A 57,671-nucleotide genomic window follows, 5' to 3' on the forward strand; every position below is an offset into this window, starting at 1 on the left:
CGGGTGATCCAGCACGTCCGGGAGAAGTTCAGCTGCCGTGATTGCGAGAAGATCAGCCAGGCCCCGGTGCCGTTTCATGTGATTGCTTGCGGCTGGGCAGGATCCAGCTTGTTGATTGCGCCATTTGCTGACCGTATGGGGCCCGACACCAAGCCGCGTCGCCACGACGGCGTTGCTCGGCTCACGTTCGCAGGCCAGCACGATCTTTGACCGCAGCGTCAGCGCCGCAGGGAGCGAGCGCGACCGTGTGATGGCCGTGAGCTGCGTGCGTTCGTCGCTGGAAATCGTCAGTGTTGCCTTCGGCCGTCCGGTGCGCATCGGGTATCTCCTTCGATCAGGATACCCGAAACCCCTGCAATAATTATGCTACGAACTTACGGGACGGAACACTAGAGCTAGAGGCCGGCATTCAAGGGTTACCCGAAGACATGAGAAGAAATGAAATGCAAGCAGACCCGTGTCGCGATGTGCCTACCTGGCGGCGTTCTTTGCTGGCCGTTTCAGAAACTCGGCAGGCTCAACGTCGAGCTTGTCGGCAAGGCGACCAATGATTTTGATGCTGACGTAGTACGTGCCCTTTTCCAGCTTACTCAAATAGCTCCGGCTGATCTCGGCCTCGAACGCAAGTTCGTCCTGGGACCATCTCCTCTTATTGCGCAGACGGCGCAAATTAGTGGCAAATGTCTCCCGCAAATCCATGCGGGACAGAAAGCCGTTTGCCCGACATACTGCACCTCGATATACTTCACAAAACGTCGTCTCATGCACATTTTGAACCGGAACTGCGTCCGTCTGCTGCACATGCGCCAAGTCATCCAGCGGAAATGACCTCCCGGACCAGCATTCCACGGCTACGGTAGCCAGAAGAATGGATTGAGAGCATGACCGAATATTGAGACGCGTCTAGCTAACGCCTTTTGGCAGGGCGTTTAAGGAACTCAGCAGGCTCAACGTCGAGCTTGTCGGCAAGGCGACCTATGATTTTGATGCTGACGAAGTGCTCGGCCGTTTCAAGCTCGCTCAAATAGCCCCGGCTTATCTTTGCCTCGAAGGCAAGCTCGTCCTGCGACCATCCCCTCGCATTGCGCAGACGGCGCAAATTGGTGGCGAATGTTTCCCGCAGGTCCATGCGGGAAAGGATGCCGCTTGCTCGATATACTGCACCTCGATATACTTGACAAAATGACGTCTCACGCTCGTTGTGAACCGGAACTGCGTCGCTCTGCTGCGCGCGCATAAGAATCGTCCGGCCCCCACCACTGAACCGTCGCTGATCCTCGTTCGGATAGTTCAGTGCTGTTGCCCCGTGGCGCGCGGCGTCTGGTGACCTGCTGGCGGCTTCTCGAGCCGGAAGCCGCCGACGCCGACTGGAAAGAGGTTGATCGAACCGTGCTGCATATCGATCCAGATCTCGGCCAGTGCGCGCTCACGAACCGTTCGTCATCCATTTGGCGGCCGCAAAATGGATGGCTAACCGGGATTACCGCGGCCTTGTTCGCGGAAGTGCGACCAGACGGCAAATTTTCTCACGTGGAGTTCGAAATCGAGAACAATGTTCTCGCCAGCCGACCAAACCGAGCAACCATCATCGGCCAGCGAGTGGAGGCAACAGGTGCGCCAGCAGCCAAACCACACGCGTCGATTTCTACTTGGGCAACGAGTGAGCAAGGGCTTGCAGGACGCAAATCTGCTCATCGCGCTCCAAGCGATATGGACACGTCAAATCAACACCGGCGAGGTCAGGGCGAGCGAAATCGAGACAAGCGACGGAACGAGGCCCCAGATATCCGATGGCCGCCTTCAATCGATGTTTCTGCGAGGAACATTTTGTAGAGTAGGGCAATCAATCCGGTACCAAGATGCCTCGAAGCGGGCTACCGTCGCTCAGATTTCTATAGAGTTTTTCAGTTTGCTAGGAGTTCCAGGCAGTGTCGGCCGATCATAAGATCGCAGATGTGGCGCCCAGCGCGCCTGAGCTTACGCCATACGATGAGCAGCACGTCGTTACCTACCTGCGCCTTCTCGATGCACAGGCGGATAATGCAGATTGGCGCGAAGTCGCGCGCATTGTGCTTGGTGTTGATCCGGTCCTTGAGCCGGATCGCGCGCGCGGTGCTTTCGACACTCATTTGGCTCGCGCCAAATGGATGGCGCGTCACGGCTATCGTCATCTCCTGCGACGCGGTTGGCCGAAGAGTGAATAGGCGACGCACTTGAAGCGGACGTGATTTCTATCGAGCTCTAATCGCAAAAATTGATCGTTCCATCGTCGGATCAGATCAATATTGAACAATTGCATTAGTACAACCAGAAATCGTCACAATCGTGGGGCTGCAATTTCCTTGCATGAACGTGCGGGGAAGAACAGTACGATGGCAGCCGCTGACTGGAGATCAAAGCAAGCGTATCCTGACGCCAAGACGGTAGAAGCGGAGGACATTGCCTGGGAATGTCTACGTCGCGACGTCGAGTATGAAAGAGATTATGAGGTCCTGACCAGCAGCCAACGATCCGACGCGACGACGGACCGCTTCCGAAGGAAGTGGGGGCTTTCGTTTCGCCCCAGATCCGCGAACGGCGTTCGACAAACAGGCCATTTTCTGGGCGCCCGAGGCGCTGTCGACCGTGCTGCCCGTCCACCCTGTTATCGGTTTGAGGTCGACCAGACGGTACAACTTGGATCTCGGCAAACTAACGGGCAGCGAGCTTCGTCGGGCGCCAGATGGATGGCATGCCATCGTGCCGCTCGGAGGCGCGAAGCACCGCCTTTGGCTGAGAGAACTGCCATCGAGACGCTCAGTGATTGTCATCGATCTCCCGCTCGACCGCGATTTCGACATTCGCTCGCAGGCGGCACAGCGCTTTTGGCGAGCGCTCGAACAGCGCCCGCTCGGGCCGTCCCCACGTGTACTGCCGATTCAGACCAAGCATCGGCTCATCCTTGCTCTGCGTGCCGCAGATGGATGGGTGGAAGGAAACAGCTATCGCGAAATCGCGGCAGGCCTGTTCGGCGCGCGTCGCATTCCCGATCGAGGATGGAAAACAAGCGATGTTCGCAGCCGGATCATTCGCCTGGTCAAGAAGGGGCTGCGTCTCATCCGTGGCGGTTATCGCGCATTGCTCCGTCACAAGCGCAAAGGCAAGTCCGATAAGTCCTAAGCTCTTGGCTGATCGGTTCGTTGCAGCCGCGGCCCCGACAATGCCGCCTCCCAGGTAAGCTCGTGAGGGCATCATTGCGCGCGGTTTCCTTTGGGCATTACTTCGGTTCGATTTTCGCGACCGCGGAAGGGCTATCGAACAATGTAAAGTAAAGAGGCCGGCAGGATTGGACCATTCGCCGCTCGAACGATCAGCTTCGGCCACGTTGAGCTGCGGTGTCCGTGTCTATTCATATGATTTGTGGTATCGCCTGATGCGATGTTAGGCGGCTTCCGCAATTGCTGCCTTTTTACAGAGCCGAGCGACCCAGCGGCAGAAGGCGCGTGCGATTTCGGGATTGTCACTGCGATCGACCGCATAGGCCCGATATTGCATACCGCTTGGCGCGCGGGATCCTGGTATCACGTGCAGTGCTCCCGCGCGCACGAGATCACCGACAATGATTTCAGGCGCAACCAGGAGGCATTTTCCGGTCATGACGGCCGGCAGGGCAAGGTAATTGTGATCGTATCGTGCCCCCGAGCATATATCTCTTGCGGTCAGGTTCATCGCCCTCAGCCACGTGGGCATTATGTCGGGCCGCGATGTGATGTTCAGAAGTGGAATTGAACGCGCAATCGAGAGCGTTTTGCCCGCTACGTGATTTGGAGACCCCACGCATACGAGTGTCTCATTGTGGATTTCCCAATCGTCGGCCGGTTCAATGACCGAAAGATCGCGCGTAATCAAGATGTCGAAATTGTCAGATGATGTCGGTGGAGACAATGAACAGATCACGTCTACGACCACGCCATCCATCTCAGCAGAGAAAGCCTCGAGATTCGGAATCAGAAAGGAGTAAGCAAAGGTAGAAAGCGACGTGCGGACCACAATCCGGTTGGGGTCTGATCGGTGCCGTCGCTGCATTCTCCTGGCGGTGAAGCAGATCGTATCAAGCGGTTCGGCGACAGTGTTGGCGAAAAGTCTTCCGAATTGCGTCAATTCGCTCCGCCGACCCCGCCGTTCCACGAGGTCTGCGCCGAAATAATCCTGGAGCACAGCCAGGTAACGACTGACCGAGCTCTGCGTTATTCCCAATGCGCTGGCTGCACGCGTTACGCTTCCTTCTCGCGCAATGGTTACAAATGCCCGGATTGCATTGAGCGGGACTTCATCGTGTTCGGCGGCCATCTTCTGCTCCGGTCGCATCTCGAAACCATGGATGTTTAATCACATTACTCGATGCGTACAGCCGGATTGCTGCTTATCAAGGTTGTTTCGCGCGCAAAATTGGCTTAATCGGTACATTTCGTACAGTATGACGCCCAACTTCGATTGCTATCAGCGGCTTTGTCCAGAGAAATCGTTATGCGCGTTTTGAGTTTGCTTGGCGCGATCACACTTGTCTCAGTCGGTGGCACGCGACCTAAATAACCAAGCCGCTAACCTGATGGCCTCAGGATAGCGGATCGCGTCCCGTGGCGTGGTGTAGCTGGGTGCGGGTCATCGCATTCGTCGAAATGGGCGGCATCAAATGCGAAAAGCTGTCCAGGTGCCCGTCCCAAATTGAGTGCAGAAGCTGGGACCTGCAAACTCGTGGGGAGCGGCACCGGTTGAAACTGTTCCCACAAGCGAACTACCTTCAATGAATCCATGAAACTGAAAATATATATTCGTTGGATCAGCCTGCATTCTCGAGGAAAGAAAGACATCTCCGCCCAATATACGTCCGAAGACTGGCGAGGATCTAAATCGGCCGTGATGAAGTCCTTCGATTGCGCCGTCGGGTAGCTGTGTTAGTTCGAAGGAATGTAGTGCTTGCACGGACAAAAACCTTAGGTTTGCTTGCCATCTCCCGGATAAATTGACATGAGCCTCCGGGACCCTTTGGCTGTTAGCAACCGGTGATGCCATCCGAAAGGCTTCTGCAATAGCAAGACCTACTGTCTTGGCTTCAGCCGTTGATTGAATGTTAAACGGGTCAATCAACAACGACGAGTCCGTTGCCCAGAAGTCTTGCAACTTCACGCGATGCCTATCAAACGCAAATTGGCAAATGCGTTCTCCCGTTACCTCTATTTCACTGCTCCACGACAGGAAAAGTCTGGGAGCGATCGCTCCATTGTATTTGTCGATCCGGGGGATTATAGGAACATCGTGCAACTGCTCGACGAGTACCTCAAGAATCGAATCATACTTGTCTGTGTCACGTGATCCGTTTGATAGCCAGTCTTCTAGGGCGGTAAGTGCGCCGATAATCGCCTCTTTTCCGACTTTCATTCCTCGGCCGATGGCATGATGAGGGGGCCCGTTTAGCCAAGCCGCGCGGCACAGATCTTCCCGTCCAATGAGAAAACCGGTGGATTGGGGGCCTCGAATGCATTTGCCGCCAGAGTAGATAACGAGGTCGGCGCCCCGTGCGAGCCATACGTCCGGACTTGTAGGAGCCAGGCTCGCCGCGTCGACAATTATGGGAATATTCGGAGCTTGTCCGCGAAGAGACTCCAGTCCGATAAATCCAGTGGCCTCTGCCCTTCCGAGAACGCTTATCATCGCGGGACTATTCGATAGTGCATTTGCTAGCTCGCGCTGGTCTGCAACTTCGACGATCGTTCCTCCCATGTGGCGGATAGCACTATCATATGGAAATCTGTGTGATTTGATGACGATGACGTCGGAGGATAGCCCGCCTGTCTCAGGCAAGCGTAGCATCGCCTCGGGGTCATTTCCTGCAATGCAGGCAGCCGTCGCCAGCGCAAGAGCGGCCGTACTACCTGCAGATACCATCCCCCACTGCGCGCCCGTTAGCTTGGCGATATGGGCACCTGCCCCTTCGGCAAGTTCATCGAGATCAACAAAATGTCGTGAAGCGGCCAACATTGCATCCATGACGTTTGAGCTGGGGTTGCTGCCACCATAGTTCGTCCGAGTGCCTGTACAATTGATGATCGGTTCGACACCGATACGTCTATAGACCCAATCGGTGGAGGTCGCGGTTAGCTTATCATTGCCGAAATTCGTGGGTTCAAGGACACTCAACGCATTCTCCTTCGCTTTCGCTTCGACAAGCCAATCGTCGCCTCCATGCGATCAGGGAAAACAAATTCTACCACGTTAGACAATCGCCAGCCTCGAACAGCGCGGGAAATCGTCTAAACGTCCGATGCTGTCCCTGACGGCTCGTCACCGTGGCGGGTTGCCGCCCTGAAGCATGTGCTGATCGAACAGTGCCATCGCTTGACCAGCCATTTCCCCTCGCGGAGCGCAAAGTGGGGCTGGCGGCGGGGGATATTGCCGTTGCTCACACAAACATGTCGTCGGATCGGAGCGCGTACTCGCTGCAGATTTGAGAGCCTCTTAGCGGTAAGCAGTAAACAGCCGGCTTCAGCGTGGACAGTCAAGAATGCGAACGTCTCAAAATCAGTGAATGGCTGCACCCATGATATGAAGGTGCTCCGAAGTGGCCGGCCGCAACGCGATCTGCTTTGGCATACTTCGCTCCTCCGCTCGCGCAAGCTCGTAGCCAACGAGCAGCCCATCGAGGCCGGCGACCTTCATGTCGGCAACGCTTTTTTCCGATTGAACGCTGCCGCATAGATCAATGCCGCACGCGAGGCAGGTCCCCGACCGAGACCTCACTAAAATTGGCAAGGGACGCCGATCGCCACCAGACGAGCTCATAGAAGGCACCTGGCCTCGATGCGTTTAACCTTGCTGACAAGTTGGCCCGGTGAAGAGTTGTGGGCGCGAGCGTAGCCGACAGGAAAGCCAATCGAAATCATCGAGACCCGGCAATCCTTTAAGACGTCATGCTCGGCGATCGTGCCGCACGCTTCATCGTGCGCGTCCATGAGGAAGGAGAGCTTGCCGATGGAGCAGATCTCGGCGTGCGGCATTTCTGCTGACGAGGAGTTAGCGAAACGATCTTGCCCCTCGGCGAGAACGGACCGCGGTTGATGTCGCCTGCCGAACTCCTTGCAGGTGCGCTTGAGCAGCTTGACATTCATGGACTGAGAGGTCGCATCTGCGATGACCTGGATCAATTACTAACGTTGGTAGTTGACCGAGATGACAACTGCACATCGCCATAAATTGGCACAGAGTTGCCGCAGTCCGCCATATTGGATGTTTGATGGGGGCCGCCAGGAAATGCAAAATTCGACGCGTTTGTTCACCGCAGCGAATTCACGCGTCGAGACCATAGGACGGCCGCTTGCTGCGGCGAGCTCATGGTGTGTTACGGCAGAGCGAGGAACACACTTGAAGCCGACGAGGGTCTTCGCGAGTTGGAAACTTTGATCCGAAGCAGGTGAACGGCAGATGATCTTAAGCGCGCCGTGACCGCGTTCACCCACAGTTTGGACGCGGTTCAAGTTCGTCCTTATTCGGGTCTTGGCCGCGACGCGTCTGCTCGCGATTAGTGGCACAGTATAATCTTCCAACCAAGCAATAGATTGGATGGTGCGCGGTTCTCGCAGAGATCCATCACCAAATCAGAATATCTCATCGCATTATTTGATGTTTGTCACCGGATGATTGTCTTCCGACGATACTGCGTCGGCCGCGCGAATTCGGGAAGAATAGGGTGACAAATGAGAGTCGCAAACATCAGCTGTGACGCACATGGAACGATCAAACGAGCTATACTAACTTCAGCGGCAAGCTTGATCGCGTTAGGAGGGGCACAGGCGGCTGACCTTCCCTTGAAGGCCAAGGCAGTTGAGTACGTGAAAGGTTGCTCGCTGTATGGTGCCGGATTCTACTACATTCCGGGGACCGATACCTGCATTAAACTGGGTGGGTATCTGCGCGCTGAGACAAACCTCTTGCCAGGTCGCGTGAACGGCGTGACCGGCGCCAACAACCGTCTCGGCAACTATTACGCCGCCCGTTCTCGTGAAGGCTTAACATCGATACCCGCACGGCGACTGAGTACGGGGTAGTCCGGACGTATTTCGACGTGCTTCTACAGTGGACTACGGGGGGCTACGCCGCTGCTGGCGTTGGCCTCAACGGCGGCGCCACGACGTACTCCGGTGATCCCGTCGCAGGCGGTTCATTCCTCCTGAACTACGCGTTCATCCAGTTCGCGGGTTTCACCTTCGGTCAGGCGCAGTCGCAATTTAATACGCCTTGGCTCGAGTATCCGGCGAACATCTTCTTCGAGCTGCCGGGCAGCGGCGGCGGGGACGCCGTGAATCAGTTCACGTATACAGCCGACTTCGGTCAGGGCATCACAGCTTCCTTTTCGGCCCAGGATCAGGTCGCCAGATACACCACAAATATCTGGAACGTGAGCGTCGCGACTCCCACAGGTCTAGCGACCGGTGCGTACGGTGCCAGCGACATCGGGGGTGCGCGAGCTCCAGATCTCGTTGCTATGCTTCGTGTTGACCAGGCCTGGGGTCTCTTTCAGAGCTCAGTCGCTGCACATGACAACCATGCCGCGTATTACGGCGCCACCGAGTTGACCGGTCATCCGGATGACAAGTGGGGCTGGGCTGGACAGTTGGCACTGTCGATCAAGAACATCCCGACTGGTCCGGGTGACACGATCAATGTGACTGGGGTGTATGCTCACGGTGCAAGTCGCTATGCCTTCAACAGCTATATGTCGACGACTTACGCGATGTACGGTAGTACGGGCGTGGCGGGGGCTTACCAAAGTCTCGGAATCGGCGGTGTGTCTGACTCCATCTTCGCCGGTGCCGTCCAGGAGCTGACCACGACCTATGGCGTCAACGCTGGGTACAACCACAACTGGGATCCATACTGGACGACTAGTCTGTTTGGAGGGTGGGGTGCTACCCGGTATAACAGCGCAGCCAAGGGCTACATCTGCGGTGCATTCGTCGCAGGCCTGGCGCTTTCGAGCGGGGGGGCCGGTTGCAATCCCGACTTCAACTACGCGGTTGTTGGTACACGCACAATCTGGTCACCGATGAAGAACCTCGCGTTTACGGCCGAGCTGGGTTACACAATGCTCGATCAAAAGTACGCGGGCGGAAGTACTGTGAGGCTACCGCCCCAGTCCGGTATCGCCAAGCCGGGTGCTACGTATGAGCTGAAGGACCAGAGCGCGGTGAGCATCCTCCTGCGCGCGCAGCGAAATTGGTGAGATCCTTTCAATCAAAAGTAAGAGAAAGGATCGCTCGGAAAAAATTGGTAAAGCCGGGGCGGCCCCCCTGAGCAGGTCGCTACCTGTTTTAGATGTCCGAGGAAGGTCTCCGATATGCTCGTCGGAAGCCTTTTGGCTCTAGAGGCTGCGAGCCCACGTGCAGGCACTATCAGCGTGCCGATGGCACGCTCATCTTAGCACTTCCCGCCATGGTCATCTACTGCCGGCTGGAGGACGAGGACCTTCGCGGCGGCGCGCCGAACACCTTCAGCGCAGGAAGCGAGCTTCAGCTGCCTTAATCTCGTCCATCCTCTGAAGCCTGAAAACCTCCTCAACTGGCAGAATGTCCTTGTGCACATTCTGGACGCCGCCGTCGGCGATTATCCGACGGAAGGTCTCCTGCATGGCAGTTGCAGCAGCGCGGACACCGTAGTTGCCGTAGATCATCATGCGAATATTACCGAGTGCCTTGACGCGTTCGGCGTCCAGATCCGGGTAAGCGTTCGGCACGATCACCAATGGCACCAATTTGTTCCAGGCGCGCGAAAAGCTTTCGATCTCCAGGGGATCCTTCTCTTTCGAATGGATCAGGATCATGTCGGCTCCGGCGTCCACGTAGGCGCTCGCCCGATGCAGGGCCTCGGCTTCTCCAAGGCCCGCGATCAGAGCTTCGGTACGAGCGATGACGAGGAAATCCGGATCCTGCCGTGTGGCGACGGCCGCCGCAATCTTGCCCTGGAACTCTTCAATGCGCAGCAATTGCTGGCGTCCGCCGGCAACAAGGCTTGTTACCTTCGGAAAGGTCTTGTCTTCGATGACGACGGCACTGGTACCGGCTCGCTCGTATTCCCTGATCGCATGGATGACATTGATGGCATTCCCATAGCCGGTATCGATATCGGCAACGATCGGCAGCGTCGTGCGTCCGGCGATCGCCCGCAACATGTCGAGATGCTGTGTCATTGAGATCATGCTCATGTCCGCAACGCCGTAAAGTGCCGACAATTCGAACCCGGAGGCCCACAAGCCATCGAAACCGGCTTCTTCCGCGAGGATCGCCGAAAGCGGGCTATGGGCGGCCATGATGTGGACGAGGCCGGTGTCGGCCATGCGGGCGCGGAGCTGTTTGGCAGGGGACATCGGGATATCTTTCAGGTGAGGACCGCGCAGGCGGCGATGATGCGGTCGCAGGCGCGACTGAGGTCCTCGAGCGAGGAGGCATAGGAAATGCGAATATAGGGCGACGCCATGAAGCCGCTGCCGGGCACGACTGCTACGGCAAAATGGTCGAGCAGATACATCGCAAAATCCGTGTCGGTTTCGATGATTGTACCATTCGGCGTGCGCTTGCCGATAACACCTGCACAGGAGGGGAAAGCGTAGAAAGCACCGTCCGGCATCCGGCATGAGAGTCCATCGGCCTGGTTCAGCCTGGCGACAACGAGATCGCGGCGCCGCAGAAAAGCGCTCGCGAATTGCTCGATATGCTTCCTGCCGCCGGCGAGCGCCTCGATAGCGGCATATTGCGATATCGAGCTGGTGTGCGAAGAAGTCTGGCTCTGGATCAAGTTCATGGCCTTGATCAGCGACAACGGCCCCGCGCCATAGCCGACGCGCCAACCGGTCATTGCGTCGGCTTTGGATACACCGTTGACCGTCAGCGTGCGGTGGTAAAGGTCAGGCTCGATTGCGGCAATCGTGGCGAAGTCGGCGTTGTAGGTGAGTTTTTCATAGATATCGTCGGACAGCACGTAGACATGCGCATGGCGGCGGAGCACCGCGGCGATCGCCAGAAGCTCGCTTCGGCTGTAAACCGCTCCAGTCGGATTGCAGGGCGAATTCAGCATCAGCCACTTGGTGCGAGACGTGACCGCTGCTTCCAACGCCTCCGGGCGCAACTTGAAGCCACGGGATTCATCGCAGGCGACGAGAACCGGCTTGCCGCCGGCGAGCGCCACCATGTCGGGATAGGAGACCCAGCACGGCGTCGGGATTACTACCTCGTCACCTGCGTCGAGGCTGGCGAAGAGCGCGTTGAAGACGACCTGCTTGGCGCCGCAGGCGACAGTGATCTGGTCGATCCCGTAGTCGAGACCGTGATCGCGTTCGAAGCTCTTTCGGATCGCCTCGCGCAGCTGCTTGATTCCGGAGACCGGGGTGTATTTCGTCCGCCCGTCGCGGATTGCCCGGATGCCGGCCTCACAGACAGCGGACGGCGTGTTGAAATCCGGTTCGCCCGCACTGAGCGTGATCACGTCGGCGCCCTGATCGCGCAGCTCAGCGGCTCGCGCGGTCATGGCCTTGGTTTCAGATGGACGGATAGCTCTGAGCCGTTCTGCAATGAGAGACAAAATGGAGCACCTGCGAGGTTCAATGGAAGGTTTGCGAGCGGCTTCTACTCATTCGCAAACGGGCTCTCCAATCGGCTAATCGCATTCTTGTATGACGTATACGACAATTGCGATACTGCTTCCGCCGACTTTGGCCCAGCGCGGTGACCTCCACCGGTCAGACAAGTACGGCCGCCATCGCCTGCGATAGGCTTGTTGTAAGCATCATTAGATAAGCGTCATTAGAATCGTCGGTAGCTGAGCTCGGGACGACTCTGAGATTGTTGCCAACCCGCGTCACGTTCGAGAGCGCCAATCAACGGCGCAACGGCATTCACTAAAGAGCTCTTGTTTCCGAAATCTGTCCCCATGCGGGAAACATGATCGCATATACGCACGTCCCTATCGGATTATTCGATGATGGTCATCCGACTGTAGCAATTCGGCTTTCTAACGTCTTGCGCGTCAGAACACGCCCAAACGGGATATGCGATCCCGGTACCGTGCTCCGAAACGCCTACATGATGATTGGGAAGTGACGGTTATGGCATTCGTATTCATCGACGCTCTCCGAAGAAAGTGCCGCCTGAACTTTGCAAACCGGGCCGACACGGCGGGCTGCGCCGAGTGCGGCCGGCCGAGCAATGCACGCGCCATCCGGTTCAGCGGCGCTTCCGGCGGGAAGCAGAATCCGATCACGCAACGAACATGCCGATGCGGGAGATCGCCCGATGAGTGAGCCCCCTGCTCCTTCCGCCGTCTCCAACAAAGCGTCCCGGATCGCCGGCCTTCGAACATCTTCCGCGATCTTATCAGGGCGCACGCGTACGTTGACAGAAGCGCTGGCAGCTTGGACCCTGGCCGGGCCGGCGGTATTCTTTTTGCTGGTCCTGTTTCTCCTGCCGGTGATTAGCGTATTCGTCATCGCGCTCACGGACTGGCAATTCGGCGCGGGAACGCTTTCCTTCGTCGGGCTTGCCAACTTTCGCGCGATCTTTGCTGACGCTGGCTTCAGAGCCTCGCTCATCGACACTGTGCTGTATGTTCTGATCGTCGTGCCGGCCACCGTCGTACTCGGCCTTCTGATTGCGCTTCTGATCGAATGTGGAAAGTCCTGCCGCTCGTTTTACCGCGCCATCCACTTTCTGCCATTCATGGCGACGCTCACGGCCATGGCCATCGCTTGGGAGGCGTTGCTGCATCCCACGATCGGCCTCGTCAACCAGATTCTCTCCGCCATCGGCCTGCCTACCGCCAACTGGCTGCGCGACGAGTATACGGCTCTGCCGGTGCTGGCTGTCATCGGTGTTTGGCAAAACCTCGGTTATGCCATGGTGTTGTTCCTCGCCGGTCTCAAGAGCATCCCGCAGGATCTCTATGATGCTGCCAATGTAGATGGTGCCGACTTCTGGTTCGACCGGCTGCGCATCGTCACCCTCCCGATGCTCGGGCCCGTCTCCATGTTTGTCGTGATTGTGGTGGCTCTTCGCGCTTTCCAGGCATTCGATACGATCCAGATCTTGACTCGGGGCGGCCCCGGCCATGCTTCCGAAGTGCTGCTCTATACGCTTTATCGTGAGAGCTTCGAGTACTTGCGCGCCGGATATGGTGCCGCCGTTGCCGTCGTGTTTCTCGCCATTGTCATGACGCTCACACTCGTGCAGGTGCGCGTCATGGACAACAAGGTGCACTACCAATGAACCCAACCAGCTCCAGCAATTGCTTGTCGCCAGCGGCCGCGATTCTTCGCCATGCCGTGCTGCTCGTGACCGGCGCGCTCACTCTCGTTCCGTTCGTGTGGATGCTGTCGCTATCGATCAAGGCTCCGGGTGAGATCTTTCGGGCCAGCTTCTCCTTCTGGCCCGCGCAGTTTTACGGTGTCGAGAACTACACGAAGGCACTCACCAAAGCACCGTTGCTGCGCTACATGGGCAACGGCCTGATCGTCTGTGCTCTCGTCCTGGCGCTACAGATCATCGTCTGCGCGCCCTGTGCGTATGCTCTGGCCAAGCTGAGGTTTCACGGCCGCGACCTGCTTTTCGGAATGGTGCTTATCAGCCTGCTCCTGCCGTACCAGGTACTCTCGCTGCCGCTCTTCATCCTGGGTTATCAGATCGGTATCCTCGACACGTATGCGGCGCTTGTCTTTCCATACGTAGTCTCGCCATTCGGCATCTTTCTGTTTCGTCAGTTCTTCAAGACCATTCCCGATGATGTGGTCCATGCTGCTCGTCTCGACGGCCTTTCGGAATTGGCGATCGTCTGGAGGATCATGGTGCCGATGGCGCTTCCGGCCATCATCGCTTTCTCGATCTTTTCCGTAGTCAGCCACTGGAACGACCTCTTCTGGCCGCTGATCGCAGTGCGCTCCGAGAACATGATGCCGCCCCCGCTCGGCATCATGGCCTTCAGGAATGAAGAGGCCGGCAATGACTACGGCCCACTCATGGCCGCGGCAACACTCGTCGTCCTACCCCTCATCATCGCATTTATCGTTGCACAGAAATGGTTCGTCGAGGGACTCACGGGTGGAGCAGTCAAGTGAAGAGGCTCTGAAATTGTCTGGCATGAAAATCTTCAGCAATGGGATCATCCGGCGCAATTTACTGAACGCGTTGCCTGTTGCCCCGCCGTAGACAGGTCCGAAGAGGCGCTGAATGCCACGACGCAGACGGTGCGAGCCCCTGTAGCAGCCAAACTCACGAACTTCGACAAAGGTCCGAAATGCAATTCAAATCCTCGCGGATGCACGAAATCTGTGCCTTGGCCCCAGTTATTCCTGCGCTTGTGGTCGAAGATGTGAGACATGCTCGACCGCTGGCCGAAGCTCTAGTCGCGGGGGGGCTGGTCGCAATCGAAGTAACCCTTCGTACGCCGGCTGCTCTCGACGTCATCCGAGCAATGGTCGACATCCCTGGTTGCTCGATCGGGGCTGGTACATTGGTAACCCCTCGGGATGTACAGTCGGCCAAAGCCGCGGGGGCAGTCTTCGGCGTGTCCCCTGGCGCGACGGACCAGTTGATCGCGGCGTGCGAGGCTGAGCAACTGCCGCTTCTTCCGGGTGCTTCCACGACCAGCGAGGCAATGACGTTGCTGGAGAAGGGCTACGACACGCTGAAATTCTTTCCGGCGGAAGCTTCCGGTGGTGTTGCCGCACTCAGATCAATCAGCGCGGCGCTACCGCGGATATCATTCTGTCCTTCCGGAGGGATCACGCCTGCAAATGCACGGGAGTACTTTTCGGCGGCCCGCGTTGTTTGTGTCGGCGGGAACTGGGTCGCGCCGGCCGACACCATCAAAGCCGAGCATTGGACAGAGATCGAAGCTTTGGCTCGCGAAGCAGTAAAGCTGAACAGCTGACTGCCTCTTTCACCGTGGGCCAGGAACAAGCGCGCGCTGGCCACGGGACATGACGGCGACAAACGTGCCTATCGATCATCATAAGCGAAACATGTCAAACACCAAGCACATCGTCGTCATTGGCGCGGGAATTGTCGGTGCCGTCACCGGGCTCGAACTGGCACGTCGGGGCCACAGGGTTACCATCATCGAGCCCGGCGAACCCGGTGGCGAGCACGCAGCAAGTTACGGCAACGGCGGCTGGCTCAGCCCAAGCTTGGTGGTCCCGCTTTCGCTACCGGGGCTTTGGCGCAAGCTTCCGGGCTATCTCCTCGATCCGGTCGGTCCGCTTACCATCCGCTGGTGTCATCTGCCGCGGCTCGCCCCTTGGCTCATCCGGTTTCTCCTTGCCGGCCTTTCGGCGCGAAGGGTTGAGAAAACCGCCTGGGCGCTTCATCCCCTCGTCGCCGATTGTCATCTGCGCCACGATGAGTTAGCAGCCGAGGCCGGCGTTTCGGACTTAATCGAACGCAAAGGCCAGCTCCAGGTCTATCGCAGCCGTGCCGATTTTGAGGCCGAGGGGATGGGGATGACCTGGCACCTGCGGCGCCTGACAGGCTGCACCTGGACCGAACTCAATGCCGAGCAGATCCGCCTTCGCGAACCGGCACTTGATCCGCGCTATACGTTCGGCGTTGTTCTCGACGGCTACAATTGCGTCAAGCCTGGCCTTTATGTTGCCGCGCTTGTGCGCCGTGCCCGAAGCCTCGGTGTCGAGCTCAAGCAAGCACGGGCGCTCGGGTTCCGCTCGGAGGGCGGTCGCGTCACGGCGGTCGTAACTGATGATGGCGATGTAGTCTGCGATGATGTGGTGATCTCGGCCGGTGTCCACTCCAAGACGCTGGCGGCGGCGGCGGGGGATCGGGTCAGTCTCGAAGCCGAGCGGGGCTACCACGTTGAGATCTCGGACATGGATCCGCTACCACGCAACCGTCTGCTGCTGATGGATGGTCCGATGGCCAACACGCCATCGCGCTTCGGCCTAAGGATTACCGGACACGTCGAATTCTCCCATCTCGATGAGCCCGCCGACTGGCGGCGCGCAGAAGTTCTCAAGCAATTCACCATTGGGGCCTACAGGCTTACTCGCAATCCCGACCGAATCCGTTTCTGGATGGGTGCGCGACCATCAACACCTGACTATCTGCCGGTCATTGGCCGGGCCAGCCGGCTTTCAAACGTAATACATGCGTTCGGTCATGGGCACATTGGAGTCGCATCGTCGCCTAACACCGCTCGCGCGGTCGCTGATATCATCGAAAACCGTCCACCACCTTTCGAACTCGCACCTTATTCGCCGCGACGCTTCTCTCTTCTCGGCCGGTTGCGGCCAATCGCTGCCGGCTAGATCAGCCATAACCGTCCGAAAGCTCGAAGAGAGCAAGACCGATGCCTGTCCGCTTCCTTATCGTCAGCTTCGATGGACTGCGCCCCGACCTCGTCGGTCCCGCGCTGACACCCAACCTCTGCCGATTGAAGGCCGCCGGGGTAACGCTCGCGAACCATCGCACGGTCTATCCGAGCGAGACGCGCTCGGCATTTCCGAGCCTCGTCACCGGCGCAACCACGGATCGACATGGAATGGTGGGCAACAAATACGTCGACCGCTCTATCAATCCGTCGCGTTACATTGACACCTCCGACTCGGTGCTGTTGCGTCAACTCGACCTCGAAAGCGGAGGGCGGCTCTATTCAGCGCCGTCCCTCGGGGAGATCCTGGCGACGGCCGGCCGCAGCCTCGCCGTGCTCGCCACCAACACTCCTGGCACAACCCGGCTCTTCCACCACAAGGCAGAAGACTTTGGCCACGTTCGGTTGTCCGGTCATTTTCGCGAGGCATGCACGCCGGACGATGCGCTAGCTGCCATCGAGGCGCAAATCGGCCCACTGAGCCCGGCGCCGCCAAATACGGAGCCTGATCGGGTCGGACAGGACTGGATTTCCTCCGCCTTCCTCGACGTCGTTTGGCCGCGATACAGGCCTGATGTCACGATCCTTTCCTATGGCGAGCCGGACGTTACCTCGCATTTCCACGGCACAGGCGCGGAGGCGACGCGCTCAATCATTGCCCATTGCGACCGACAGTTTGGCCGCGTACTCGACTGGTGGGAGGCGGAGGGAAGGGGAGAGGGCGTACAGATATTCGCAACCTCTGACCATGGTCACATCACCGGCCATACTCGCGCGTCGGTTGCCGATACCGTACGCATCGCAGGCTTCAGCGCCGGCGTCGCGCCAGCACCGGATGTGGATGTGACGGTCGTGCCCGGTCAAGTCGGCGCCCTCTATCTCGCCGATCCGACTGAGGCGAAGATTGCCCGGTTGGTCGCAGCTATTACATCCGAGGTATGGTGCGGGAATGTATTCACGCGGGCAAAGGACGCGATCAACGGCATCGCCCCTGGGAGCCTCTCGAATCGCCTCGTCTTCGCTGACCATGTTCGTGCGCCGGACATCGCCTTTTCCTTCCGCGCTGACGACACGATCGATCCGTTCGGTCTCGTAGGCTGCACGTTCTACGACAATGATCGCGGACCAGGCCTCGGCCTTCACGGCGGGTTACATCCGAAGGAACTTGCGGTGATCGGAATCGTCGCAGGATCAGCTTTTCCGAACACCGGATCCGCGTCTTCCTTGCCATCGGGAATTTGCGATGTCGCGCCGACGATCCTCCATCTGCTCGGGATTGACGCGCCGACGTCGATTGGTGGGCGGGTACTTGGTGAGATTCTGCAGCCAAAATCGCGCCCAGAAGATATCCGTGGAGAAATCTTTGAAGCGCGACTCGGCAGTTATAAGCAGGTTCTTCGTCGCGTGGTGGTAGGCAACACCAGCTATGTTGAAAGCGGAATGGCCGGAATCTGATTCTGGTCACGACCTGGCAATACCGTCGAGGTCGTGATCTCGATCTGATGGCCGACATCGACAATGATGGTGAGATAAGTATACGAAGGAGGTCTAACGTGTCTGAGCATACATCCGGAATCAAACGGCTTCGTGGAAAGGCAACCGGCAGGAACGCGGGAACGGCGTATGGCAACCTCGTCTGGGTGGCCACTATCCCGGATCGAAAACCCCCGAGCATTTCGGAGCAAGCCGCCGACATCTTCGCAAAGCTTGATCATCTATTGGAAACACTGGGCAGCAACAAGGAACGAATAGTGTCCGCCACGGTCTACCTATCAGATCTTGGCCACAAGACGTCATTTGACGAAGCCTGGTGCACCTGGATCGGCGCCGATTCACGCCATTGGCCCCAGCGGACCTGCGTAGGCGCGCAACTTGTCGGCGATACCCTCGTCGAAATTATGCTGGTGGCAGTGAGGGCCGACTGCAATGCAGTCGATGAGTAAGCAAGCCGGATTGCCTCAGAAAGTTGTGGCGATCGGCGCCGGAATTTGCGGCGCCGCAAAGCCATCGAACTTGCGCAGAACGACGACGATGTAGCGATCTTCGAATATGGCGAACGCGGAGATGATCGGCAGGCAATTTTGCAGCGGATGGTGCCTCAAGCCTTGTCGTTTCCAGGGGCTGGGCCGAGCTTTGAGACTTGTCTCAACTTGCCGTAGGATCAACTCGACTCTCTTATCTTTCTCCTGTCTTCCCCGTCCGTTGCATCGCTTTGGCGCTTCCTTCGTTACGACCGAAGAGACGGTCTCTGACGAGGTCGCGATACGCCGAAGAGCGTTGGTCTGCGGCCAAATTGTTACGGCAATCCATCGGCAAATCACGATGGTCCATCGTATTACTCGATACCCGTCACCGGATTGTTGCGTCCCCACGATATCGCGCTGACGCGTGATCATCTGGGTCGTGCCTGCCTATCGATCCGTCGCCGCAACAAACGAGCTCCGTCCCGGGAAAAGGGGTATGACAATCCCAAATCATAGCTTTGAGTTAAATCGTTGCAGATTTCTGCGGGCTGGATTCACGGCGCGTAGTGTTCGCCCTCGTCGGATTGCCGGTACATTGATCGATGGTCGCGTCGCGCGACAGGATAGAGCACTGACCATTGTTTTGCGCCGTGCGATCACTCCCGCCTCGGTTTGTCGAACGAGATTCTCTTTCGAGGCGGTCGCTTACGAGAATCTGGAGTCCGTCGAATGAGCGGGATTGTCCTCACAAACATCCATAAGTCATTCGGTCCAGCTACTGTGCTCAATGGTGTCTCTCTGTCGATTGCAGATGGCGAATTCCTGACGCTGCTTGGACCTTCAGGTTGCGGGAAGTCAACGTTGTTGCGCATCCTCGCTGGGCTTGAAGTGCAGACCGCAGGTAGCGTTGCGATCAGCGATCGTCTCGTGGACGGATTGCGCCCGAAGCAGCGTGACGTGGCCATGGTGTTCCAGTCCTACGCACTATATCCGCATATGACCGTCGCATCGAACATAGGCTTGCCTTTGCGGATGCGCCGGCTCTCTGCCTTGCAGAGACTTCCCGTTCTCGGCGGTCTCCTCCCAGGATCCGCGGGGATCTCTGCCGAGATCGAGCTAGAAGTCACCCGTACAGCCAAGTCCCTCGGCATCGGCCACTTGTTGTCGCGCAAACCAGGGCAGCTCTCCGGAGGCCAGCGTCAGCGCGTGGCGGTTGGCCGGGCGATGGTGCGGCATCCGACGGTTTTTCTGATGGACGAGCCGTTGTCGAACCTCGACGCCACGCTGCGCGTACAGATGCGCGCCGAGATCAAGGAACTGCACCAGCGGCTCGGGGGCACCTTCGTCTATGTTACCCATGATCAGGCTGAGGCCATGACGCTATCGGATCGGGTGGCGGTGATGCACGATGGCGAGTTGTTGCAGGTTGCTTCGCCGCAGGATATTTACGCCGATCCCGACGACCGACGCGTTGCAGAGTTCATCGGTTCGCCCAAGATCAACATGCTCGACGGCGTCGTGCACGAACGCGGGCTGATCGATGTCGCCGGATCGACGCTGGCTATCGAGGCCGATGCACTGCCCGGCACGCCTCTGACCCTCGGTATTCGCCCGGAGACCTTTCATCTCGCCGACCACAGAGAACAGGGCGCATTGACCGGTTCGGTGCGCATGATCGAGCATATGGGGTCTGATCTCTTCGTCCATCTTGATCTGGCAGGAGTCGAACATCCGCTGATTGCACGGCTATTGGCCGAACGGGCACCTCATATCGCCTCCGGCCAGACCTTACATGTCGGCGTTCGACCGGACCGCGTGCTCCTGTTTACCCGTGACGGGCAGCGTCTGCGCCGGCAAGTGGAATCCGGCCGCGCATCAGTCAGGCCGATCCGGGAGATCGTCCGATGAGCGCGTGCCTGCTCTGTCGGTCGCCTCAATTGATCCCTACGGGACCCGTAGCGCTCGAACGTTCTCATTTCCCGCTGTCTTGCCCGTCCTTTGGCATGTTCCTCAAATCATCGCCTTCAGAAAACTCAAGGCATGTTGTCGAGGGCATAATCAGGTCGCGAGGGAGAAATCGCGATGCCGCGCCTTGCCCCGCACCGTGAGAGCCTGGTGAAGGAGATCGCTCGCCAGGAAACCGCACGATCTGTGAAACTGACGCCGCATCGGTCACAGGCGCCGCGATCAAGTCGAGAGGTAATCAAGCAAATGAAAATCTCAATCGCACCTTGGCTGGTTATGTCCAGCGTGTTCATTTCCAGCCTGGCCGTCGGTCCTGGCCTGACCTCGATCCCGGCTGCAGCGAGGAATCCCAACGTCCTGACGGTCTCGTTTTCGAACAGCGCCTACAAGTCATTTCTTGAAGAGGCCGGTCGGCGTTTCGAGCAGGATCACCCCGGCGTGAGCGTAGTTTACATGGCTCCGGTCGCGACTCATGGCGAACATTTGGCGCGCACGCTTCGACTGAGGGTCACCGGTGAAATCCAGGATGTCTCGCTGCAGAGTTACGATCAAATCGCCATTTTGGTGCGCCGCAACATGGCAGTTCCTTTGAATGGCTTCATTGACGGCGAAAAGGACTGGAATTCCCTGGGACTGACCGCTGCTTCAATGGATGTCGGCAAAATAGCAGACCAAGTGTACGCGCTCCCGTTCGAGAGTGCTACGCCGACCCTCTTCTTTAACAACGATTTGGTGAGGCGCGCGGGCGGAGATCCTGAGCATCTTCCAAATGACTGGGACGGCATTCTCGCTCTTGCAGGCAAGATCCACGGCTTGGGCGACAGGATTATCGGCGGCTTCTTCGATTATAACACCAGCGGCAATTGGACGTTCCAGGCATTGATCACCAGTCAGGGTGGCCGACTGATGAGCCAGGACGACCGCGCGATCAGCTTTGACGGACCAGAAGGTCGCCGTGCACTCGATATAATCCGCCGCTTCGGCCAGACCGGTATGGTCGACATGACCCAGAACCAGGCATTCCAGGCGTTCACAGCCGGTCAAATCGGCATCATCACCCAGGCGAACACTGAACTCGGACCGTTCGAGGAGGGAGCCAAAGGACGTTTCGAAATACAAACCATGCGATGGCCCATACTTTCCGAGAAGGGGCGAATTCCCATTGGCGGACGCGCCATGATGATGCTAACCAGCGATCCGCAAAAGCAGAAGATCGCTTGGGAATACATGAAATTCCTGGTCAGCCCGTCAATGCAGACTTTGTTGGCGAAGATGACCAGCGCTACGCCGGTCAATGTGATCGCCATCCATGACCCAGCTTATCTAGGCGCGTTTTATCGCGAAAAATCAAACCAACGTGCCGCCATCGAAGCGGTACCACTGGTGACCAGCTGGAGCACGTTCCCTGGCGACAACGCGGTGCGGATTGCCGAAGTGCTTCGCAACCATCTTCGCGATGTTGCCATCAGACAAACGGATGTCGACAAAACGCTCACGGCAATGTCGAAGGACGTAAAAGACCTGCTCCCCTGAATTCATGACGCGGAATGTCTGGTGCGGACGGGGTCGCAAGCGGCGTGGATGTCCAGGTTCGCCGCGTTCCCCAAGAAGGCGTGCGCCGCACCGAAGATGTTCTTCGTCTTCGGATTAGACTCATCTCCTGCGCACCGTCATCGCATAATATGGGGCGCGGCATCGAATTATCAGATGTGTGTCATCCGAGTGTAGCGAAGCCCGTTCTTGTAGTCCTCATAGTTCGCAGAGCTACTCCGCGGCCCCGAACGCCCAAGCAGAAAACTCTGCATGTCGTATGCCCGTTTAACAGAGGCTTGGAATAGATGTCGCTAAATCCCCTGACGACGCAAATCGTGGGCAGCTACACAAAACCGCACTGGTTAGCCCGTCATCAGCGAATGCGGGCTTTGGACGGTAGCTGGTGGCGTCCTGAGCGAGATGTGCTGGCGGAGGCCAAGCGTGATGCGGCACTGCTGTCAATATACGAGCAAGAGAAAGCTGGATTGGATTTAATCACCGACGGGGAAGCACAACGTGCTGCTTACGACCGACACTTCCTCACTTCGTTAGGTGGAATCGACACCACAACACCTGTGCTCAAAGCAGCTTCGTCAATTGAAATCTCGTCAAAGCGTTCTGCTTTGCCCGAGATCGAGGAATACCTTTCATATTCCCAGCTCAAGCCTCGGGTAATTTCAGAAATCAAGTGGACTGGTTCAGTCACCGTCGATGAGCTTCATTTTGCGAAACTTCACACCATGCGACCGGTGAAGGTTACGGTCGTGGGGCCATTAACGCTCGCAAATCAAGTAAGCGATCATTTCTATAACGATGAAGAAACGTTGTTGCTTGAGCTTGCGCGAGCTCTCAACCTGGAAATGAAAGCCTTGCAAGCCGCTGGAGCGGACCTCCTTCAAGTAGACGAGCCTCATTTTCATGCTCGCCTGACCACAGCTCGGAAGTATGGAAAGAAAGCTTTGGAGGTGCTCGTTGAAGGGATTTCTGTTCCTGTGACGACGCACGTTTGCTATGGTTATGCGCTAGTCCACCAGGAGAAAACCAAAAGCCCGACTTATCCTGAAGTCCTTGAAATTCTCTCCGAGTGCCCAACCACAGCGATAAGCCTGGAATACGAGCAACCCAAACACGATCCTGCCCTGTTGCGCTATTGCGGCCAAAAGCATGTTGTGCTGGGGCTGCTAGATCTTGCTCGCAAAGACGTTGAAACGCCAGAGCACATCGCCCGTCGGATCAGCGATGCTCTGGAGATTGTTCCTGTTGAACGGCTCCACCCCTCTTCCGACTGTGGTATGTGGTTCCTGCCAAGGGCATTGGCCTTTGGCAAAATTCGCTCCCTGGTTAACGGCACTGAAATCATCAAAGCGAGCTTGTAGGAATCCTGGGACCGATGTGACTCACCCTTTTCGTGGTTCTCCCAACGGCAATACGCTTCAGCCTGCGTGTCATGTCTGCGCCAATATCCGGTAGCGTGCTCTCGGTCAAAGTAGCTACACCCTCCGCGCAGTGATAACTTCAACCTCGAAGAGCATCTCGACGCGCTTGTCACAGCCTTGGTGTTGATCAAAGAGCTCGCTTAGCTCGAATACTATTGCTGTGTTACCTTTCTTGCCAATTGCTCTTTGGACGGTCGTGAAGGAAAGCGCTTGCTGTTTGAACCGTTCCCAATCGTAAATTTCACTAAACAGAAAAGTGTTGCGATGGACATCCTTCATAGCGGCCTGTGCCTGTAAGTCAGCCGCAATGTCGAACTCGAAGTAGCCCCCTTCAGGCTTCGAACTCCAGCGACGGTCATAGCTTGGAAGAGCTGTCTCGATAATTGAAAGGAAACGATCGGCGAAGGAGCTTCCCTCATCATATGGCTGATAATGAATGAACGCGAGCAATCCGTCCTTTTCCAGAACGCGGCGAACCTCTTGGAAAAAGAGAGGACGGTCAAATCGGTGGACGGCACTAGCGGCTGTGATCAGTTGAGCTGAGCCGTTCTCGACAGGAAGGCTCTCGGCGACGCCATCTGCATAAGTGATCGACATTCGAGCAGGTGTCGAAGTCTCGGCGTGCCGTCGCATATCCTCGTTGGGCTCAAGAGCGAGTACCGTGAAGCCAGGGCCAAAAGCAGCTGCCAAGCTTCGGGTAAAATGTCCTGTTCCAGCTCCCACGTCTATAATACGTCCGCTGGCAGAGTCGCCTAACATAATCCGGAGCTGTCTTGCAATGCGTGGCGGGTATTCCGGACGGAATTGATAAAAGTGTCCGAGTCCGTCGAAATCGCGCCAAGCCAATTGCGCTTGAGTGGCGTAATCTGGGTTCATCTCGCTCTCCAGGTATGGATGTGCGGCTATGGATCGAGTTACTGAGAGTTTGATAAAAGACGGGACCGAGATGGGTAGCCGTCGAGCAAGAATATCTCGACGACGATACCTACGATGACACCTGGCGTTCGCATCACTGGGAAAGGCCGCCTGAGCGTCAAATCGGCCGCGAGGTTTAAGCCTGCTCAGTCTCATGCCGCCTAACCGTCATGTCGTGTGCCAAGCGCGAACACGCAATCACCGATCTTTGTTTTGGCCGGAGCGCGCCTGGCGAGAATTGTGCCTCCCTTTTTGAACATGATTGTCTCAGGCGCTCGCCAGGGGACATCGGGAAAGTGAATGCGCCCTGCTATATCTCCTTCCTTTACCACATCACCAAGCGTGGCAAACGCTTCGAAAACGCCGGCTGCCGTCGCATAAAGCAAATCGTGTGCAGGTAGCCTGAGATAGAACTGCGTTGGTGGTGGGCGCTCGCAGTTATTGTCGCCTGCGAGGACACCGACGTGGCGCAACAAGCGGGGAAGACCGCGTTCAGCGGCTCTATAGGCCTCAACCGAAAAAGTCCCTGCGCCGCCTAACTCCGTGGACATGTGGCCCACACCATGCTTACGACACGATCCCAGCAATAGCTGGTCGTCTCCCTTAAGGCCCTCAATCAAAATGCTGTTCGGCATTGCGAAGGCTTGAAGTAATCCGATAGCCGCTCTCCTGAGCGCCGGCTCAGCTGGTGCGACAAGGTGGGCAGTGGGAACGTAGTCCAAAGAATAACCTCCCGAATGGAAGTCAAAACAGTAACGGACCATCGGCAGTAGGACACTATCTATGTAGTGAGCAATCATCTGCGTCGGAGTGCCGTCGGCATATCCAGGGAAGAGACGATTGAGGTTGCCTCCATCAATCGGCGAGACCCTCTGACCAGCCATGACAGCGGGCGCATTGACGCCCGGTAGGATAATGATGCGCCCACGGACCTGTTGAGGAGAGACGGTGCGAAGAAAATTCATCAGCAAAACCTGCCCCTCATATTCGTCGCCGTGATTGCCTGCCACCAGAAGAACGCTTGGACCATCACTGTTCTTGATCACAGTGATGGGCACGGGAATCCATCCGTAGGCAGACTCTGTCGTCGAATGCGGCACGTGGAGATAGCCGTGAGCTATGCCATCAGCCTTCAAGTCAATATCCGTGGTAATTCGACTTTTCTGGCTCATCGATGATTTCTCCAGACTCAATTTCAGGCTCCGCGTTAGGGATCCAGACCGAAGGTGTTGCTAACATCCAGCGGCCGACTCCAAGGCGCGTGCCGGGATCAATGTGGCAGGCGCCTGGCTAACGAGACCTCGGTGACATATGGGATATCCAGCCGCCCCTCCGTGTTGGCGAAGAGGTCGAGAATATCGCACAGTGCCTTCATCACCACGTCTTCACCGCAATTCGCAAGGGCTCTCCTTGTGTGGCTGGTAGAGAGGCTTAAAGACTCGAAGTCTGATTTCGAGAGAGTCCTATTCCACTTCCAGGACGCTTGGCGAACACCCTGGAAGTTGCTGTGTCGCGCAAGATCTGATGCAAATGCCTCCTCCGAAAAGCCGCCAAACCGATCAGGAAACGTGCCCCTGCGGTAGTTTGGTACAAATCTCTCGTGAAACGCTTCATAAGCATCGAGGAATTGACTGTCCCACCAGCGCCGCTTGTTCTGCACTATTGCAATGATGCCGTCCGAAGAGAGTACTCTCGCGACTTCGTCATAGAACGTGGGGAGGTCAAACCAATGTGCTGCTGATGCGGCGGTCACCAGAACAGCCGCGTTATCGCTGACTGGAAGAGCTTCTGAACACCCGGCTACAAATGCAATGTTCGGATGCAATGCAGATGCGCGCACCGCCTGAGACCGCATATCATCGTTAGGTTCGATCCCCAAGATGCGATCGGATCGCTGAAGATCAGCAGCGATCCGGCGGGTAAATATGCCAGTACCGCAACCGACATCAACCACGACTCTGGGTTCCCGTGACGGCGGAAGTGCTTTCAAAATCCAGTTCGCGGCAGCAGTTGGATAGTCCGGTCTCGTGGCTTGATAGTGGGCGGCCGCGCCCGTATAGATCGTCCAACTTACAGACGCATCGCGGCTTCCGGTCGAAACTTGCGTCATCTCTCGAGCCTCGCCGTAGCTATCGACCTAAATCAACCAAAGAACACAGGAAAGCGGAACTATCGCGCAATAATCCGTGTGCCTTTACGAGTTGCAGTGAAACTCGTCGCCACTTCGCCGGAGGCCAAGTTTCCTGATGTAAAGAGCGTGCAGACCCGTTCCGGGAATCTCGAACACATCTCCAACGGATTCGAAGCCGTGATTCTGATAGAACCGGGCGGCAGAAAGTCGGCCATGGCACCAGACGAGGGCACCGTTTCTTTTCTCGACTTCTGCGAGTCCTTGTCCGAGCACCCGCCCACCGACACCGCGGCTCTGCATTTCGGGGGAAGTGGCCATGCCGCGTAGCCGCCAGCTTTCACCCTGTCCGATGAAGGCGTTGTCCGATGACTCGACCAGGAACGAGGCGACCGAAACGAGTTGGCTGGCGTGGAAGGCTCCCATGTGAAAGAAATCGGATGCTGGGCAAAACGAAATGCGCCAGTTCTTTTCTCCGGGCCGGAGTACACGTCGCCTCAGCTCTTCGCCCTCTTCCAACGAGATGAGGCGAACCTCTACGTCCAGAGTGGGTATGGTCCGCAAGAAGTCGGCGTTTGATTGCAATATCATTCTGCCTCCTTTTCCGGGTGGTCACCGGTTCAACTAGGGAAGAGCACGTCGTATTCTCGAAATAGCTTCCCTGAGGACCGAGCGAGAATCGGGGTTCCCGATGCCTATTCTTATTGCTTCTGGGGGCGTCCAGCCGTCACGGGCATAGGAGGCGCTGGCTGTGACCTGAACACCGTTTCTAAGAATTGCTGCGGCGACGCCGTTGCTTGAGACGCCGTTCAACTGTATCCAGACGTGAAGGCAGCCTGGATTGCTGGCGAGCGGTTTCCCACTGAGGCCGTTCACGACCAGATCATGACGCGCTGCGAGTTCGATTTTGAGGGCAGCAATGATTTTCTGGTCCTCACCACTCGAAATCAGTTCGGCCATGAGAGCTGCGCTCACCGGGGTCGCCATCCAATACGTTGCCCGAACGCCGGGCCAGAAGGCTCGCGCGGCGTCAGCTCCATTTGGCGCGACGACGAATGCCAGCTTAAGGCCCGCTGAAAAGCTCTTTGCCGTGCCGAGTAAATACCAGGAAAGCTCTGGTGCGAAAGATGAGATGGGGGGAAGCGATGACGCCGCCAGCAAGCTGTAGATATCATCTTCAATAAGCTGAACCTGGTGCCGGCGTGCGATCGCAGCGATTTCCTTTCTCCGGCCGACAGGATCGTAACTGTCGTCGGGTTCTGAAATGTCGACAGCAGATAAAGCGCGGCAGGCCTGTCTCGCCGACAAGTCTGCTCGAATGCATCGGGATCCAGTCCTTCCCCGTCTATCGCCACGTCAACGACTGGGATGCCATAGCGGGCTGCGAAAGAGCGAACTGGTGGATAGCTCATCTGTTCGACAGCAAGCGGTCGCGGGTCACCGACTATGCTTGGAAGAAGCATGTGAACCGCGGCCTGAGTGCTGTGGGTAATGATTATTCGATCTGGATCTGGGCTATGGCCAAGGCGCCGGGCCACGAAAGCCGCACCTGCCTGTCTGTCCTTTTCGGTGCCCATCCAGCGATGGGTCGCCATCAGGTTGCTCGGCGGAGTCTCGGCGAAAACGCGGTTCAGAGCCTCAGTGACTATCGGATCGAAGACATCGCGAACTGGAGGCGGATGATTCAGCGCGAGCCGAATTGATCCGTCAGGCGCGATCGCCCTATCCGCGATTTTCCCTGAGCCGAAGTGTGAGACCGCTCTCGCATCCATGATTAACTCCTCCGTGGCAACTACTGATGACCATCTTCTCGCTATTCTTACCGCAATGCGGCTGGCTTTGAGAGCAGGGCGAGGGCGATTGAGGCGGCGATGGCGAAAGCTGTGGCGACTGGCACCGCTCTTCCCCGGATTGGTGGAACCTTGATCGCGGTGGTCACGTGAAGAACTGCCATTACGCCGAATGCCACCGCGAGTATGTCGGGAAATATCGTGCCTGGAACCAACGGTCGTATGAGGATCAATATCGCAACTAGCGGCGTGTCATAGGAAACCGGGATTCCCTCGAACCGGACGTCAGCAGTAAGACCAATATTCTCGAAATGGCTGAGCCGGATCGCGCCTGCCAACACAAGAAGATAGCTCGCGACCAGCGATAGCACCGAGTTATGACCGAGGAGAATGATGACCACGGCGGGGAAAACAACACCATGAAGAAAGTCGGCGAAGCCATCAAAGCTCTTTCCAAACTCTGCGACGCCCGGACGACGGAGGTGGTTCGTCTTGCGCGCCACATGTCCGTCCCAATGATCAAGAAACCAAGTCCAGAGCATCGCTGCAACGCCGAGTTCGATGTGACCATTAAGAGCCAGGAACAACCCGGCGACCGCGAACGAATAGGCGGCAGCCGTGATCGCATTTGCATAATCGCGCAGATACCCGATCATTGCGGGGGGCCAGGTGAGAGCGAGGTCGTCCCGGAAACGACGCGGCCCATCGCCAGTGTGAAAATACCCTTCGCAAGCTGCAGATCATCGATGTTGATTCTTGACCGAGTTTTATTGCTGTCATCCGCCTCGCGAACTTCGAATCGGGAGCTCTGAAAGAGCGCGCCGTGCAGGTTCAGGATTCCGTTCGCCTTCATCCGGGCGCCGTGCTGGAGAAGACGGAGGCTTAAGTCACTCTCCCTGGCAAGCATCGCGGCCCGCGTGCTATAAGCCATTCTCAAAATCCCCCTCTATCGAGTTCAGGCTACTGCTCGCCTGGTTTTCAAGCTGTTCAGGGTCTCGACGACGCGTCTCAGTCCCGTCGCCATCAAGTCTGGCGGAGTGCCGAAAGAGAGACGAAGGCCATTCGCGTCGCCAAAGATGCTGCCGGCGACGCATCCCACATCGACTTCCTCTAGGAGCAATCGCGCGATATCGTCGGCGGATCGTACAGGGCTTCCAGCCGGCAGAGCGGAGACGAACTTGGTCAGATCGAGATAGAAGAAGAATGAGCCTTTTGCGCCGGGGGTGGTCACGTTGTCCAAACCAGACAGGATCAGAAGTCCTGTGTTGCGAGCCTGGGACAGGCGCTGATGCATTTCCCGTTCAAAGCTTCCGTCACCGACTTGAAGGTGGTGCAGGATCGCGTGCTGCGCGATCACGTTAGCATTCGAGGTCGTATGGCTCTGTAGCTTCTTGGCGGCGGAAATAATCTCCGGAGGAGCCGCGAAATACCCCAGACGCCAACCGGTGATCGCGAGCGCCTTGGAGAACGCGTTAACCAGGATCGTCCTGGAACGTGCGCCCGGATGCGCCGTTACAATCGATTCGTGGCGCGCCGCGGCGAATACAAAACTCGAGTAGCATTCATCGGAAACGATCCAGAGTTGATACTCGATTGCTAGATCGCCGATCCCTTGGAGGATCGTTCGATCGTAGACTGCGCCGGTAGGATTGTTCGGCGAGTTGATTATAATCGCTTTTGTATGCTGTGTGATAGCTGCCCGAATTGCGACGATATCGGGAATGTATGCCGGCGGGCGCGCATCAATGAACACGGGCGTCGCGCCGGCGAGAAGAACCTGCGACGGAAACGTCGGCCAGCAGGGGCGAATGATAAGGACCTCATCACCCGGATTGAGTACGGCCAAGGCAGCATCGAGGAGTCCTTGCTTTGCGCCAGCAGTGATAACGATGTCATCTGTGTTCCAGAGGCCCCCCGTTTCCGCCGACAGTTTTTCGGCGATGGCTGCGCGAAGCGCGGGCAGGCCAACTGAATCGGTATAGCGGTTCGTCCCGGCATTGATGGCGGCAATGGCTCCTTCGCGTACCGATAATGGAGGAGCGATGACGACTTCGCCGGCTGCCAGATCAATAATCCGCCGGTCTTTGGCGGCAGCGACCTTGACTGCCTCACGGGCGGCCGCAGTGCCCGAAGCTGACAGAAAAGAAATCCGCTGTGCTAACATGTGCGTTCCTCGTGCGCTGACTGTCGAGTGTGTGATGCGATCATCATGGCTGATTGCAGCGCGATCTGCTTCGGCCCGTCAATCTGGGCCAACTTGTCGTAGGCGATTAGGCAGGAGAGTCCATCGAGATCGGTTTCCCCTTCCTGAAACGCGAGGAATGTTATTATCGGTTGAATGCGGTCGTCTTCGAGACCGTAGGAGAGCTGGACCTTTGTTGCCCGTAGCCGGACGGAGAATTCATCCATACCTGCGAGATGCTGACGTTCGCGAACAGACGGGTCAATCCTGGGGAACTGGATATCGTTCGGCGCGAGGCTGGCGAGGCTAAGCTCACGGAGTTTGCGTGCGAGGCGGCACGTTTGTTCAGGCATTCGTCGCCGTCGAGGATCGTAGGCAGTGCGGTCGAAATCGCGTTCAGCCTGACCGCTCCACGAATGCCCCCCATGGAGAGTCGTTGGCATCGTGGTTGCCAATAGTGCAGGCTCTCGACGAGCCGGATCTCTTATGACTTGTGATGCATGCGCGCCTGAAGATCGCGCCGAAGAGGCATCATGCGCCTCGATGGCGAATGAGAGAGCGCGATTGGAGCATGTCGAAGCGCGCAGCTTTTCCGCAGGCGACGAGTAAGCGCTTCGATCGGCGCTGATCTTGTATGCCAAAGTCCTGCTGATGACGTCTGAGCCGCAATCCATCGTCAATACTTCGCAGCATCCGTCATCCGAATCAACGGCCAGCGCTGGTAGTTGACTGCGCGCGAACGCTCGTATGTCGATCGAGGATGTGATATGCGACAGCAGCCGCTAGATAGAATGGCAAGGTGTTCGATTTGCTGTAAGCAGACTGCAGCGAGATTAGCGTATTTGCCGCATCAATATACCTCTTGTTGGTCGTGACTCTATCAGACGTGCTTCGCCATCGTCGCTTTGTGCCCTTCGCTTATCGGTGGCGGTGAAAGACCGTCTGGCGTCCTGAGCCGCGAAGGCGCTTCGATCAAGAAACAATCCGGACATCGACCGCTGACCAAGCACGTGGGAGCCAACGTCTTAATTGTACGTCCAAAATATCGTTTCAGGTGCCGCTGAGACGAGAGATCTGAACTCGAGGTTGACGTGGCACGGTTCGTGGATGCTAATCTGCAATCTTGCTCAGGAGGGGACCTTCGATATCGTTTGCCGTTCAGCGATTGATAGTAGCTAACAGGCTACCGTCGTTTGAGTTGTCTTGAGCGAGCCCATTGCTGGCGTCAATTCCGCTCTGGGTGCTCAGCTTCCAACGTGCTTATCGGTCAGACAAATCGACGAACCAAGCAGGATAAGCGCAACACCAAACCACATGAGCGTCGTAGGACGCTCGGCAAAGCACACCCAACCAACTGTCAAACTTGCGGGCAGACGAATGAAGTCGAATGGAGCGCCGCCCACTAGGCGTGCCAGAGTGTAACCTCTTGTTAGCGCTACCTGCGCCAGCATCCCCAACATCCCGATGAGGAACAGCAGAGGCCAGACGTCCAGGGTTGGCCAAACCCAACTGGGGATGGCCAATGGCAGGCTGATCGCAGAGCTCCACAACATAAAGCTCAACGCTATCCGCTCAGGTGAATCGGCGCCGGAAACGCGCCTTAGCATCATCACGCTCAAGCTGCCCAGCGCCGCGCCTACCAGGCCCACAACAATCCAGATGATGCTCGTATTGATGCCGCTCGGTTGGACTATGGCAAGCATGCCCAGGACGCCAAAGATCAGCCCGGTGATTGGCGTGAGGCGTTGCCGTTCCTTCAAAACGAAGGCGGATAACAGAAATGACCAGATAGGGCCGGTATAGAAGATTGCGGAAACGATCGCCAATGGAAGCTGTGATACGCAAAGAACGAAAGTCACAAAGCTTGAATATCCGCAAAACGATCTGAGAAAGTGCTCTTTGGTCATGAGGAGCCGAAGATCGAGTGTTTCGCTTCTCGGCAGAACAACTATGAAAAAGGGGATGGATAGCAAGCTGCGCAGAGCGGACACTTCCAAAGGGGGGATTACGCACGTGACGATCCTAATGATCGAAGCCATTACAACCATCAACAGGCTAGAAGTAACAATGTAGGCGATTCCTTTAAGTTCAGTATTGCGGATCATTTGCAGAACATGTTGGCTGGAAGAGCGGGGCGCAGCTCGTGCGAAGCCCGGCCGATGATAAAGTCTGCAATATATGGGCAATTGACATCGTATAGACTGCCCAAGGGTTGCGCGCTCAGACCGGATCTCCATGCAAAATGGAAACCAGATGCAGCAGGTGTCGGCGAGGCACAGGTTCTGCCGATCTCCCTCGCTGGGACACGGCTCGCGGTGCGTTCGCGCCTTGCCGCGCTAAGGGGGTTGGGCGGAATGCGAGCAAGCAATGCCAGATTGGCGAAGCAAGGCGAGTGGCAGAGACCGCAAGAGCCAGAAGTTCCTGTTGGAGCCGCCAACACGATCGGAGCCACAGGTGTGTGCGGTGTGCATGATCGAATATATTGAACGCATAGAGTGTCATGAGTCACAGCGAGTAGGAAGCAGCGGATGTTGACCGGCTCACAGATCCTCTGTGAGGTCAGGCTGAAGGCGCTCGATCTATGAAAATGCCTTCAGCGATACGCAGATCTTCGGTGCTGTCGATTTCGTACCACTTAAGATCGTCACATCGCGCAGCTGCGAGTTGTAGACCACGCCTTTCCACGAGATAGGCAAGAACCTCCTCCGTGTAGGCCCGGGTAGCTCCAGACCCGACAATATCGTTAAGCGCTGGAACGATCGTTTCTCTCAGGGTCGGCGCCGAGAACCGAAGCAAGTTCATGGTCTTGAAAAGTTGCGGGCCGTCCGCGATGAGGTCCGCCGCGGTCTGCCCGGTGCGGAAACCTGAGATGAAGCCGCTGTCTGACAACAGAACTGCCGACCCTTGCATCAACTCGCCGAAGGGAGCCACTGCGGCAACGTCGGTCGCTTCTCCGATCAGAAGGTAGCGCAATGCATTCTCCTCGAAGAAGACGTCCCCCTCGAGAAGGAAGCAGTCTCCGCGAAGAAGCTCGTCACGCGCAAGCCACAGGGAATAGGCGCTGCCAGTGCGGTCGAAGACGGGCGACTCCACATATCTAATTTCGAGCTCGCCAAAGCGGTTGCCGCAGACATATTGGATGGCGTCCTTCCGATAGCCGACGACGATGGTTACCTCTTCTACGCCGACGGATTCCAGATTGCGCAGGGCGTTGTGTAGGATCGAGGTGCCGTTTACCTCGACGAGCGGCTTTGGTCGCAGATCGGTTAGTGGTCGCAAGCGGGAGCCGACGCCGGCGGCAAGAATGACGGCCTTTTCAGGAGCGGTGCTCACCATTCAATTCTCCTTTATCGTTGCGGGCGCCGCGTCAATACGAGTTTGGCACGTCGATGAGAGAGCTATGCGGTGCGCCAGGCGCCTGGGCCCAACTCCCCGTGTGTTGATTGTGTTTGCTGTGGTGGCGCGCGTGTAGTAAATCGCCATGTCATTCAGGGAGGTCGTTCATCTTATAGGAGGCCCGTTTGTTTGGCGGAACGATCCTTGAGACCGTGAGGCTATTGAAAGAACGGGGCGCCTTAATGCACGGCGGAGCGTCGGGACGAGCGGTCCGCCCTGCGACGTGACTTCAGTTGAAAGGCGCCTTGAGCAGCTTGCGCTCGATCGGAAGGTTGGCGGATTCACGACAGCGGTCCTTCAAAATCGATGCTGCTTTGATCATGACAATCCGGGCGTCGTCGCTCGGGCAGATATCGCGCTTCCGCACGAGCAAGTTCGTCGTAATTTAGCAGCGCGAATAACTCGTCGAGCGCCGCAATCGTGGGCTCAATGCTGGCGGTATTCTCCTCAGACTTGATGCGACTGCACACCCGCTGCATTGCAGCCATCGCAGCCCGCATGGACTGATTGGCCCAGATCACTGTGGCAATGTGAGCCTTGCGATATGCCGAGACCGGGGTTCGATAGTACTTCGTTGGCACGATCACGACCGGTAGCCTGTTTTGCCAGGCACGCGTGAACGCGAAGATCTCGTCGGCGGCGCTTCTTCGCGAGTGAATGAGGATCGCGTCAGATCCCGCGTCCGCGTACGCGTGGGCGCGGGAGATTGCTTCGTCGATTTCATGTCCGGCGATTAACGATTCGATACGGGCCACAAGGATCAGATCGTCCGCGACTGTATCCTTCACGGCGCGCAGGCGGCCGGAGAACTCCTCGATGTCGGCGAGGGGGTGCCGATCGCCAACGAACGAGTTCGTCTTCGGAAAGCAGCTGTCTTCCAGCGCGACGCCGGCCGCACCAGACTGGCGGAGTTTTCGGGCCAGCAGACGAGCGTTATTGAAGTTCCCGAAGCCACCGTCCCCGTCGACGAGGACCGGCAGCTGGCTCGAGTCCACGATCCGTCCGACGACGTCGACAAGTTGGCTCCACGATGCCTCATTGGCGTCGCGATAACCCAGAGAGGAGGCAATCGACAGGCCCGATGCCCAAAGGCCCTCGAAACCTGCGCGCGCGGCGATCGCGGCGGAGATACCATCATGCGCTTCCATCAGGAACGAGAGTTCGCTGCTGCAGCAAACCTGGGAGCGCATTCGTTCGGCAGGTGAGGAATTGCCAACATGGATACGGCGGTTGGCGGGATCAGAAGGCGATTGGACTTGCATGCCGAATTCCTGTGCGCTTGACCGGCCGACGTTCATCAACGGAAGGTGACATGTGGCTGTCATCTGGAGCAATGACGAGCACTGGTAGTTGACTGGACCCCGAGTTTGTGCGGCAGAATGCAAGCGCCTCAGCTGTAATCGCCGCCTGGGATGCGCTCGATGGACTCGCTCGTGAACTCAGGCGGAAGCTGGCCAACGAACAGGTCACTCTGGATGTTTTGAGCCGGGAGCTACAATCATATTACGAACGCGCCACCGGTGCGTTTGCCGCGGCAAGCGAACGTGCGAAGCCATGCAAGCCGCTGAACAGCGGCTGGACAGCATCGACGGAACCCGCCTCCGTGGCTGAGGCTGCTCAACCGGATCACCGTATGTCGTGCGCTCCCCATGGCGGGGACGACTTTATAGAACGCTTGCTCAATTTGCTGCCGCAAAGGAGCGGGGCGCACCTTTCGCGCGCCGCGGACGGTCGGATTGAGGCTGGCTGATCGAGGGTACCGCGGCCCGTCATTGTCCGGGATATCGCTTCGTTATGAGCGTCGTCTCCTTACCACGTGTCCTCCCTGATCGGGTGACCGTGCCAACTCGCCAGGAAGCGGCGAAGCTATCAGATTGGCTCAGTGGCATGCCAGGAAAACGAAAGGCGGCAGCATCGGATGCGGATGAAATGCTTTCCATCGAAAAAGTTGATCATTTTATCGGGTAAGTGCATGAAGTGTTGAGCAGCCGCATACGTGCAACCACAAATGGCCACAACCATCCCGTTTCCTCGCGTGTGCGTTGAGAACACGTGCGGGGAAAATGGTGAGATGTCAGGTGCTGACTGGAGATCAGAGAGCGCATATCAGGATGTCAGGAAAGCAGAAGCCGCGGACATGGCCTGGGAATGGCTGCGCCGCGATCGGGAGTATCAAAAGGACTTCAGCGCATTGATCAAACGCGGACGATCCGGATCTGCAGATCACTTCCGACGAAAGTGGGGACTGACGTTTCGCAGCTGATCCGAGAAAGCCGTTCGACGAACAGGCTGTTTTCTGGGCGCCTGAGGCGCTGTCGACCGTGCTGACTATCCGCACGTCGGTCCGCCCGGCTGCGTCCGATCGATACAGGCTTGATTTCACTGAACTGGCTGGCAGCGAGGTTCGGCAAGCCGCCGATGGCTGGTATGCCATTGTGCCGCTCGGAGGAGCGAAACACCGGCTCTGGCTGAATGAACTTCCGCGGCGCGGATCGCTGATTGGCATCGACTTGCCGCTCGACCGCAGCTTCGAGCTTCGTTTGCTGGCTGCATATCGATTTTGGCTGGCGCTCGAACAGCGCCCTGTTGGACCGCCACCTCTTGCCCAATCGATCGGCACCCGCAACCGGCACATCTTCGCCCTGCGTGCACTCGACGGGTGGCTCGAAGGCAACAGCTACCGCAACATCGCCGAAGGCTGTTCGGCAAGACCCGCATACCCGATCGAGGCTGGAAAACACACGACCTGCGCAGCCGGACCATTCGCCTTGTCCGGATGGGGCTGCGCCTGATGCGAGGCGGTTATCGTGACTTGCTCCGTTACAAACGCAAGGACAGGGACGACACTTCATGACTTCGCTGCGTGGCCCGCTCGTGGCCCGCTCCATGTGGCGGGCTCCCGACTTGCTATGCAGGATGCCGCGGTGTCCTCCCTGCGAAGACAACGATCCGGGATCACCGTCGGATCTTGTGCGGGCCAGCAAACAGCCTCATCCAATGCGCACGCGCGGCCCTGGACGTGAATACGTCCCCGCTGCGGCGATTGGCTCGCGACTGGTCAGCTTCCCGAAAGCTGGACCTGCCGCCCTGGCGTCGTGGGGATATCTCTCGGGGCTGATCTGCGACTGAATCAAACGCAAACATCGTCAAACGGAGTTTCGAGATGGTTCGAATTCATGATGCGCTCGACACGGACGCGTTGGCTCACGGCAGTACATCAGGCGCTGCCCAGCAAGATGAAACCATAAACCAGCACGCTTTTGACCAGCAGCTGGACGAGATACCGCAGGACGCGGATCAACCAGGCGGTGCAGGTTCTGCCCATTCTATTGCTTCGGACGAGGTGGCAGATGTGGTCAACCAGCAACCTGATCCGAAGCTTGTCGTCATTTCGAACCGCATTGCACCCTTCGACCCCAATAAACCCCAGACCGGTGGCCTCGCCGCGGCCCTCGAGCCGGTGGTAGAACGTTGCGGTGCGGTTTGGGTGGGGTCTTCGGAGGAATGCGGCGACGGGACCGAGCGGCCCCTGCGACTGGAGCCCACCGGCACAGGCTATGTCTCCCGGCTCGATCTGCCGGCCGCTGACCATCCTGGCGACTATCGGGAATTTTCGAATTCGACGCTGTGGCCGGCATTGCACTCCCTGCCGGACCGGATGTCGGTCTCGGAAGACGATTATGACAGCTATCAGAGAACCAACGGCTTTATTGCGCGTGCCGTCTTCGACGCACGGGATCGGGACGCATTCTGGGTGCATGACTATCATTTGCTCCCGCTCGGAGCCCAACTGAATGAGCTCGGCATCGAGCGGCCGACCGGCTTTTTCCTTCACACGCCGTGGCCCGCGCCCGACATGATAGCGCGGGTAGCCAACCATCGCGAGCTGATTAAATCGATGCTGGAATACGATCTGCTGGGCTTTCAGACGAATCGGGACTTGAACAATTTCGTGGCCTGCCTGCAAACCCATTTTGGATTGGAGAGCAGGGATGGTGTCGTGACCACGGCGCGAGGTCGGACGCGACTTCAAAAATTTCCGATAGGGATCGATCCGAGGCAGTTAGCAGACTATCTCGCTGCAGATCTCTCTCCTGCAGAGCAAGAGAAAGTCTCGTCAATATTGCAAAGCTTCGAGGGATCCAAGCTTGCGATCGGCGTCGACCGGCTTGATTACACCAAGGGTATCGACAAGCGGGTCGAAGCGTTCAATCAGCTTCTAAGGACGGGACCCCACAGCATCTCGCTGTTGCAGATCGCACCGTCCTCACGCGCCGATGTCGAGCAGTATCAGAAGTATAAAGAAGACGTGGAGAGCGCGATCAACCGGGTCAATGCCGAGCATGGCACAGACAGGTGGAGGCCAGTCCACTACAACAACGATTCGTTCAGCCAGGCGGCACTCGCGCGGCTTTACCGCGCCGCCCATGTTGGCGTCGTGACCCCGTTGCGCGACGGCATGAATCTCGTGGCGAAAGAATATGTTGCGGCACAAGACCCAAAGGATCCCGGCGTGCTGGTGCTATCCAAGTTTGCGGGCGCAGCTGAAGACTTCAACGAGAACGAAGCACTTCTGGTGGATCCGAACCACCCTGAAGAGATCGCAGCCGCTATCTCGAAGGCGACGCACATGCCGCTTGAAGAGCGTGTCGCCCGCTGGCGCTCGATGATGGACAAGATTGAATCCTATACCATCCACGACTGGGCGGCGGACTACGTTAGCGAACTGGACAAAAGCCGTGTCACTGTTCCGGCTGGTCAGTTCCACCATCTCGGTCTTGGCTGGACCAACGAAGCTCAAATGCCACTGTACCAGAATCATGCCACGGCTTTGACTGCTTTCAACGAGGTCGCCCCCGGGGACGCCGCCTTGAAGGAGGCGGCTTATGCAGACGTTAAGTCAAGCTTTGAGGCGTTGGCGGCTCTACTGATGCATACGCAGGACAGACTCTGGATCCTGCCGGAACCGGTCAGCTTGACCTAGTTCTGGTCGCCTAACAGTCCGGTGCCGAGGAGGGACCCACGGGGCGAACAGCACATGGCGGATTGCGCTGCTGGTGCAGGCGAGAGGCACAATACAGGACTGGCGGCTGGCGCGGTGCCTTTGGGCCGCGCTGGCCCGCATGATGAACGGAACGCCTCAGCGGATCCTTGCAGTCACGAAACGGAGATCGCCATGCGCACTGCCCTCAGCTTGATCGCGATCTGGCTGTTGATCAACGTACTGCTCTATGTCGTGCTGACGCGCGTCGACAAGTCTGCCCGATGAAATAGCTCGGAAGATTATACCTCGCATTTGGAGGTAAGCGTTCCGACGGCGGGCGGCGAGCGGTCCTCTGTTCCGGTACTTGGCCGCAAAAGATCAGACGGTGCTGTCTGACACTCGGTCCTGCCGACATCGCCCTGTCTGCTTGGCAACCAATGTCGACAAGCGGACATCGTGGTGCACCCTAAGCGGCGGAAACTTGCGGCGCTTTGGTCGGCATGCGGCTTGCAGTGGACGGTCCGCGAGATAGCGCGAGCCGAGCCATGTCATGCGTTGCGTACTTTCTGCAGCTTCTGCTTGACGCCAGGCCCGTGTGGCCGCACGACCTCAGCCGGAGCAAGTCCATGAACACGTCAGTCCTCTCCGCAGCGCTGCTTTCGATTGCCTGCTTCACCTCCGCTGCGCTTTCACAGGAGCGTTCACTTTCAGAGGAGCGAAAGGCTGCGGCGGCCACTGAGGATCCATTCCTCTGGCTCGAGGAGATCGAAGGACAGGGCGCATTGGCATGGGCCCGCGCCGAGAATGAGAAGACACTCGGCGTGCTCCAATCAGATCCTCGCTATCACCGTTTCTACGAACAGGCGCTCTCAATCTTGCAGGCCAAGGATCGAATTCCATACGTCTCCCTGGGACGTCGCGGGTTGGAGAATTTTTGGAAAGATGAGGATCATGTGCGCGGCATCTGGCGGCGCACCACGCTTGAAAGCTATCGTCGCCAGGACCCACGGTGGGAAACCATCCTCGACGTGGACGCCTTGGCGGTTGCCGAGAACAAGAACTGGATCTTTCAAGGCGCCAGCTGCCTTCCGCCTGAAGAGCGCCTCTGCCTGATCAGCCTTTCCGACGGCGGCAAGGATGCCGCATCCATGCGCGAGTTCGACCGCGAGGCAAAGAGCTTCGTTGTGAACGGCTTTTATCTTCCAGAGGGCAAACAAAGAGTCAGCTGGGTCGATCGTGACACGCTCCTTGTTGCAGGCGACTGGGGCGAGGGCTCTTTGACGCAGGCCGGCTACCCCTTTGTGGTCAAGGAGCTCAAACGCGGTCAGCCGCTCAGCGAGGCGCGCGAGGTCTTTCGCGGCGAGCCGAACGATGTTCGGGCGGTGCCCCTGGTGCTTCGAGACAATGAAGGTCATGTTTATGCGACCGGGGTCATCCGAGCGATCGGGTTTTTCGAGCATGAGTACGTGCTCTTCCGCCCCGATGGGCTCGTCAAACTCAATCTGCCGAAGAAAGCGGAGATCGTAGGCCTCGTGAGTCATCGCCTGCTTGTGAAGCTTGACGAGGAGTGGACGCCATCAGGTGATCTCAACTTCACTGCCGGCTCGCTGATTTCGTATGACTTGACCGAATGGAAACAGGATCCGCTGCGCGCCAAAGCCTCGCTTGTCTTCGAGCCTGGGCCTCGTCAGGCCATGAGCGGGCTAAGCTTCACAAAGAATCTCTTGATCCTGACGATCCTGGATAACGTTCAAAGCAAAGCATTCGTGTACAAGTACAATCAGGGAGCTTGGTCGGCGACACCGATCTCACTGCCGGAACATACCAATGTCGGCGTGACAGCCGCTTCCGACGAGGCGGACCAGGCCATGTTCGCCGTCTCAAGCTATCTCAGGCCAACGTCGCTCTGGTATTTTGATGCCGAAACTCAAAAACTCGAGGAATTGAAGACGACACCGACTGCCTTCGATGCCGCCGAGCATGTCGTAGAGCAGTTCGAAGCGATTTCGCGTGATGGCACGGCAATTCCGTATTCTCTGGTGCGGCCGAAAAACGCGAGATTTGACGGCGCCATTCCGACCCTTCTTTATGGCTATGGCGGGTTCCAGGCTTCGCTTCTGCCCTCATATCTGGGCCCTGTGGGGCGGCTCTGGCTCGAACAGGGCAATGCCTATGTCGTTGCAAATCTGCGCGGGGGCGGCGAGTTTGGCCCGCAATGGCATCAAGCAGCCCAGCGGGCGGCGAAGCAGACGACGTGGGATGATTTCATCGCCGTTGCCGAGGACCTGATCCGCCGCAAGATCACAAGTCCGCGCCGGCTCGGCGTCATTGGCGGCAGCCAGGGCGGGCTACTCGTTGGCACCGCAATCACCCAACGTCCCGAGCTCTTCAACGCGGCGATCATTCAGGTGCCGCTGTTCGATATGCTTCGGTACACCAAATTGGGCGCCGGCGCCTCCTGGATCGGCGAATACGGCGATCCCGATTTCCCGAGCAGCGCGCGTGGATCGAAGGCTACTCGCCCTATCAGAAACTGGTGCCGGGCAAGCCATACCCCGCGCCTTTAATTCTGACCTCCACCAAGGACGATCGTGTGCATCCCGCGCACGGCCGCAAGGCTGCAGCAAGGCTCGCCGCCTTGGGCCAGCCTTACTTCTATTACGAGAACATCGATGGGGGGCACAGCGCGGCGGCCAACCTCATTGAAACGGCGCGTCGACTAGCCCTTGAATACACCTATGCATCGAGGCGGCTTTGTTCTGAATAAAATCGCTGCACGGGCTGATGAACCGGGCTCCACCATTCATGATCTCGACGTCACCACGTCCGTCAGCTGAATCATCGAGGCGAGATGCCAGGCGATGAACAGAACCAGGCAATCGACGGACAAGATGCCACAGATTTCAAGGGGAACTGGACGAATTCCCACAACGCTGGAGGTGCTCGAACGCAAGCCCGCAATTTCCAGTTCGTCATGCAATATGGCTGGCCAGGCGCCTGCCCATGAAGGGTCGGCGTTTTGCTGAGCCAAATTGACCCATGAGTTGGCGTTCTAAATCTCAAGCCCGGTTTTGGCTTTGCTTGAGAGATCGCGCAGCGATGAACCCTGCACCGACTATGGAATCTAACTGTGCCTCAGGGGCACCGGATCTGAAGGGGTATGTGCCCAGATCGACGGCTGGTTGAGCGGCTGGGCAGGGAGCCAGGTCGTTTTGAGTTCGCCGTGACAGGGCCAATACCTAGGAGGTCTCGTTTGTGGCCATTTCCGGCGGTGAACGACGGCGGTCGTCGATGCCTGAGAAAATCGGCCCGCAGTGCAGGGCTCCACAACAGCTGTGCCAGTGGGAGGCAGGAAAGAAAAATGCGCAAGCTACCGATCCTGAAAAGCCTCCATCTGTTTGAGGCTGTCAGCGAGTTTCCAAGCTTCTCACGGGCAGCCGAGCGACTGAATATGACGACCGGCGCGGTAAGCTACCAGATGCGCCTGCTTGAGAATTGGTTCGGCAGGAAACTATTCGTGCGCCATAGTTCGGGCGTGCGGCTGACATCCGACGGCGAACAGCTCAAGCGCAGCTGCGCGAGCGCGTTCACCATGCTCGAGAAGGGATGCTACGAGCTACGAAGGCGCCATGCAGCGCCCTCCGTCGTGGTCGGGTGCTCGACCACGTTTCTGTCGCACGGCCTGTTGCCCCGTATCGGTCGATTCCGCAAACTCTATCCGGACATTGACCTTGTCTTTGAAACCGAAGCCGATCTTGGCGCGCTCGCTGTTGGTGCGTTGGACGTATTGTTTGTCGCCGGTCCGCTGAAGCGGCCGCTTCCCGTCCGCGAGGTGCATGCTTCAAATGAGATGATTGGCCCGGTCTGTGCGCCAGCTGTGCTCGAGGCCATCAAAAGCCCGGAAGATATTCTGTCGCTCTCTCTGTTGCACGAGGCCGACAGGCTGGACGCCTGGAGCGAATGGGCCAGCGCAGCTGCAATATGCTTGCAAGGATCGCGCAAGGTCGTGTTTGACACATTTTCCTTGGCTTTGGAGGCGGCAAAAAGTGGGCTGGGAGCCGCCATATCCTCGCAGATTCTGGTCAGAAGCAACCTTGAGAAAGGAGAGCTGGTGGCTCCATTCGGCTTCGTGCCGGTCAATCGCTCAATCTACATGTTTGTCAACGGGCAAGCCCGCAATACTGCGCCTGTCAAACAGTTTGAGAGCTGGGCGCTGTCAGAACTACTGGGGCGGGATCATCAGCCATTGGCTTTTGAAGCTCCAACCCGGCAGATCAAGCAAGCCGCTCAATCGAAGCTTCCCGATCGGCCCCTGCTGGCGTCAAGTCGTTGATGACCATCATGGAGCTACCAGCTGCGGACTGTTCGACGGTAAGACGCAGGAAATCCGTGGCGCGCAGCCAGAAGATCAAGGATTGCAAACACATCGTCGACATAGGCGAGCCCATTCGCGTACTTCGCATGCTCTGGTAAAGGGCCTTCCTTTTCCAAAATCAGAACCGGCGCGGACTGGTGATCCTGCCCAAGCCTCTCGATGAGCGCGGCTCGTGGCCTCGCCCAGGAAATCCGACGAACGTCGAGCCTCGCAGCGTGGCTTGGAAACGCCGATAGCAACCCGTCCAACAGCAAGCATTGCCAGCAATAGAATTGCCGTCCCGGCAAGGCCGGATCCGAAAAAGGGCGTTCTAAAAGGAGCAGCTGATCCCATGGCATGGTGTGGACCCCTGATCTAGCGATCGGCAGGACGTGATGTTTGAGAATCCCTTGATCTGACCACCGCGAAGGTCGCAACGGCGAAGGCAACAAATGCGCTCGCCGCACATAGGAGAACGATCGTTCCGAGACCAAGCCGATCACCTAGAAGCGATAAGGCAATGCCATTTCCCGCAACGCCGCTATAGGTGCAACATTGAAATAGCCCGGAGAGGCGACCGGCACGGTCCGGAGCCACTGAAGACACCATGTGCGCGTGAGCGGCAGCCGCAAATATCTGGCCGAAGCCAAGCATCGCGCTGCTGGACGCGATCACCAAAGCCAGGCCGGCATCGAGTGACATCATTGCAAGGCATGCCGCAAGCAGCATCGCGGCTCCGGCAATCGTTGGCAAAGCGCCTAGCAGGTCGTAGATCGGCTTGACGGCCAGCGCGCCCAGCAACGCCAATACGCCATTAGCCATGACGATCGTCAGTAGTACGCTTTTGTCGAGAACCCCGTCAGCTGTGGCATGTATCGCAGGATAGACGTTGATGATGCCGGCGCCGAGATTGAGCAGAAAAACAGCCAAGAATGCGGGATAGAGGGGTGCCAAGTCCAGGATGGTTCCGGAAGGCCGCGCCTCAAGCACGGCTGGCGTCCTTCTGAACTGCTGTTTGATGCCAAGGAGCACAATCAAGGACAGCATGATCGCCGATATATTGAAGGCCAAAACGCCAGGCAAGTGCAATTGATCGGACAGCATGGCACCTGCAAACATTCCCAAGAGATAGGTCAGCCAGTCGATATTGGCGATATTGCGCAGCACCGAGATCATGCCGTCTTCCGATGTAATACGACGAAAGAAAGCAACCTCCGCAGACAAATAGACCGGCTGGACCAAGCTCAGAACGGCCATTGCGGCGTAGCTCAGAAACGAATCGGCTCCGTCGCTGCCGAAGATGGCGAGCAGCGCGCAGATGCGAACGGCATTGACGATCATCATGGCTGAGATCGGATCGCCCCTGTCGACCAACGGCGACAGGAAGAGGCTGCCAAGCATGATCGGCGCAAAAGTGACCGCGATGCCGAGACCCGCGGCGCTCATGCCGGATTGCAAAAGGCCGATCAGGATGCCGATACGGAACGCCCAGCCGCCGATCTGGATGATCAAATGCGAGAGATAGATGAACTGCCGTGTGCTCGATCCGCTCATTGTTGACTTAGCTCATCGAGGATATCGGATCGCTTGACGCGAAGGGACAGGTAGTGGCACTGGCTTCGGGATGCGACATCGGTGCGATGAGCCCGCAAGCCAACGATGAACGACTCTGGCAATAGACGGCTTGGCAAAGGGCATGTTATTACCTATCTACCTCCCTGTACCTCCTGTGGCGTTCGGTCACTCGCGATAAGACCAGCCAAGGCGCGTCGCTTGCCGGTCAGTCTGTGTTGCAGTGGCTGCCGCGAGAGCATTCGCTAGACCGAGCCGAAGCTCTGAGATGCAGCCATCATTTCCTGAGCGATCCTGTCTCACGCTGCTCGAATGGCAAGAGTGCCATCAGCCGCAAGTTCACACAGGCTTCGCGGAAGATGCAGAAGCTCGGTCCCGCCGCGAGGCAAGGTCAGCCTGCAGGCTTTTCTCGATGTGCTCACGGGTGAGGAGGTAGTCTGGATCTCCCCCGATCTCGACAGCGACCGTCGCATGGTTCAATGAAATATCCGGCCGGCCCTCGTTGAAGTACTCGATGGCGAGATTGTTGTGGGTGAGCGCATGCCGAGGGTTGAGTTCAAGGGCTCGAACATAGTGTGCGATGCTCTCATGCGCCTTGCCAAGCTCGGAATAGGCGAGGCCGAGATTGCTCTGTAGGTCGGGGTTTTTGGGACTGATCTCGGCCGCCGCCAGATAGGACTCCAGAGCAGCTTTAGGCCTGTCCTGCCGCATCAAGATGTTGCCCTTCTCGAAATGAGCTCGCCATTCGTTTGGCTTGATGACAAGTGTCCTGTCGAGATCGGCCAGCGCGCCAACGGCATCCTCCATTCTGCTGCGAAGTGCGGCCCTGTTCAGGTGAGCCTCATAATAGGGTGGGCAAAGTTCAATGGCGCGCGCATAGGCCTCCAGAGCCTCGGCTTCCCTTCCAGCCACTTTCGAAAGCAGGTTCCCCAGGTCGTTGTGATACTCTCCATAGTAGGGATCATACGCAATGGCCTCACGCAACTGCTTCTCGGCCCGAGGAAGTTCGTCGATGAGTTCGTAGACCTGGCTGGTATTGTAGATCAAAATCGATTGGTGAAGTTTGAAGCGCTCGTCGCCATACGCCTTGAGCATCTTGCCAAGGCCTTCGGCGCAAAGCGCGAGGGCTTCGTCGTACTTCTGCTGTTTGGCCTTGATGTAAGCATAGGCGTTCTCTGCAAACACCTTGATGTAATCATACTTGTCGTGCCCCCTGAAATCCCGCTCGATGGTCTCCAGGTTCCTTAACGCGTACTCTTCGGCCAGCGTGAGATTGACCGGCTGCTGGTAGCGTCCATACGTCATTGATTGGGCATACAGGACCGTTGGCGTGTATCGGCTCTTTGGGAACGTTTTGTAGAATTCGTCCAAATAGGGAACCGACACCCGCCCGCAGCCGAGTGAGTACAGCACAAAAGCCGCGTTGATGAAGGCGGCATTCACGCTGGCATCCCCTGAGCCGTAGGTGCGAAGCGCAGGGTCGGCGAAAATTTCCCCGAAGTAGCCGAACCAGAGATCGTACAGGCCAATGCTCTGGAGGATCTGACTTGGTTCTGCAAGCAGCTCTAGACGCTTGTACTTGTCCCGTACCGATAGCGCATGAAGCATCACGAGAGGCGCCTTGCCTGCCAGATAGCGCTCCAGGCACGCGTCGTGCAGCTGCTCGTGCAGATGATCTGCGGTCGCCGGCTCGAAGGTTGCATAGTTTCGCTGCGCGATCAGATCGGGCGTGGTGCAATCGGATTCAATGTAAGATTTGAGAAGGCTATGCCGTTCCCCGGTGTTGAGGCTGGCCAGATAGAGATCCACGGTCGCGGTCGGGTCGAGATAGCCGACGACTGGTAATCCTGCCGCTGCGCATTTGCTCAAAGCCTCTGCAATCAACGGGTTGCCGCCACTTGCCTCATAGATCTGCCGGTGCTTCTCCGCGGGAAGATCCGGATCAAAGGTTGGCCCCAGCTCTTGCGAGCTATATCTGCCGAAATGAACCTCGCTGGCGTCGGGGAAATAGAGGCGTTGTTCATAATCGATCAGAACGAACCGAAACAGCCGCGCATCGTCGTCCAGCCTGACGAGCAGCTTAATCAGGTTCTTGGCCGAACCGGACAGGGCCGCCGCCCGATCGATGACGATGATGTGACGCTCGTTGAGCTGTCGGGCGCAGTTGATCAGGAATTCGGCTAGTCCGACCAGGAGCTTGTTTTGATATTCATGATGATAGAACCTGGTACGCTCCTCCTTGCTCGAGGTATTCGTGAGATCCTTCGGCACGGTAAAGGCGTCGCTGTTTAGGAGGGGGAATAGCCGCTTCAAGGATTGTTGTGCCGCCTCAAGCAGCTTGGGCCTGTTTTCTTTGGCCCACCTTAGTTCGGTGTCAATGAGCGCTTGTAGGCCGGCAAGATAGCCGCCGGTCCGCCAGTCGCCGTCAGTGATAGAGAAATTTGAATTGGAGCTTGTGAGTGCCGATTTGATCGTCGGCAGCGGCGCCATGCCCGCTTCCGCCTTCAAAATCGTGATCGCACTGAGCTCGACGGATGCTGATATGGCTGAAACCACGCGCTGTTGGATCAGATCAACCATTTTACTCTCCCGAACTGTCGCAAAAGAGGGTGGCCGAAACGACCACCCTCCGATGCCGCGATGCTCTCATCAGGTAGATGCATCCAAGGCACCTTCCGCACCAACCTAGAGCGTACCCGTGTACGGAGTGGTGGTGCGGATCGTGGTCTTGATCTCAGCGATCTTCTTTTTCATCACGTGTTCCTTTCCTTCTCTCGCACGCCAGACCCAAGCGAAAGCGCGGCCAGCCGTGCCGGACAAGAATAGTAAAGTTCTGCACCAATCCGCAGCGAGATTCCTTGGCAGTCGCTGTCAAAAAGATTGAACGCGCGGCTCGGATTGACTGCCTATTCCGTTTGCGATGCGTTCAGTTAGCAATCTCAATCCGGGCTGCCTTGGGCCGGCTGGTGGCCGGATGAGCCTCGTCGCAAGGAGTGTCACGAGGATAGGCACCTTGTGCAGCTCCGCTGCTGCACGTGAATCTCCTGGTGTGGCTGGCGGATGATAGCCTCGCGGTCCCCACACAGGACGTGAACTGGTGCATGTATCCGTTGTGAGACTGCCAGAAACGCTCAGCATGTTGCTTTGACCTGGGCTCTCATCGGGTACCTGGCGCCCCAAGCTCCCTTCGCAGATGGAGCAGCTGGTGCCAACCCAAGAGGGAAGGCTTCCGGTGAGACAATGGCGCGGCTCAAGTATGACAGTCTGGGGACATAGCTTGGTCAGAACCGGTCGGAATATGGATCTAAAATTTGAGCCGCCCTACCAGAAGTCAGAGTTTCAGCGCTGGCCTGCCTACCAATAAGGTGCGAGAGCGCTCCGATAACCGATTTGAGCTTGAGGAACTTGACTGATCGCATGGCACGCTCGCGTGATGCGATCAGTCGTCTCTGCCTTGAGCACGTGTCCAGCTGCGTACCTTTGGTGCCATCGATCGCCCAGGATTTGTACCCATTCGCAAATGACGAGCGACATCGATGGCTAAGCAGATACCCGCACTGACCGGTATCCGGTTTGTCGCGGCGGCAGCGGTCGCATTGTCTCACGGCGGCAACGTGTTCTTGCAGGGACCGAGCCTCGGACTCGATATCAGCGTCGGGACACTCGGCCTGCTCGGAATGACGGTCTTCTTCACGCTGAGTGGCTTTGTCATTCAATATAACTATGGCAGCTCGATTGTGAGCAGCCCGCGGAAAGCGATCCCGGACTTTCTCGTGGCGCGCATAGCGCGAATCTATCCTCTGTTTGTTGTTCTCTTTCTCGTCGAATTGCTGACTGGACCGTTTGTCTGGCCGTGGCTTCTCGGAACTGAGGCGCCGGCCGAAGGATTCTCAGCGCATCTTGTCCCGTTTCAACTCGGGCTGGTTCAAACCTGGTTTTTCGCAAATATCGCCGGTGTAGCTCCCGTCTGGCAGTACGAGGAGGTCGGCATCGTCTCCTGGTCGGTGAGCACCGAGTGGTTTTTCTATCTCGTTTTTCCGCTCGTTTGCCCTCTGCTTGCGCGGATCAGAACTGTGCCCGCCGCGGTTGTTTGCGCCGTCGGAGCCGTCGCAATCGAGCTTGGCATCGACCTTGCGGTGCTCATGCTGCAGGGCCGCATCAACCTGTTTGCGCTTCATGCCTATGGCACCGAGGCGGCTCTGCCGAACTGGAAGAACACGCTGATCCTCTGGATCATCTACTTTTCGCCGTTTTGCAGGGTGTGGGAGTTCGTTCTCGGCTGTTGCCTGGCACGGCTCCATGAAGTGTGGTCGGCGCGAGATTTCAGGCCGTCTCGTGCTCTGCTCGACATCGCGGCACTTGTTGGCGTCGGCGCGATTAGCTGGGTGTTCTGGTTTACCGCCCACAAGCCACCATTTGGGGCTTCCATGAGCCTGTTCGATATTACACGCAACAATATCGCTCTGGCGGCGCCGGTTGCGCTCATCCTTGTCGCGGCGGCTCAGCCCGCCAGCACTGCAGGACGGCTGTTGTCAGCAAGGTGGCTTGTCTTTCTGGGCGAGGCCAGCTTTGCCCTTTATCTTATACACATCATCATCTTCCGGCGTTTTCCGGTGGTGCGTTGGGAAACGTCGATCCAACTCCTTGGACATCTCGGTGCGTTCGCTCTCGCTTTCGCCTTGGCGACTTGCGCCGCGATCCTGTTGCATTTCGGCTTCGAGGTGCCGGCCCGCAGGCGAATTCGCGGTGCCTATCAGGCGGCCTCGGCGGAACAGCGCAGGCTCCTGGTGCGATTGGCAACTGTCGGCTTTGCCGCACTTGTTGGTGCGGCGGCCGCGTATGCACTGCGGGGTGCGGCCGGGAATGTCATCACGCAATCGGGTATTTCGGTTGTTTCTGGCACGTATGGCGGCAATTGCCGCTGGATGTCAGCGCGCGGCAACACCACGGATGCGCTTGCAGAAGCGTGTAATGGTAAGAGCGAGTGTACGTTTCGTACAGATATGACACGGATTGCTGATCCTGCTCCGGGTTGCCCAAAGGAGTTTGCCGTCGCCTGGTTCTGCAAGGGAGACCGCAGCATTCGCGCAAGCTCGGCTCCGGATGCAACGTCGTCGGCTCTGCAACTATCCTGTAACAAGGTGGCGCGCGATGATTGAGCCGCGGGCTGAACGCCCATCCGGATCTCGCCCCTGAAACGAAGATCTGCGACGTCAGGGTCTTGCTGCCGGCCGTCGCACAAAAGAGTCAGCACTTTGGTCATCGGGCAAAAAGTTGAGGGCGTGGCTGCCGCGGCGGACGAGCGTCGTTTTGCCGCCCATCTTGATGGCTGCGAGACTCTTCGCTAGATCACGAAGGTTCACTGATGGAGATGCCGCCGTGGCAATGGGTATTGTGAAGTGGTTCAATTCCAGCAAAGGTTATGGCTTCATTCGGCCGGAGGATGGAAGTGCCGATGTCTTCGTGCACATCAGTGCCGTGGAAAAGGCCGGTTACACCACCCTCGAAGAGGGGGCTCGGGTCAGTTACGAGCTCAAGGCTGGACGCTCGGGCAAGACGTCAGCCGAGGATCTTCGGGTTGGCTGATTGACGTGCACCTCCGGGCTGCCTCCTGCAACCTATGATCTCGCACCTGTCCGGCGATGCCTTGTATCTGGTGCGCCGGGCGGTCCTTTACGACCGTCGCTTCCGACTGAGGCTTTGCCGCAAGCCCCATGGCACTCTTCAATCAAGGCATCGCTCGCCGATGGCACGGCAAGTTCCGCATTTTGCCCTTGATGCAGTGCGGACCTGACACGATAACCCCGGAGCCATGAAGGGTCCGATCCGTACGCTCTTGCCAAGCGGGCAGGAGGTGTACGCCGCCCATGTCCCACAGCAACTTGCTGCACGCGTCGCTCACGGCTCAAAGCTTGTGCTGTCGCTTCTGAAGGAACTTACCGAGGCGAGTTCGTCCATTATGGACGATACGAGGCTGCGGCGCTGACATCCGTTCCCGCGCGAGGACCGTTCGCGCATGAGCCGGCGAACGATTTTAGGACGCGGCGCGCCGGGTTAGCCAAAATAGTTGAGGTTAACGGCGCCATGTTGTTGACGATGCAGCCTAAGCCTTGATCCATTGCGGGGAGCTGCAGCACACAGCCCATCGGAGACACGGCAAGTGTCCTTCCAGCTGACCGTCCTGAAAGTGCTGGCCGGTCAATCCACCGGGCGGGCTTCCGTTGCCGAAGTCCGACGGGCCGTGGAGATCCTGATGAACAGCGGCCGCGACTGGACCGATCGCATGAAGCGGTTGGCCGAACAGGCGCCGGATCTGAATATCTTTTCGGCGAAGTTTGTCATTCGCGATGCGCTCGGATGGGAAATCACGCAAGAGGGGCGGAAATTCCTCTCTGCGCTCGAAAAAGCGGTCGCCGATCAAAGAGAGCGGCCCCAATCAACCATCGATCCCTCGTCCAACGAACTCCATGCGCATGCGGTGGATGCCGCTAAGACACATACTGCTCCCTGCGATCGTCGTCGCAGGTCGCGGCGGCGCCGCAGGAAGGCCCGGTCTGATCGGCGTACAGCATGAAGTGGCTTGACGCCAAGTATCACCCGTTCCCTACCCAAGATGGGTGCGGCATTTGACCCGTAGTGCTGAGGAGATGCGACAAACAAGTTTGAGGCGGCGTAACATGCGGGTACGTGATGGGCGAGCGGAAGCGAAGGCGAGAAGCGGTTTTAAACGGCCCCTGTCCGTGCGGTTCGCAGAAGACCGCCCGCCATTGCTGCTTTCAAGTGCAAGCGCCACGTCTTCTCCTCGCGCCATGAGCCAACGCCGCAAAGCCCTTGAATTCCTGGCCCCACCGGACGCACCCAGGGAAGGCGGCGCCGTTCGTCCCACGAGCCGCGCCGAGATGACGAAGCTCGGCTGGGAGTCCTATCGTCGCTCTGACTGAGGGCCTCCATCGGAGTGCGCTTCAGACCGCGTCGACGGCCTTCCGGAGCCCTGCGGATCCGAGCGCGTTCAAGATCTCGCTGGCTACTGTCCAGCGGGGGCCTTGGTGCCTGCCCGTGAAGCCACGCGCAGCGCCAAAATCTATTGGGACGGCGGTAGCTGCCTTCTGATGGTAAATCGTCTACGACGATTCCGCCCTTGCGACTTGAAGGCGAGGAGCGAAGGCGCTATGTTAAACAAAATCGAACTTTGTTATACAAGGTCAACCAATGCCGAAATTCAGCACAAAGAAACCCGCGTCCCGCGGCAAGCGTTCCACACTCGGCCACAAGGCCAAGACCGGTAAGCTCGGGGTTGGTGCGGCCTCGCGCGTTACCGCCATCATGAGCGCGGCAGAGCATTCGGGGCTGCTCGGAGAGAAGAGGGCGCGGATCGCTGGGCGGACCAGCCGGGAGCTGATCCAGCGAGCGAAACAGCAGACCGGTATCGCCGCGGACACGGATCTCATCGAATTTGCGCTCGCGAGCCTCGCGCTCGACGACAATTTCAGCGAGACGTTCCGGAAGACGATGGGTTCGGTCGACCCCAACCTCAAGCTCGGCTTCTGACGTGGCGGAATTCGATTTCGCAGCGGCGCTTCGTTGGGCGCGGTTTGATCCTGGCGCGACATTGGCGAGGCGGGCCGATCACGAACTTCCGTTCCTTGGTGATAGGCCCGAGGCGGGTCAGGAGCTTCTGCTCGACACCTGCGTCTACATCGATGGACTTCAGGGGCGCGCACCAAGCATCGTCGCGGACCTATTGGACCTTCGGCACGCCAACCACTCGACTGTCGCCATCCAGGAGTTGATGCACACAGTCGGGGTGCTAGATCCCAAACATCCTGGGACGCGCGCGGCTATCGAGCAGATCGGCGCCTCAATCTCGAGCATGCCGTCTCACCGAATTTTTGCTCCGGATGTGGAGATTGTTGGCCGCGCCGCGCTCCTCTCGGGCATGCTTTGCCGGCTGCAGGGCTATCAGAAGGACGACAAGTTGCGTGCGCTTCAGGACAGCGTTCTATTCCTGCAAGCCCAAAAAGCCGGGTTCACTGTTCTCACCGCCAATGTCGCGGATTTCGATTACCTGCTGCAACTGATACCCCTAGGTCGCGTGTTGTTCTATCGGAGGTGAGTTCGCGACTTTGCCGACCAGAAAGGCACACGTAACCTTTCAGTTCTTGTGCAACTAGCAGCCAATAAGAGTACATCAATCAATGTCGGCATTAGTTCTTGGCAGCAAGTGGACCCCCATATGCAGATCCATACTGTAGTCGGCGATGCGGGCTTGATTAATCGCGGCGAAGGGACCGCGGCATCGGCAAACGACCTCGGCGCATCGAACCTGACGGCTGTTTCCTCAATACGAGAGAGGGCCCGCCCGAGTTTACCAGCACGGGCGCCGGACGGACGCGCACACGGGCAAAACGCGAAGACAGCTGTTCTGCCGTGCCCTCACGGCACGTGATCTTGTGCCAAGCATGCGCTGGCAGACCGATCGCAAGCTTCGTGACCGAAATCGGTCGGTGTTTGCTATCACGCCGTGGCAGTTTTGGAGATCGTCCGTTCCCCGACCACTTCATCGGCGGCCGCGGTCCGGTTCTGAGCGCCCATACCGAGGTTTGTGGCAAGATGCCGGCCACATAGCTCAGGCCCAGTTCGGTATACTCCCAGCAGAGCGGTATCGGGCCGTAGCCGGCGTCCATCGGGACCACGCCGCGCGGCAAGCCCACCGCACAGGCCCAGCGCAAATGATCGAGTGCAATTGCCGGCTTCGTCTTGAAGGTGATGTCCTTGGGAACTCCGGTTTTGCGCCGACGTACACGGTCCGTCGCCCATTCCCTTGGTAGATAGAGCCGATAGGCCACCGGCAAGCCGCATGATGGTTCGCGAGCGAAAGCGTCACAGCAACCTGACAATTGTCTTGCTTGCCCAACTGACCGCAATTGCCGTGCAACGCCGACCGAATGCCGCCCCTTCTTAGGAAAGCCCGTATCATCGATGATCCAAGCTTCGATCTCTCCGTGACGTTCGATGCCCGGTAGCGCTAACTCACGGATCTTGCCCAACACTTGCTGATCCGACCAGTCGCCTTGACCGACAAGATGTAACAAGGCCTGATGTTGTGCCGCTGTCCGCTCAGGAGCCGTAATCGCCGCCATCGGCTCGACCCTCTTGCGATCGCATGGCATCATCAGCCCGGTGCGGTAATCGCGAAGCGGTTTGGCTCGTCCCACATGTCCGATCACGCTCGCAAGGCCCTCAATATATGCCGAAAACCGCGACGCCACGTCCCCCGATTTTGTCAGACCCATCTCAGCCTCCCCACGCTGAAAAGTGGAATCTTCTCAAATATATGATTCCTGTCGACAACCGCCGCGACACTCTGACTCAGTAAGACTAGGCCTACTGCGTCACTTTCGGGGGAAGCAAATTACGTGGAGCAAAGACGCAATGTTCTGGAATATTTTTCGGCGAGGCACCCAGATTGGGGCGCCATGAATGGACAGCAGGTTCACTAGTCCCGCAAGCTACGATGGTTTGCGAGAGCCTCCTGATTGATTTGGATGCCCGACAAGGAGCGGGGTGGCACTCCGAGCACGAGCTGGGAGAGATAAGGAATGTCACGCACGGCCCACCGAACCGTTAGCGCGACGGCAACAATCATTGTCCCGAGAAATGCAGCCGCGGCCGACCTCATCGTGGCGTCCCAAGATTCTCCATACTGTATCGAATCCATGAGACGGAATACCGTACCTTGGATCAAGTACAGCACCAGCGTGCTGGGTCCCAGTTTCGCGGCGATAAAGCGGACCACCCGATTTGAACGACCAATATTCCAGGATCGAAGCAGGACCTCAGTCATTACCGCTGAGACAGCTGCGGAGCCAAGAAACATCAGAAGCACATTTTTTGCCGACTGCAAATCCTGGATCAAAGCGAGATTGTTGTAGACGTAAGTGTCCTTGCCCCAGATCGCAAAGCACATCATAGCCGCAATTGTGACAGACATAACCAAGAACGGCCTGTGAGAGCGCATCATGCTCGTCCACCGTTCTCTCGACATTGCAAATGAGAATCCCAGGCAGAAAAACGGGTAGGTATACTTTATGAGAGGGAATATGGAAAAGGTCAGAGGTGCAAGGACCACCAGAATGACCGATACGAACAAGGCCCATGGCGACGAATGATTGAAGATCGAAATAGTTTTAGCGAGAAGAAAACAAATGAACGCGGCCCAGACGAACCAGTATGTGCCGGCGAAATCATTCAGGAACTGCAAAACGTTGTCTGGTGCGCTCGCCAGTCGGGGAAACATGGTCAACTTTAATGTCGCCAGGAGAGAGAACCAAAACAGCATAGGCACCAGGAGCTGCATCGCACGATCGCCCATGGCTTGCATGAAGGACTTTTCCAGCAGCGCTCGGCAGGAAAGATAACCGCTTATTCCCATAAAGAGGGGCATGTGGAACATGTAGATCCATTTGAAAATTGCCGAATCCCAAAACCCTTCATTTCGATAGAGGATATATTGGATCAGGTGACCGACGATCACTAAAATGATGAGCACTCCTTTGGTAAAGTCCAAAGCGAGATCGCGATCGTGCGCTGTCTCAGGCATAATCTTTGCTGTTACATGATGTATCAACATCTCGGCACACTTTTCCGATCAGCCGAATCCATAGCTCGCCACAAATCCTGTCCGACGACGGCGGAGACAGTTGCCACGGAGAGTCTGCGCTCCAATAGCTGACTTTGCGATAAATACCGAAAGGAAAAGGGAGAAACGAGCTATATGATGGTTTATCGATTTCTTTCCCACCAACCTTGCTTCAATCGCTTCCCAGATCCTGCGGGCACTTCGCAGCATGCACCGAGCGGAAGAGGTGTTTGCAAGGCATCGCAAGGAGACTTTCCATAGCGCAGGGCATGAACCGCATCCGTCATTTCGGCACTGCGCAGCTCCGTGCGGGCGAGTGACTAAGTTTTACCCTGCAGATACCTGATCTAGTGATTGCTTCCGTGGATGCCAGCTGTCGAGCTCGCTTGGCTGGGGATAACGTGGTGAATGATGGGCGAGCGTTGACCGGACGCTTCTGATTCGCGCCTGCCGGTGGAACCTCCAAATTATTGCGATCCAACGGGCAAAAACTCAGCCGTGTTGGCTGGGTTTGCGGCGATGGCGAGGGTACCCACCGAATCCGCTATTGGCCTTCGCCACAATGCGCGTTGCCGGGCGAAGAAGTTGCCGGGCGAAGAAAGTGCGGCATGCGATTGCTGATCACATTTGACCATGCGAACCAGCCAGTGGCCTGCCGCAAACTAAATGTCGGGCGCAGCTAAAACCATCCACCATGCCTCAATCTCATCTCGTCAGCCCGATCTGTCGCCAATTGTCCAACGCGTTCGGTTAAGCCGATATCGTTTCGCAACCAGGACCGTGAGGGAAATCGCTCGAATCTGCGACGCCCGGGCAAGGTCGAGCGGCGCAGCCAGATGGCGATCATCCGGCCGAGCCGGCTGCCGTTTCGTGTGCGCCGCCTATCCACGCAAACGCCGTTCCTCGCGGCTGACAAACCGTCCCGGGATGCTTTGTCGTCTCCGGGGAGAATGCCTTCTCGTTGCCTAAAACCCCCTTCAGTCATCAATGAGCCTTATGCGTTGATCTCGCTATGCGGAGCGAGCTGGATCGGAAACAATCAACCTAACGAATGTCTGGTGCCCATTCGTGCAATGAGCGGCCTAGCGTGGGTTAAATCCTGCATCGAGGTGCGGTTCTTCGGCGGATCTTTCATGAAGACCCGACTCAGTATCAATCCTCGTCCAATGGCGACGGGCGCCCTGAAGAGAGGTTCCATCGCTGCCCTTGAACGCCACGTCCAGCCGGCCGACGTTGCAGCAAGGTGATGCCCACCCTTGGCACCGCCGTTGGGCGCACGCGAGCATGGCTTCCAACATGGCGGCCTGACGCTCCAGCGCAACACGCTCCTGGGGCTTGAGGGGCGGCGTCGGACGCCTCGCTGGAGCGGTACTACGGATCCTGAACGGCTGATCACTGACAAATGTTTCAGGCGGGCAGCGACCCAAACAGCGCCGACGATGGCAGCCCACTTTCATCCATGTCGGAGGCGTAAGCGATAGGTCCGCGTGCGCCTGTCGACAACGACGAAGGACAACGTCAACCTGAAGCCGCTATGGATTGGGCTGACTGCGTGCGCCGAAATCCAAGTAAGTCTGGAAGCCGACAAAGCCAACAAAAACATGTTGCGAATTGTTGACCATTGGCTGGCGCGAAGAATGCAGACCCCCGCCTGCCTTGAGGGCTTGGCTACCGTCGCAAGTTGAAGCCGGCTTGACCACGCAGCCAAATCCTTTGCGCTCGCTAGCCGGCTGAAACAGCCGCACATTTGTCTCTTATCTGAGGGCGGCCGTGGCATGGGGTTTGCTCAGTTAACTGAGAGGCTGCGGTGCTGTATTCGCGCCGCGAGACACAGCGAAGGAAGGAAACAACTTGCCAAATCTGCGACCGGAGCCGCTTTGTCTGGCCGGCAACATCACCAGCGGCATTCTCGACCATACCAACGCAGGCGGCAGAACCGCGAAGAAGGATGAAAATCAAGGTGGTACGTGCACGCCTTCGGCTCGGCTGCGGAATACCCTCACGCCGATATTTTTTTCCAGACGCCGGGAGAGCTCGGTAGGCCTTTTGGGTGCAGCCGATGCTTCGACAGTGCGCGGAAGCCGCGCTTGCAGGTCAAAAACAACGACCTTCAGCTGCCGCAACAATGAATTCAACGTGTATCCGGCAATCGAACGCTATGATTGTGCGTAGCCTGCACGACATTGAAGCGACCGATCACTTCGTCGATTGGGGCAATGGTACGAGCCACCGCCTTCTGACGGATAAGGACGGCATGGGTTTTAGCGTCTGCCACACTGTGGTCCGCGCTAACACCGTTTCGCTTCTGCAATACCGCAATCACCTCGAAGCCTGCTACTGCATCGCCGGAGAGGGCGAAGTCGAGGACATGGACGGCAATGTCTTCTCCATTCGTAAGGGCGACATGTATGTGCTTGA

General features: G+C 57.7%; 52 protein-coding genes and 4 pseudogenes (1 of these 56 running past the window's edge). 30 read left to right on the forward strand and 26 right to left on the reverse strand.

Going from position 1 to position 57,671, the window contains the following annotated elements:
• The 3 genes and pseudogenes from AKN84_RS47850 to AKN84_RS32420 form a co-directional block, all read right to left on the reverse strand.
• Window positions 1-318, reverse strand: a pseudogene (locus AKN84_RS47850) (hypothetical protein); the annotation flags it as partial.
• Between the two features lie 153 nt (window positions 319-471).
• The gene (locus tag AKN84_RS32415) at window positions 472-699 is read right to left on the reverse strand and encodes a helix-turn-helix domain-containing protein (RefSeq protein ID WP_050424541.1); all 228 of its coding nucleotides are present in this window, start codon (window positions 697-699) and stop codon (window positions 472-474) included.
• Between the two features lie 208 nt (window positions 700-907).
• The gene (locus AKN84_RS32420; protein ID WP_347337373.1) at window positions 908-1,237 is read right to left on the reverse strand and encodes a helix-turn-helix domain-containing protein; all 330 of its coding nucleotides are present in this window, start codon (window positions 1,235-1,237) and stop codon (window positions 908-910) included.
• A gap of 56 nt (window positions 1,238-1,293) precedes the next feature.
• Between AKN84_RS32420 and AKN84_RS46250 the strand changes: the two genes are divergently transcribed.
• The 4 genes and pseudogenes from AKN84_RS46250 (at window position 1,294) to AKN84_RS32430 (ending at window position 3,159) form a co-directional block, all read left to right on the forward strand.
• Window positions 1,294-1,833: a hypothetical protein gene (locus AKN84_RS46250; protein WP_128971328.1), complete on the forward strand. Its 540-nt coding sequence runs from the start codon at window positions 1,294-1,296 to the stop codon at window positions 1,831-1,833.
• Between the two features lie 95 nt (window positions 1,834-1,928).
• Entirely contained in the window at window positions 1,929-2,204 is a 276-nt protein-coding gene (locus tag AKN84_RS46255; protein WP_128971329.1) for a DNA -binding domain-containing protein, read from the forward strand.
• 168 nt (window positions 2,205-2,372) lie between these two features.
• A pseudogene (locus tag AKN84_RS49435) lies at window positions 2,373-2,501 on the forward strand (transcriptional regulator domain-containing protein); the annotation flags it as partial.
• A gap of 298 nt (window positions 2,502-2,799) precedes the next feature.
• Window positions 2,800-3,159, forward strand: a complete 360-nt coding sequence (locus tag AKN84_RS32430) for a DUF2285 domain-containing protein (RefSeq protein WP_244485630.1) — start codon at window positions 2,800-2,802, stop codon at window positions 3,157-3,159.
• 261 nt (window positions 3,160-3,420) lie between these two features.
• On the opposite strand, the gene AKN84_RS32435 is transcribed toward AKN84_RS32430, so the two are convergent.
• From AKN84_RS32435 to AKN84_RS32440, 3 genes are all read right to left on the reverse strand, one after another.
• Window positions 3,421-4,329, reverse strand: a complete 909-nt coding sequence (locus AKN84_RS32435; RefSeq protein WP_050424576.1) for a LysR family transcriptional regulator — start codon at window positions 4,327-4,329, stop codon at window positions 3,421-3,423.
• Window positions 4,330-4,668: 339 nt separating this feature from the next.
• Window positions 4,669-6,177 carry a hypothetical protein gene (locus tag AKN84_RS46265; RefSeq protein WP_128971330.1) on the reverse strand — a complete coding sequence of 503 codons (1,509 nt, stop codon included), beginning with the start codon at window positions 6,175-6,177 and terminating at the stop codon, window positions 4,669-4,671.
• Window positions 6,178-6,815: 638 nt separating this feature from the next.
• Entirely contained in the window at window positions 6,816-7,145 is a 330-nt protein-coding gene (locus AKN84_RS32440; protein ID WP_128971331.1) for a hypothetical protein, read from the reverse strand.
• 585 nt (window positions 7,146-7,730) lie between these two features.
• On the opposite strand from AKN84_RS32440, the pseudogene AKN84_RS32445 reads away from it, so the two are divergent.
• Window positions 7,731-9,256 (forward strand): annotated as a pseudogene (locus AKN84_RS32445) (porin).
• Between the two features lie 267 nt (window positions 9,257-9,523).
• Here AKN84_RS32445 and AKN84_RS32450 read toward each other — a convergent pair.
• On the reverse strand, window positions 9,524-10,396 hold the full coding sequence (locus AKN84_RS32450; RefSeq protein ID WP_050424546.1) for an isocitrate lyase/phosphoenolpyruvate mutase family protein: 873 nt from the start codon (window positions 10,394-10,396) through the stop codon (window positions 9,524-9,526).
• A gap of 11 nt (window positions 10,397-10,407) precedes the next feature.
• Complete coding sequence (locus tag AKN84_RS32455) at window positions 10,408-11,553, reverse strand: pyridoxal phosphate-dependent aminotransferase (RefSeq protein WP_128971332.1); 1,146 nt, start codon at window positions 11,551-11,553, stop codon at window positions 10,408-10,410.
• A 764-nt stretch (window positions 11,554-12,317) separates the two neighbouring features.
• Here AKN84_RS32455 and AKN84_RS32460 point away from each other — a divergent pair.
• The 6 genes from AKN84_RS32460 to AKN84_RS32485 all read left to right on the forward strand — a co-directional run bounded on the left by AKN84_RS32460 (window position 12,318) and on the right by AKN84_RS32485 (window position 18,338).
• Entirely contained in the window at window positions 12,318-13,286 is a 969-nt protein-coding gene (locus tag AKN84_RS32460; protein WP_128971333.1) for a carbohydrate ABC transporter permease, read from the forward strand.
• On the forward strand, window positions 13,283-14,131 hold the full coding sequence (locus AKN84_RS32465) for a carbohydrate ABC transporter permease (RefSeq protein ID WP_050424548.1): 849 nt from the start codon (window positions 13,283-13,285) through the stop codon (window positions 14,129-14,131). The genes AKN84_RS32460 and AKN84_RS32465 overlap by 4 nt, the downstream gene beginning before the upstream one ends.
• Window positions 14,132-14,310: 179 nt before the next feature.
• Window positions 14,311-14,946: a bifunctional 4-hydroxy-2-oxoglutarate aldolase/2-dehydro-3-deoxy-phosphogluconate aldolase gene (gene eda / locus AKN84_RS32470; RefSeq protein ID WP_050424549.1), complete on the forward strand. Its 636-nt coding sequence runs from the start codon at window positions 14,311-14,313 to the stop codon at window positions 14,944-14,946.
• Between the two features lie 91 nt (window positions 14,947-15,037).
• On the forward strand, window positions 15,038-16,333 hold the full coding sequence (locus AKN84_RS32475; protein ID WP_050424550.1) for an NAD(P)/FAD-dependent oxidoreductase: 1,296 nt from the start codon (window positions 15,038-15,040) through the stop codon (window positions 16,331-16,333).
• A 41-nt stretch (window positions 16,334-16,374) separates the two neighbouring features.
• Window positions 16,375-17,850, forward strand: a complete 1,476-nt coding sequence (locus AKN84_RS32480) for an alkaline phosphatase family protein (RefSeq protein ID WP_050424551.1) — start codon at window positions 16,375-16,377, stop codon at window positions 17,848-17,850.
• A gap of 98 nt (window positions 17,851-17,948) precedes the next feature.
• The gene (locus AKN84_RS32485) at window positions 17,949-18,338 is read left to right on the forward strand and encodes a Rid family hydrolase (RefSeq protein ID WP_157863361.1); all 390 of its coding nucleotides are present in this window, start codon (window positions 17,949-17,951) and stop codon (window positions 18,336-18,338) included.
• A gap of 15 nt (window positions 18,339-18,353) precedes the next feature.
• Here the strand turns inward: AKN84_RS32485 and AKN84_RS46270 are convergent, their stop codons facing one another.
• Window positions 18,354-18,791, reverse strand: coding sequence for a hypothetical protein (locus tag AKN84_RS46270; RefSeq protein ID WP_128971334.1), 438 nt, complete (start codon window positions 18,789-18,791; stop codon window positions 18,354-18,356).
• 297 nt (window positions 18,792-19,088) lie between these two features.
• Here AKN84_RS46270 and AKN84_RS32490 point away from each other — a divergent pair, with 297 nt between their 5' ends.
• From AKN84_RS32490 to AKN84_RS46275, 3 genes are all read left to right on the forward strand, one after another.
• The gene (locus AKN84_RS32490; protein ID WP_050424553.1) at window positions 19,089-20,267 is read left to right on the forward strand and encodes an ABC transporter ATP-binding protein; all 1,179 of its coding nucleotides are present in this window, start codon (window positions 19,089-19,091) and stop codon (window positions 20,265-20,267) included.
• A gap of 174 nt (window positions 20,268-20,441) precedes the next feature.
• Complete coding sequence (locus AKN84_RS32495) at window positions 20,442-21,857, forward strand: extracellular solute-binding protein (protein ID WP_128971335.1); 1,416 nt, start codon at window positions 20,442-20,444, stop codon at window positions 21,855-21,857.
• Between the two features lie 335 nt (window positions 21,858-22,192).
• Window positions 22,193-23,233 (forward strand): uroporphyrinogen decarboxylase/cobalamine-independent methonine synthase family protein, encoded by a 1,041-nt coding sequence (locus AKN84_RS46275; protein ID WP_157863362.1) that lies wholly within the window; start codon window positions 22,193-22,195, stop codon window positions 23,231-23,233.
• Window positions 23,234-23,347: 114 nt separating this feature from the next.
• Here the strand turns inward: AKN84_RS46275 and AKN84_RS46280 are convergent, their stop codons facing one another.
• The 5 genes from AKN84_RS46280 to AKN84_RS46285 all read right to left on the reverse strand — a co-directional run bounded on the left by AKN84_RS46280 (window position 23,348) and on the right by AKN84_RS46285 (window position 27,644).
• Entirely contained in the window at window positions 23,348-24,169 is an 822-nt protein-coding gene (locus AKN84_RS46280) for a class I SAM-dependent methyltransferase (protein ID WP_157863363.1), read from the reverse strand.
• Between the two features lie 200 nt (window positions 24,170-24,369).
• Window positions 24,370-25,380, reverse strand: coding sequence for a succinylglutamate desuccinylase/aspartoacylase family protein (locus AKN84_RS32505; protein ID WP_050424556.1), 1,011 nt, complete (start codon window positions 25,378-25,380; stop codon window positions 24,370-24,372).
• 98 nt (window positions 25,381-25,478) lie between these two features.
• Window positions 25,479-26,318, reverse strand: a complete 840-nt coding sequence (locus AKN84_RS32510) for a class I SAM-dependent methyltransferase (RefSeq protein ID WP_128971338.1) — start codon at window positions 26,316-26,318, stop codon at window positions 25,479-25,481.
• A gap of 84 nt (window positions 26,319-26,402) precedes the next feature.
• Window positions 26,403-26,927 carry a GNAT family N-acetyltransferase gene (locus tag AKN84_RS32515; protein ID WP_050424558.1) on the reverse strand — a complete coding sequence of 175 codons (525 nt, stop codon included), beginning with the start codon at window positions 26,925-26,927 and terminating at the stop codon, window positions 26,403-26,405.
• Window positions 26,928-26,960: 33 nt separating this feature from the next.
• Complete coding sequence (locus AKN84_RS46285) at window positions 26,961-27,644, reverse strand: aminotransferase class I/II-fold pyridoxal phosphate-dependent enzyme (RefSeq protein WP_157863364.1); 684 nt, start codon at window positions 27,642-27,644, stop codon at window positions 26,961-26,963.
• A 155-nt stretch (window positions 27,645-27,799) separates the two neighbouring features.
• Here AKN84_RS46285 and AKN84_RS32525 point away from each other — a divergent pair, with 155 nt between their 5' ends.
• Window positions 27,800-28,039, forward strand: coding sequence for a hypothetical protein (locus AKN84_RS32525; protein WP_128971340.1), 240 nt, complete (start codon window positions 27,800-27,802; stop codon window positions 28,037-28,039).
• Between the two features lie 116 nt (window positions 28,040-28,155).
• Here the strand turns inward: AKN84_RS32525 and AKN84_RS32530 are convergent, their stop codons facing one another.
• From AKN84_RS32530 to AKN84_RS32560, 7 genes are all read right to left on the reverse strand, one after another.
• Window positions 28,156-28,782, reverse strand: coding sequence for a CDP-alcohol phosphatidyltransferase family protein (locus tag AKN84_RS32530; RefSeq protein ID WP_050424561.1), 627 nt, complete (start codon window positions 28,780-28,782; stop codon window positions 28,156-28,158).
• Window positions 28,779-29,057, reverse strand: a complete 279-nt coding sequence (locus AKN84_RS32535) for a hypothetical protein (protein ID WP_050424562.1) — start codon at window positions 29,055-29,057, stop codon at window positions 28,779-28,781. Before AKN84_RS32535 ends, AKN84_RS32530 begins: the two co-directional genes overlap by 4 nt.
• Window positions 29,058-29,081: 24 nt before the next feature.
• Window positions 29,082-30,290 (reverse strand): pyridoxal phosphate-dependent aminotransferase, encoded by a 1,209-nt coding sequence (locus AKN84_RS32540; protein ID WP_050424563.1) that lies wholly within the window; start codon window positions 30,288-30,290, stop codon window positions 29,082-29,084.
• Entirely contained in the window at window positions 30,284-30,661 is a 378-nt protein-coding gene (locus AKN84_RS32545; RefSeq protein WP_050424564.1) for a hypothetical protein, read from the reverse strand. Before AKN84_RS32545 ends, AKN84_RS32540 begins: the two co-directional genes overlap by 7 nt.
• Before the next feature lie 891 nt (window positions 30,662-31,552).
• Window positions 31,553-32,413, reverse strand: a complete 861-nt coding sequence (locus AKN84_RS32550) for a DMT family transporter (RefSeq protein ID WP_157863365.1) — start codon at window positions 32,411-32,413, stop codon at window positions 31,553-31,555.
• Between the two features lie 454 nt (window positions 32,414-32,867).
• Window positions 32,868-33,644, reverse strand: coding sequence for a phosphocholine cytidylyltransferase family protein (locus tag AKN84_RS32555; protein WP_050424566.1), 777 nt, complete (start codon window positions 33,642-33,644; stop codon window positions 32,868-32,870).
• Window positions 33,645-33,985: 341 nt separating this feature from the next.
• Window positions 33,986-34,894 (reverse strand): isocitrate lyase/phosphoenolpyruvate mutase family protein, encoded by a 909-nt coding sequence (locus tag AKN84_RS32560; protein WP_050424567.1) that lies wholly within the window; start codon window positions 34,892-34,894, stop codon window positions 33,986-33,988.
• Between the two features lie 604 nt (window positions 34,895-35,498).
• Here AKN84_RS32560 and AKN84_RS47510 point away from each other — a divergent pair.
• The 7 genes and pseudogenes from AKN84_RS47510 to AKN84_RS32580 all read left to right on the forward strand — a co-directional run bounded on the left by AKN84_RS47510 (window position 35,499) and on the right by AKN84_RS32580 (window position 43,021).
• Window positions 35,499-35,672, forward strand: coding sequence for a hypothetical protein (locus tag AKN84_RS47510; protein ID WP_157863366.1), 174 nt, complete (start codon window positions 35,499-35,501; stop codon window positions 35,670-35,672).
• A gap of 103 nt (window positions 35,673-35,775) precedes the next feature.
• Entirely contained in the window at window positions 35,776-35,967 is a 192-nt protein-coding gene (locus AKN84_RS50805; RefSeq protein ID WP_430649948.1) for a transcriptional regulator domain-containing protein, read from the forward strand.
• Between the two features lie 172 nt (window positions 35,968-36,139).
• A pseudogene (locus AKN84_RS32565) lies at window positions 36,140-36,558 on the forward strand (DUF2285 domain-containing protein).
• Window positions 36,559-36,867: 309 nt separating this feature from the next.
• Window positions 36,868-38,688 (forward strand): alpha,alpha-trehalose-phosphate synthase (UDP-forming), encoded by a 1,821-nt coding sequence (locus AKN84_RS32570; RefSeq protein ID WP_050424568.1) that lies wholly within the window; start codon window positions 36,868-36,870, stop codon window positions 38,686-38,688.
• Window positions 38,689-39,314: 626 nt separating this feature from the next.
• Window positions 39,315-41,255, forward strand: coding sequence for a prolyl oligopeptidase family serine peptidase (locus AKN84_RS32575; RefSeq protein WP_283805555.1), 1,941 nt, complete (start codon window positions 39,315-39,317; stop codon window positions 41,253-41,255).
• A complete protein-coding gene (locus AKN84_RS51010) occupies window positions 41,225-41,455 on the forward strand; it encodes a prolyl oligopeptidase family serine peptidase (protein ID WP_244485969.1) in 231 nt (76 codons plus the stop codon). Before AKN84_RS32575 ends, AKN84_RS51010 begins: the two co-directional genes overlap by 31 nt.
• A gap of 594 nt (window positions 41,456-42,049) precedes the next feature.
• On the forward strand, window positions 42,050-43,021 hold the full coding sequence (locus AKN84_RS32580; protein WP_050424569.1) for a LysR substrate-binding domain-containing protein: 972 nt from the start codon (window positions 42,050-42,052) through the stop codon (window positions 43,019-43,021).
• Between the two features lie 14 nt (window positions 43,022-43,035).
• Here AKN84_RS32580 and AKN84_RS46290 read toward each other — a convergent pair whose 3' ends face one another.
• The 3 genes from AKN84_RS46290 to AKN84_RS32590 all read right to left on the reverse strand — a co-directional run bounded on the left by AKN84_RS46290 (window position 43,036) and on the right by AKN84_RS32590 (window position 47,194).
• Window positions 43,036-43,401, reverse strand: coding sequence for a DUF3088 domain-containing protein (locus AKN84_RS46290; protein ID WP_128971344.1), 366 nt, complete (start codon window positions 43,399-43,401; stop codon window positions 43,036-43,038).
• 16 nt (window positions 43,402-43,417) lie between these two features.
• On the reverse strand, window positions 43,418-44,596 hold the full coding sequence (locus AKN84_RS32585) for an MFS transporter (RefSeq protein ID WP_050424570.1): 1,179 nt from the start codon (window positions 44,594-44,596) through the stop codon (window positions 43,418-43,420).
• A 357-nt stretch (window positions 44,597-44,953) separates the two neighbouring features.
• Window positions 44,954-47,194: a tetratricopeptide repeat protein gene (locus tag AKN84_RS32590; protein ID WP_050424571.1), complete on the reverse strand. Its 2,241-nt coding sequence runs from the start codon at window positions 47,192-47,194 to the stop codon at window positions 44,954-44,956.
• Window positions 47,195-48,150: 956 nt separating this feature from the next.
• On the opposite strand from AKN84_RS32590, the gene AKN84_RS32595 reads away from it, so the two are divergent.
• The 6 genes from AKN84_RS32595 to AKN84_RS32615 all read left to right on the forward strand — a co-directional run bounded on the left by AKN84_RS32595 (window position 48,151) and on the right by AKN84_RS32615 (window position 52,727).
• Window positions 48,151-49,773: an acyltransferase family protein gene (locus tag AKN84_RS32595; protein WP_050424572.1), complete on the forward strand. Its 1,623-nt coding sequence runs from the start codon at window positions 48,151-48,153 to the stop codon at window positions 49,771-49,773.
• Window positions 49,774-49,993: 220 nt separating this feature from the next.
• Window positions 49,994-50,200: a cold-shock protein gene (locus AKN84_RS32600; RefSeq protein WP_050424578.1), complete on the forward strand. Its 207-nt coding sequence runs from the start codon at window positions 49,994-49,996 to the stop codon at window positions 50,198-50,200.
• A gap of 574 nt (window positions 50,201-50,774) precedes the next feature.
• The gene (locus tag AKN84_RS32605; RefSeq protein ID WP_050424573.1) at window positions 50,775-51,188 is read left to right on the forward strand and encodes a hypothetical protein; all 414 of its coding nucleotides are present in this window, start codon (window positions 50,775-50,777) and stop codon (window positions 51,186-51,188) included.
• 116 nt (window positions 51,189-51,304) lie between these two features.
• A complete protein-coding gene (locus AKN84_RS50810) occupies window positions 51,305-51,427 on the forward strand; it encodes an SEC-C metal-binding domain-containing protein (protein ID WP_128971345.1) in 123 nt (40 codons plus the stop codon).
• 396 nt (window positions 51,428-51,823) lie between these two features.
• Entirely contained in the window at window positions 51,824-52,162 is a 339-nt protein-coding gene (locus AKN84_RS32610; RefSeq protein ID WP_244485633.1) for a hypothetical protein, read from the forward strand.
• Between the two features lies 1 nt (window position 52,163).
• Window positions 52,164-52,727 carry a type II toxin-antitoxin system VapC family toxin gene (locus AKN84_RS32615; protein WP_050399871.1) on the forward strand — a complete coding sequence of 188 codons (564 nt, stop codon included), beginning with the start codon at window positions 52,164-52,166 and terminating at the stop codon, window positions 52,725-52,727.
• A 157-nt stretch (window positions 52,728-52,884) separates the two neighbouring features.
• On the opposite strand, the gene AKN84_RS46305 is transcribed toward AKN84_RS32615, so the two are convergent.
• Complete coding sequence (locus AKN84_RS46305) at window positions 52,885-53,907, reverse strand: IS701 family transposase (protein WP_128971346.1); 1,023 nt, start codon at window positions 53,905-53,907, stop codon at window positions 52,885-52,887.
• Window positions 53,908-54,110: 203 nt separating this feature from the next.
• Entirely contained in the window at window positions 54,111-55,244 is a 1,134-nt protein-coding gene (gene nolL, locus AKN84_RS32620; protein ID WP_128971347.1) for a nodulation factor fucose acetyltransferase NolL, read from the reverse strand.
• 1,496 nt (window positions 55,245-56,740) lie between these two features.
• Between nolL and AKN84_RS32625 the strand changes: the two genes are divergently transcribed.
• A complete protein-coding gene (locus AKN84_RS32625) occupies window positions 56,741-56,938 on the forward strand; it encodes a hypothetical protein (RefSeq protein WP_050424574.1) in 198 nt (65 codons plus the stop codon).
• A 473-nt stretch (window positions 56,939-57,411) separates the two neighbouring features.
• Window positions 57,412-57,671, forward strand: partial view of an ectoine synthase gene (locus tag AKN84_RS32630; protein WP_050424575.1) — the 5' portion only. 127 nt of this gene lie beyond the right edge of the window; only the first 260 of its 387 coding nucleotides appear in the window; the start codon lies at window positions 57,412-57,414; its stop codon lies beyond the right edge, outside the window.

This window comes from Bradyrhizobium tropiciagri, from assembly GCF_001189845.1.
Taxonomy (GTDB): domain Bacteria; phylum Pseudomonadota; class Alphaproteobacteria; order Rhizobiales; family Xanthobacteraceae; genus Bradyrhizobium; species Bradyrhizobium tropiciagri.

Bases quoted from the DNA above. Each gene is read 5' to 3' on its own strand.
- AKN84_RS32415 (WP_050424541.1), bottom strand. From the start codon at position 699: ATGGATTTGCGGGAGACATTTGCCACTAATTTGCGCCGTCTGCGCAAT.
- AKN84_RS32420 (WP_347337373.1), bottom strand. From the start codon at position 1,237: ATGCGCGCGCAGCAGAGCGACGCAGTTCCGGTTCACAACGAGCGTGAG.
- AKN84_RS32435 (WP_050424576.1), bottom strand. From the start codon at position 4,329: ATGGCCGCCGAACACGATGAAGTCCCGCTCAATGCAATCCGGGCATTT.
- AKN84_RS32440 (WP_128971331.1), bottom strand. From the start codon at position 7,145: ATGAATGTCAAGCTGCTCAAGCGCACCTGCAAGGAGTTCGGCAGGCGA.
- AKN84_RS32450 (WP_050424546.1), bottom strand. From the start codon at position 10,396: ATGTCCCCTGCCAAACAGCTCCGCGCCCGCATGGCCGACACCGGCCTC.
- AKN84_RS32455 (WP_128971332.1), bottom strand. From the start codon at position 11,553: ATGACCGCGCGAGCCGCTGAGCTGCGCGATCAGGGCGCCGACGTGATC.
- AKN84_RS32460 (WP_128971333.1), top strand. From the start codon at position 12,318: ATGAGTGAGCCCCCTGCTCCTTCCGCCGTCTCCAACAAAGCGTCCCGG.
- AKN84_RS32465 (WP_050424548.1), top strand. From the start codon at position 13,283: ATGAACCCAACCAGCTCCAGCAATTGCTTGTCGCCAGCGGCCGCGATT.
- eda (WP_050424549.1), top strand. From the start codon at position 14,311: ATGCAATTCAAATCCTCGCGGATGCACGAAATCTGTGCCTTGGCCCCA.
- AKN84_RS32475 (WP_050424550.1), top strand. From the start codon at position 15,038: ATGTCAAACACCAAGCACATCGTCGTCATTGGCGCGGGAATTGTCGGT.
- AKN84_RS32480 (WP_050424551.1), top strand. From the start codon at position 16,375: ATGCCTGTCCGCTTCCTTATCGTCAGCTTCGATGGACTGCGCCCCGAC.
- AKN84_RS46270 (WP_128971334.1), bottom strand. From the start codon at position 18,791: ATGATCACGCGTCAGCGCGATATCGTGGGGACGCAACAATCCGGTGAC.
- AKN84_RS32490 (WP_050424553.1), top strand. From the start codon at position 19,089: ATGAGCGGGATTGTCCTCACAAACATCCATAAGTCATTCGGTCCAGCT.
- AKN84_RS32495 (WP_128971335.1), top strand. From the start codon at position 20,442: ATGCCGCGCCTTGCCCCGCACCGTGAGAGCCTGGTGAAGGAGATCGCT.
- AKN84_RS46280 (WP_157863363.1), bottom strand. From the start codon at position 24,169: ATGAACCCAGATTACGCCACTCAAGCGCAATTGGCTTGGCGCGATTTC.
- AKN84_RS32505 (WP_050424556.1), bottom strand. From the start codon at position 25,380: ATGAGCCAGAAAAGTCGAATTACCACGGATATTGACTTGAAGGCTGAT.
- AKN84_RS32510 (WP_128971338.1), bottom strand. From the start codon at position 26,318: ATGACGCAAGTTTCGACCGGAAGCCGCGATGCGTCTGTAAGTTGGACG.
- AKN84_RS32515 (WP_050424558.1), bottom strand. From the start codon at position 26,927: ATGATATTGCAATCAAACGCCGACTTCTTGCGGACCATACCCACTCTG.
- AKN84_RS32530 (WP_050424561.1), bottom strand. From the start codon at position 28,782: ATGATCGGGTATCTGCGCGATTATGCAAATGCGATCACGGCTGCCGCC.
- AKN84_RS32535 (WP_050424562.1), bottom strand. From the start codon at position 29,057: ATGGCTTATAGCACGCGGGCCGCGATGCTTGCCAGGGAGAGTGACTTA.
- AKN84_RS32540 (WP_050424563.1), bottom strand. From the start codon at position 30,290: ATGTTAGCACAGCGGATTTCTTTTCTGTCAGCTTCGGGCACTGCGGCC.
- AKN84_RS32545 (WP_050424564.1), bottom strand. From the start codon at position 30,661: ATGCCTGAACAAACGTGCCGCCTCGCACGCAAACTCCGTGAGCTTAGC.
- AKN84_RS32550 (WP_157863365.1), bottom strand. From the start codon at position 32,413: ATGATCCGCAATACTGAACTTAAAGGAATCGCCTACATTGTTACTTCT.
- AKN84_RS32555 (WP_050424566.1), bottom strand. From the start codon at position 33,644: ATGGTGAGCACCGCTCCTGAAAAGGCCGTCATTCTTGCCGCCGGCGTC.
- AKN84_RS32560 (WP_050424567.1), bottom strand. From the start codon at position 34,894: ATGCGCTCCCAGGTTTGCTGCAGCAGCGAACTCTCGTTCCTGATGGAA.
- AKN84_RS47510 (WP_157863366.1), top strand. From the start codon at position 35,499: ATGAGCGTCGTCTCCTTACCACGTGTCCTCCCTGATCGGGTGACCGTG.
- AKN84_RS50805 (WP_430649948.1), top strand. From the start codon at position 35,776: ATGTCAGGTGCTGACTGGAGATCAGAGAGCGCATATCAGGATGTCAGG.
- AKN84_RS32570 (WP_050424568.1), top strand. From the start codon at position 36,868: ATGGTTCGAATTCATGATGCGCTCGACACGGACGCGTTGGCTCACGGC.
- AKN84_RS32575 (WP_283805555.1), top strand. From the start codon at position 39,315: ATGAACACGTCAGTCCTCTCCGCAGCGCTGCTTTCGATTGCCTGCTTC.
- AKN84_RS32580 (WP_050424569.1), top strand. From the start codon at position 42,050: ATGCGCAAGCTACCGATCCTGAAAAGCCTCCATCTGTTTGAGGCTGTC.
- AKN84_RS46290 (WP_128971344.1), bottom strand. From the start codon at position 43,401: ATGCCATGGGATCAGCTGCTCCTTTTAGAACGCCCTTTTTCGGATCCG.
- AKN84_RS32585 (WP_050424570.1), bottom strand. From the start codon at position 44,596: ATGAGCGGATCGAGCACACGGCAGTTCATCTATCTCTCGCATTTGATC.
- AKN84_RS32590 (WP_050424571.1), bottom strand. From the start codon at position 47,194: ATGGTTGATCTGATCCAACAGCGCGTGGTTTCAGCCATATCAGCATCC.
- AKN84_RS32595 (WP_050424572.1), top strand. From the start codon at position 48,151: ATGGCTAAGCAGATACCCGCACTGACCGGTATCCGGTTTGTCGCGGCG.
- AKN84_RS50810 (WP_128971345.1), top strand. From the start codon at position 51,305: ATGGGCGAGCGGAAGCGAAGGCGAGAAGCGGTTTTAAACGGCCCCTGT.
- AKN84_RS32610 (WP_244485633.1), top strand. From the start codon at position 51,824: ATGCCGAAATTCAGCACAAAGAAACCCGCGTCCCGCGGCAAGCGTTCC.
- AKN84_RS46305 (WP_128971346.1), bottom strand. From the start codon at position 53,907: ATGGGTCTGACAAAATCGGGGGACGTGGCGTCGCGGTTTTCGGCATAT.
- nolL (WP_128971347.1), bottom strand. From the start codon at position 55,244: ATGTTGATACATCATGTAACAGCAAAGATTATGCCTGAGACAGCGCAC.